The organism is Bacillus inaquosorum, from assembly GCF_023238325.1.
Taxonomy (GTDB): domain Bacteria; phylum Bacillota; class Bacilli; order Bacillales; family Bacillaceae; genus Bacillus; species Bacillus inaquosorum.
Window position 1 is genome coordinate 1,273,259 of the sequence record NZ_CP096592.1, and the last position, 56,307, is coordinate 1,329,565.

Annotated in this window: 59 protein-coding genes, 4 pseudogenes and 1 riboswitch (2 of these 64 only partly in view); of the genes and pseudogenes, 40 read left to right on the forward strand and 23 right to left on the reverse strand. The window is 46.1% G+C overall.

The window, feature by feature from the left end; all coding sequences use genetic code 11:
- A protein-coding gene (gene asnB / locus M1M80_RS06090) for an asparagine synthase (glutamine-hydrolyzing) (RefSeq protein WP_060398334.1) crosses the window boundary here: on the forward strand, positions 1-455 show its final stretch. The gene continues 1,390 nt to the left of window position 1, outside the view; only the last 455 of its 1,845 coding nucleotides appear in the window; its start codon lies off the left edge, out of view; it ends in the stop codon at positions 453-455.
- An 81-nt stretch (positions 456-536) separates the two neighbouring features.
- A pseudogene (locus M1M80_RS06095) lies at positions 537-1,366 on the forward strand (phytoene/squalene synthase family protein).
- Between the two features lie 29 nt (positions 1,367-1,395).
- Here M1M80_RS06095 and M1M80_RS06100 read toward each other — a convergent pair.
- The gene (locus M1M80_RS06100) at positions 1,396-2,763 is read right to left on the reverse strand and encodes an MATE family efflux transporter (RefSeq protein WP_060398336.1); all 1,368 of its coding nucleotides are present in this window, start codon (positions 2,761-2,763) and stop codon (positions 1,396-1,398) included.
- A 123-nt stretch (positions 2,764-2,886) separates the two neighbouring features.
- On the opposite strand from M1M80_RS06100, the gene M1M80_RS06105 reads away from it, so the two are divergent.
- The 3 genes from M1M80_RS06105 (at position 2,887) to iolX (ending at position 6,022) form a co-directional block, all read left to right on the forward strand.
- Complete coding sequence (locus M1M80_RS06105) at positions 2,887-3,750, forward strand: AraC family transcriptional regulator (RefSeq protein ID WP_060398337.1); 864 nt, start codon at positions 2,887-2,889, stop codon at positions 3,748-3,750.
- 17 nt (positions 3,751-3,767) lie between these two features.
- Positions 3,768-4,781: a transcriptional regulator DegA gene (gene degA, locus M1M80_RS06110; protein WP_060398338.1), complete on the forward strand. Its 1,014-nt coding sequence runs from the start codon at positions 3,768-3,770 to the stop codon at positions 4,779-4,781.
- Positions 4,782-4,993: 212 nt separating this feature from the next.
- Complete coding sequence (gene iolX / locus M1M80_RS06115) at positions 4,994-6,022, forward strand: scyllo-inositol 2-dehydrogenase (RefSeq protein ID WP_060398339.1); 1,029 nt, start codon at positions 4,994-4,996, stop codon at positions 6,020-6,022.
- 41 nt (positions 6,023-6,063) lie between these two features.
- Here iolX and M1M80_RS06120 read toward each other — a convergent pair whose 3' ends face one another.
- Both M1M80_RS06120 and M1M80_RS06125 read right to left on the reverse strand, forming a co-directional pair.
- Positions 6,064-6,573, reverse strand: a complete 510-nt coding sequence (locus M1M80_RS06120; protein ID WP_060398340.1) for a DinB family protein — start codon at positions 6,571-6,573, stop codon at positions 6,064-6,066.
- A 49-nt stretch (positions 6,574-6,622) separates the two neighbouring features.
- Positions 6,623-7,272, reverse strand: a pseudogene (locus tag M1M80_RS06125) (LysE/ArgO family amino acid transporter).
- Positions 7,273-7,351: 79 nt separating this feature from the next.
- On the opposite strand from M1M80_RS06125, the gene pdxR reads away from it, so the two are divergent.
- A complete protein-coding gene (gene pdxR / locus M1M80_RS06130) occupies positions 7,352-8,803 on the forward strand; it encodes a MocR-like pyridoxine biosynthesis transcription factor PdxR (protein ID WP_080429090.1) in 1,452 nt (483 codons plus the stop codon).
- Between the two features lie 7 nt (positions 8,804-8,810).
- Here the strand turns inward: pdxR and M1M80_RS06135 are convergent, their stop codons facing one another.
- Positions 8,811-9,449, reverse strand: a complete 639-nt coding sequence (locus M1M80_RS06135) for a pentapeptide repeat-containing protein (RefSeq protein WP_060398343.1) — start codon at positions 9,447-9,449, stop codon at positions 8,811-8,813.
- A 204-nt stretch (positions 9,450-9,653) separates the two neighbouring features.
- Between M1M80_RS06135 and M1M80_RS06140 the strand changes: the two genes are divergently transcribed.
- Positions 9,654-10,460, forward strand: coding sequence for an alpha/beta fold hydrolase (locus M1M80_RS06140; protein WP_060398344.1), 807 nt, complete (start codon positions 9,654-9,656; stop codon positions 10,458-10,460).
- Positions 10,461-10,488: 28 nt separating this feature from the next.
- On the opposite strand, the gene cysC is transcribed toward M1M80_RS06140, so the two are convergent.
- The 3 genes from cysC to M1M80_RS06155 all read right to left on the reverse strand — a co-directional run bounded on the left by cysC (position 10,489) and on the right by M1M80_RS06155 (position 13,073).
- Positions 10,489-11,088: an adenylyl-sulfate kinase gene (gene cysC / locus M1M80_RS06145; RefSeq protein WP_060398345.1), complete on the reverse strand. Its 600-nt coding sequence runs from the start codon at positions 11,086-11,088 to the stop codon at positions 10,489-10,491.
- Positions 11,085-12,254, reverse strand: a complete 1,170-nt coding sequence (gene sat, locus M1M80_RS06150) for a sulfate adenylyltransferase (protein WP_060398346.1) — start codon at positions 12,252-12,254, stop codon at positions 11,085-11,087. Before sat ends, cysC begins: the two co-directional genes overlap by 4 nt.
- 105 nt (positions 12,255-12,359) lie before the next feature.
- Positions 12,360-13,073, reverse strand: a complete 714-nt coding sequence (locus tag M1M80_RS06155) for a phosphoadenylyl-sulfate reductase (RefSeq protein WP_080428987.1) — start codon at positions 13,071-13,073, stop codon at positions 12,360-12,362.
- A 189-nt stretch (positions 13,074-13,262) separates the two neighbouring features.
- On the opposite strand from M1M80_RS06155, the gene M1M80_RS06160 reads away from it, so the two are divergent.
- Entirely contained in the window at positions 13,263-13,949 is a 687-nt protein-coding gene (locus M1M80_RS06160) for a 2-phosphosulfolactate phosphatase (RefSeq protein WP_060398347.1), read from the forward strand.
- Entirely contained in the window at positions 13,946-14,704 is a 759-nt protein-coding gene (locus M1M80_RS06165; RefSeq protein WP_060398348.1) for a phosphosulfolactate synthase, read from the forward strand. Before M1M80_RS06160 ends, M1M80_RS06165 begins: the two co-directional genes overlap by 4 nt.
- Before the next feature lie 44 nt (positions 14,705-14,748).
- On the opposite strand, the gene M1M80_RS06170 is transcribed toward M1M80_RS06165, so the two are convergent.
- From M1M80_RS06170 to M1M80_RS06200, 7 genes are all read right to left on the reverse strand, one after another.
- On the reverse strand, positions 14,749-15,378 hold the full coding sequence (locus M1M80_RS06170; protein ID WP_029316808.1) for a YitT family protein: 630 nt from the start codon (positions 15,376-15,378) through the stop codon (positions 14,749-14,751).
- A gap of 94 nt (positions 15,379-15,472) precedes the next feature.
- Complete coding sequence (locus tag M1M80_RS06175) at positions 15,473-16,588, reverse strand: mandelate racemase/muconate lactonizing enzyme family protein (protein WP_060398349.1); 1,116 nt, start codon at positions 16,586-16,588, stop codon at positions 15,473-15,475.
- An 8-nt stretch (positions 16,589-16,596) separates the two neighbouring features.
- The gene (locus tag M1M80_RS06180; RefSeq protein WP_060398350.1) at positions 16,597-17,865 is read right to left on the reverse strand and encodes an MFS transporter; all 1,269 of its coding nucleotides are present in this window, start codon (positions 17,863-17,865) and stop codon (positions 16,597-16,599) included.
- Between the two features lie 111 nt (positions 17,866-17,976).
- The gene (locus tag M1M80_RS06185; RefSeq protein WP_060398351.1) at positions 17,977-18,828 is read right to left on the reverse strand and encodes a GNAT family N-acetyltransferase; all 852 of its coding nucleotides are present in this window, start codon (positions 18,826-18,828) and stop codon (positions 17,977-17,979) included.
- A gap of 4 nt (positions 18,829-18,832) precedes the next feature.
- Entirely contained in the window at positions 18,833-19,282 is a 450-nt protein-coding gene (locus tag M1M80_RS06190) for a GNAT family N-acetyltransferase (RefSeq protein WP_060398352.1), read from the reverse strand.
- An 89-nt stretch (positions 19,283-19,371) separates the two neighbouring features.
- Positions 19,372-21,210, reverse strand: a complete 1,839-nt coding sequence (locus tag M1M80_RS06195; protein WP_060398353.1) for a bifunctional homocysteine S-methyltransferase/methylenetetrahydrofolate reductase — start codon at positions 21,208-21,210, stop codon at positions 19,372-19,374.
- Positions 21,211-21,301: 91 nt separating this feature from the next.
- A riboswitch (SAM riboswitch) is annotated at positions 21,302-21,420 on the reverse strand.
- Between the two features lie 106 nt (positions 21,421-21,526).
- On the reverse strand, positions 21,527-22,018 hold the full coding sequence (locus M1M80_RS06200) for a YajQ family cyclic di-GMP-binding protein (RefSeq protein WP_003239368.1): 492 nt from the start codon (positions 22,016-22,018) through the stop codon (positions 21,527-21,529).
- A gap of 98 nt (positions 22,019-22,116) precedes the next feature.
- Here M1M80_RS06200 and M1M80_RS06205 point away from each other — a divergent pair.
- Positions 22,117-23,014 (forward strand): annotated as a pseudogene (locus M1M80_RS06205) (CvfB family protein).
- 45 nt (positions 23,015-23,059) lie between these two features.
- Here M1M80_RS06205 and M1M80_RS06210 read toward each other — a convergent pair.
- Genes M1M80_RS06210 through M1M80_RS06220 form a run of 3 tightly spaced genes read right to left on the reverse strand, consistent with a single transcriptional unit; the run spans position 23,060 to position 25,091 of the window.
- Positions 23,060-23,644 (reverse strand): sporulation delaying protein family toxin, encoded by a 585-nt coding sequence (locus tag M1M80_RS06210; protein WP_003239365.1) that lies wholly within the window; start codon positions 23,642-23,644, stop codon positions 23,060-23,062.
- Entirely contained in the window at positions 23,641-24,570 is a 930-nt protein-coding gene (locus M1M80_RS06215) for a sporulation-delaying protein SdpB family protein (protein WP_019258031.1), read from the reverse strand. The genes M1M80_RS06210 and M1M80_RS06215 overlap by 4 nt, the downstream gene beginning before the upstream one ends.
- Positions 24,555-25,091 carry an SdpA family antimicrobial peptide system protein gene (locus M1M80_RS06220; protein WP_003239361.1) on the reverse strand — a complete coding sequence of 179 codons (537 nt, stop codon included), beginning with the start codon at positions 25,089-25,091 and terminating at the stop codon, positions 24,555-24,557. The genes M1M80_RS06215 and M1M80_RS06220 overlap by 16 nt, the downstream gene beginning before the upstream one ends.
- Before the next feature lie 177 nt (positions 25,092-25,268).
- Between M1M80_RS06220 and M1M80_RS06225 the strand changes: the two genes are divergently transcribed.
- From M1M80_RS06225 to M1M80_RS06240, 4 genes are all read left to right on the forward strand, one after another.
- The gene (locus tag M1M80_RS06225; RefSeq protein ID WP_003239360.1) at positions 25,269-25,616 is read left to right on the forward strand and encodes a PadR family transcriptional regulator; all 348 of its coding nucleotides are present in this window, start codon (positions 25,269-25,271) and stop codon (positions 25,614-25,616) included.
- Complete coding sequence (locus tag M1M80_RS06230; protein WP_060398355.1) at positions 25,613-26,200, forward strand: HAAS signaling domain-containing protein; 588 nt, start codon at positions 25,613-25,615, stop codon at positions 26,198-26,200. Before M1M80_RS06225 ends, M1M80_RS06230 begins: the two co-directional genes overlap by 4 nt.
- A gap of 19 nt (positions 26,201-26,219) precedes the next feature.
- The gene (locus M1M80_RS06235; protein WP_003239356.1) at positions 26,220-26,513 is read left to right on the forward strand and encodes a DUF3784 domain-containing protein; all 294 of its coding nucleotides are present in this window, start codon (positions 26,220-26,222) and stop codon (positions 26,511-26,513) included.
- 136 nt (positions 26,514-26,649) lie between these two features.
- The gene (locus tag M1M80_RS06240; protein WP_060398356.1) at positions 26,650-28,266 is read left to right on the forward strand and encodes a M4 family metallopeptidase; all 1,617 of its coding nucleotides are present in this window, start codon (positions 26,650-26,652) and stop codon (positions 28,264-28,266) included.
- A gap of 47 nt (positions 28,267-28,313) precedes the next feature.
- Here M1M80_RS06240 and M1M80_RS06245 read toward each other — a convergent pair whose 3' ends face one another.
- A complete protein-coding gene (locus M1M80_RS06245) occupies positions 28,314-29,165 on the reverse strand; it encodes a DegV family protein (protein WP_060398357.1) in 852 nt (283 codons plus the stop codon).
- Between the two features lie 137 nt (positions 29,166-29,302).
- On the opposite strand from M1M80_RS06245, the gene M1M80_RS06250 reads away from it, so the two are divergent.
- Together M1M80_RS06250 and M1M80_RS06255 are read left to right on the forward strand one after the other, a co-directional pair.
- On the forward strand, positions 29,303-30,145 hold the full coding sequence (locus tag M1M80_RS06250; protein WP_003224514.1) for a YitT family protein: 843 nt from the start codon (positions 29,303-29,305) through the stop codon (positions 30,143-30,145).
- 18 nt (positions 30,146-30,163) lie between these two features.
- On the forward strand, positions 30,164-30,619 hold the full coding sequence (locus tag M1M80_RS06255; RefSeq protein WP_003239350.1) for a BsuPI-related putative proteinase inhibitor: 456 nt from the start codon (positions 30,164-30,166) through the stop codon (positions 30,617-30,619).
- Between the two features lie 30 nt (positions 30,620-30,649).
- On the opposite strand, the gene M1M80_RS06260 is transcribed toward M1M80_RS06255, so the two are convergent.
- The 3 genes from M1M80_RS06260 to yitU form a co-directional block, all read right to left on the reverse strand.
- Positions 30,650-30,847: a DUF3813 domain-containing protein gene (locus M1M80_RS06260; protein ID WP_003239348.1), complete on the reverse strand. Its 198-nt coding sequence runs from the start codon at positions 30,845-30,847 to the stop codon at positions 30,650-30,652.
- Positions 30,848-31,000 carry a hypothetical protein gene (locus M1M80_RS06265; RefSeq protein WP_003239346.1) on the reverse strand — a complete coding sequence of 51 codons (153 nt, stop codon included), beginning with the start codon at positions 30,998-31,000 and terminating at the stop codon, positions 30,848-30,850.
- Positions 31,001-31,104: 104 nt separating this feature from the next.
- Positions 31,105-31,917 carry a 5-amino-6-(5-phospho-D-ribitylamino)uracil phosphatase YitU gene (yitU, locus tag M1M80_RS06270; protein WP_060398358.1) on the reverse strand — a complete coding sequence of 271 codons (813 nt, stop codon included), beginning with the start codon at positions 31,915-31,917 and terminating at the stop codon, positions 31,105-31,107.
- A 120-nt stretch (positions 31,918-32,037) separates the two neighbouring features.
- Here yitU and M1M80_RS06275 point away from each other — a divergent pair, with 120 nt between their 5' ends.
- The 13 genes and pseudogenes from M1M80_RS06275 (at position 32,038) to M1M80_RS06335 (ending at position 45,306) form a co-directional block, all read left to right on the forward strand.
- On the forward strand, positions 32,038-32,805 hold the full coding sequence (locus M1M80_RS06275; protein ID WP_060398359.1) for a prolyl oligopeptidase family serine peptidase: 768 nt from the start codon (positions 32,038-32,040) through the stop codon (positions 32,803-32,805).
- A gap of 63 nt (positions 32,806-32,868) precedes the next feature.
- A complete protein-coding gene (locus M1M80_RS06280; protein WP_003224525.1) occupies positions 32,869-33,177 on the forward strand; it encodes a metal-sulfur cluster assembly factor in 309 nt (102 codons plus the stop codon).
- Between the two features lie 68 nt (positions 33,178-33,245).
- The gene (locus tag M1M80_RS06285; RefSeq protein WP_003232996.1) at positions 33,246-33,416 is read left to right on the forward strand and encodes a YqaE/Pmp3 family membrane protein; all 171 of its coding nucleotides are present in this window, start codon (positions 33,246-33,248) and stop codon (positions 33,414-33,416) included.
- 61 nt (positions 33,417-33,477) lie between these two features.
- Complete coding sequence (locus tag M1M80_RS06290) at positions 33,478-34,908, forward strand: FAD-binding oxidoreductase (protein WP_060398360.1); 1,431 nt, start codon at positions 33,478-33,480, stop codon at positions 34,906-34,908.
- Entirely contained in the window at positions 34,908-35,447 is a 540-nt protein-coding gene (locus tag M1M80_RS06295) for an MFS transporter (protein WP_060398361.1), read from the forward strand. Before M1M80_RS06290 ends, M1M80_RS06295 begins: the two co-directional genes overlap by 1 nt.
- 203 nt (positions 35,448-35,650) lie before the next feature.
- Positions 35,651-36,691 (forward strand): N-acetyl-gamma-glutamyl-phosphate reductase, encoded by a 1,041-nt coding sequence (gene argC, locus M1M80_RS06300; RefSeq protein ID WP_060398362.1) that lies wholly within the window; start codon positions 35,651-35,653, stop codon positions 36,689-36,691.
- Between the two features lie 19 nt (positions 36,692-36,710).
- Positions 36,711-37,931 (forward strand): bifunctional ornithine acetyltransferase/N-acetylglutamate synthase, encoded by a 1,221-nt coding sequence (gene argJ / locus M1M80_RS06305; protein ID WP_060398363.1) that lies wholly within the window; start codon positions 36,711-36,713, stop codon positions 37,929-37,931.
- A gap of 14 nt (positions 37,932-37,945) precedes the next feature.
- Positions 37,946-38,722: an acetylglutamate kinase gene (gene argB, locus M1M80_RS06310; protein ID WP_003239329.1), complete on the forward strand. Its 777-nt coding sequence runs from the start codon at positions 37,946-37,948 to the stop codon at positions 38,720-38,722.
- Positions 38,719-39,876, forward strand: coding sequence for an acetylornithine transaminase (locus M1M80_RS06315; protein ID WP_060398364.1), 1,158 nt, complete (start codon positions 38,719-38,721; stop codon positions 39,874-39,876). The genes argB and M1M80_RS06315 overlap by 4 nt, the downstream gene beginning before the upstream one ends.
- Positions 39,877-39,946: 70 nt before the next feature.
- Positions 39,947-41,008 carry a carbamoyl phosphate synthase small subunit gene (locus M1M80_RS06320; RefSeq protein WP_060398365.1) on the forward strand — a complete coding sequence of 354 codons (1,062 nt, stop codon included), beginning with the start codon at positions 39,947-39,949 and terminating at the stop codon, positions 41,006-41,008.
- Positions 41,001-44,093 (forward strand): carbamoyl phosphate synthase large subunit, encoded by a 3,093-nt coding sequence (locus M1M80_RS06325; RefSeq protein ID WP_060398366.1) that lies wholly within the window; start codon positions 41,001-41,003, stop codon positions 44,091-44,093. Before M1M80_RS06320 ends, M1M80_RS06325 begins: the two co-directional genes overlap by 8 nt.
- Positions 44,081-45,041, forward strand: a pseudogene (argF, locus tag M1M80_RS06330) (ornithine carbamoyltransferase). Before M1M80_RS06325 ends, argF begins: the two are co-directional and overlap by 13 nt.
- A gap of 85 nt (positions 45,042-45,126) precedes the next feature.
- On the forward strand, positions 45,127-45,306 hold the full coding sequence (locus M1M80_RS06335) for a YjzC family protein (RefSeq protein ID WP_003239319.1): 180 nt from the start codon (positions 45,127-45,129) through the stop codon (positions 45,304-45,306).
- 45 nt (positions 45,307-45,351) lie between these two features.
- Here M1M80_RS06335 and M1M80_RS06340 read toward each other — a convergent pair whose 3' ends face one another.
- Positions 45,352-45,537, reverse strand: a complete 186-nt coding sequence (locus M1M80_RS06340; protein WP_003224551.1) for a YjzD family protein — start codon at positions 45,535-45,537, stop codon at positions 45,352-45,354.
- A gap of 251 nt (positions 45,538-45,788) precedes the next feature.
- On the opposite strand from M1M80_RS06340, the gene M1M80_RS06345 reads away from it, so the two are divergent.
- The 4 genes from M1M80_RS06345 (at position 45,789) to comZ (ending at position 48,412) form a co-directional block, all read left to right on the forward strand.
- Complete coding sequence (locus M1M80_RS06345) at positions 45,789-46,523, forward strand: hypothetical protein (protein ID WP_003239317.1); 735 nt, start codon at positions 45,789-45,791, stop codon at positions 46,521-46,523.
- 81 nt (positions 46,524-46,604) lie between these two features.
- Positions 46,605-47,162 carry a hypothetical protein gene (locus tag M1M80_RS06350; protein ID WP_060398368.1) on the forward strand — a complete coding sequence of 186 codons (558 nt, stop codon included), beginning with the start codon at positions 46,605-46,607 and terminating at the stop codon, positions 47,160-47,162.
- 90 nt (positions 47,163-47,252) lie between these two features.
- Positions 47,253-48,206, forward strand: a complete 954-nt coding sequence (med, locus tag M1M80_RS06355) for a transcriptional regulator Med (protein ID WP_019258048.1) — start codon at positions 47,253-47,255, stop codon at positions 48,204-48,206.
- Positions 48,207-48,220: 14 nt separating this feature from the next.
- Entirely contained in the window at positions 48,221-48,412 is a 192-nt protein-coding gene (comZ, locus tag M1M80_RS06360; RefSeq protein WP_003224559.1) for a ComG operon transcriptional repressor ComZ, read from the forward strand.
- 29 nt (positions 48,413-48,441) lie between these two features.
- On the opposite strand, the gene yjzB is transcribed toward comZ, so the two are convergent.
- Positions 48,442-48,669, reverse strand: a complete 228-nt coding sequence (gene yjzB, locus M1M80_RS06365) for a spore coat protein YjzB (protein ID WP_080010764.1) — start codon at positions 48,667-48,669, stop codon at positions 48,442-48,444.
- A gap of 163 nt (positions 48,670-48,832) precedes the next feature.
- Between yjzB and fabH the strand changes: the two genes are divergently transcribed.
- The 7 genes from fabH to M1M80_RS06400 all read left to right on the forward strand — a co-directional run.
- Positions 48,833-49,771: a beta-ketoacyl-ACP synthase III gene (fabH, locus tag M1M80_RS06370; RefSeq protein ID WP_060398369.1), complete on the forward strand. Its 939-nt coding sequence runs from the start codon at positions 48,833-48,835 to the stop codon at positions 49,769-49,771.
- A gap of 22 nt (positions 49,772-49,793) precedes the next feature.
- The gene (fabF, locus tag M1M80_RS06375) at positions 49,794-51,035 is read left to right on the forward strand and encodes a beta-ketoacyl-ACP synthase II (protein ID WP_060398370.1); all 1,242 of its coding nucleotides are present in this window, start codon (positions 49,794-49,796) and stop codon (positions 51,033-51,035) included.
- A 76-nt stretch (positions 51,036-51,111) separates the two neighbouring features.
- Positions 51,112-51,897, forward strand: a complete 786-nt coding sequence (locus M1M80_RS06380) for a DUF2268 domain-containing putative Zn-dependent protease (RefSeq protein ID WP_060398371.1) — start codon at positions 51,112-51,114, stop codon at positions 51,895-51,897.
- Positions 51,898-52,085: 188 nt separating this feature from the next.
- Positions 52,086-53,072: an oligopeptide ABC transporter ATP-binding protein AppD gene (gene appD, locus M1M80_RS06385; RefSeq protein ID WP_060398372.1), complete on the forward strand. Its 987-nt coding sequence runs from the start codon at positions 52,086-52,088 to the stop codon at positions 53,070-53,072.
- The gene (appF, locus tag M1M80_RS06390) at positions 53,069-54,058 is read left to right on the forward strand and encodes an oligopeptide ABC transporter ATP-binding protein AppF (protein WP_003239305.1); all 990 of its coding nucleotides are present in this window, start codon (positions 53,069-53,071) and stop codon (positions 54,056-54,058) included. Before appD ends, appF begins: the two co-directional genes overlap by 4 nt.
- 85 nt (positions 54,059-54,143) lie before the next feature.
- Complete coding sequence (locus M1M80_RS06395) at positions 54,144-55,772, forward strand: peptide-binding protein (protein WP_060398373.1); 1,629 nt, start codon at positions 54,144-54,146, stop codon at positions 55,770-55,772.
- Positions 55,773-55,845: 73 nt separating this feature from the next.
- Positions 55,846-56,307 carry the 5' portion of an ABC transporter permease gene (locus M1M80_RS06400; RefSeq protein WP_014113363.1) on the forward strand. The gene runs 489 nt beyond the window's last position, so 462 of the gene's 951 nt are visible here — the first part of the coding sequence; its start codon is at positions 55,846-55,848; the stop codon falls past the right edge of the window.

The window sequence follows — 56,307 nt, forward strand, 5'->3', positions numbered from 1 at the left end:
CGAATCTTTTGGATCGCAAGGACCGGATGAGCATGGGGGCGAGCCTTGAAGTGCGGGTGCCGTTCGCCGATCACCGGCTCGTGGAATATGTCTGGAATATCCCGTGGGAAATGAAAATGCATGACAACCGGGAGAAAGGCATTTTCCGTAAAGCGCTCGAGGGCATTTTGCCTGATGACATTCTGTATCGCAAAAAAAGCCCGTATCCGAAAACACACCACCCGGAATATACAAAAGGCGTCAGCGAATGGCTGAAAACGATCAGAAGCCAAAAGGACTCCGTGCTCCATACCCTGCTCGATAGAAAACAATTGGATCAGCTCTTAGAAACGGAAGGCTCCTCCTTCAAGGTTCCATGGTTCGGGCAGCTCATGAAGGGGCCTCAGCTGATCGCCCACCTTGCTCAAATTCATACATGGTTTGAAGCGTATCGCATTGATATTGATGAGGGATAAAGAAAAAGCCGATTCTGCGCAAAGGAATCGGCTTTTTCTTCATATACAATTGCGAGAAAACATAATAGACTTGAAGAAGCAGTGATACATAGGAGTGAAAAGAAATGACAGAGATAAAAGAAGTCTATCAGCAATGCGGCCAGATCGTCAGCGCCCGCGAACCAGCCTGTTACAAAGCATTCTCGTTTCTCCCGCTGAAGCAAAGGCAGGCAGCTTGGGCGGTTATGGCGTTTTGCCATACGGCAGCCAATGCGGATGAGAAGGCGTTATCTGCCATTGAAGCTGAGGCTGAGCATGTTTTTTCCGGGACATATAACGGGAATCATGTTTTGTGGATGGCTTTCAGCCACGCGTATCAGACCTTTACATTGGACAGCGAGCCATTCCGTGAGTTCATTACCGCACAGAAAGCGGAAGATAAACCGTTCGAAAGCCTTGATGAACTGCTCATGCACGCATACCAGACGGGCGGCTCGGCCGGATTGATGCTTCTCCCGACTATGGCGCGCCGGCATCAGGAACAGCTTACACATGCAGCCGGCTCTCTCGGTTTAGCGATTCAGCTGATTCGGCTTCTGAGAGATATCGGCACGGACCAACAGCAAAAAAACCGCATCCCCCGGCAGGTGATGCAGCAATTTGGATATACAGAGGACGACCTTCAAAATGGCGTCGTGAATAAGGCGTTTACCATGACATGGGAGTATATCGCTTTTGAAGCGGAAGCCTATCTTGAGGAGTGTCTGGATGCATTGCCGCTATTTCCGTTATATTCGCAAAAAACGGTGAAAGCCGCTCTTCATTTGTACCGGGCTGTTTTAGAAAAAATCCGGGCGGAGCAGTATAATGTATTTCAACATCAATACGCCCTCACAGAGAATGAAGTGAAGCGGATTCTGTCTGACATATAAAAAAACACCCGGCCTTATTGAGCCGGGTGTTACGCCATTCCTTTTTGAATCCAGATACGGGAGCGCCATCTTCTGTACATTAAGATTCCGCGGACCCATTCGTCCGCAATAAAGGAAATCCAAACGCCGGCAAGACCGAAACCGAGGTGGATGCCGAATAGATAAGCAAGCGGGAGGCCGATGCCCCACATCGAAATCATTGCCATGTAAACCGGGAATTTCGCATCCCCCGCGGCACGCAGGGAGTTAATGATAATGACATTAAATGAGCGGCCCGGTTCAAGGATAATTGTCATGGCAATCAAAAGGCTCGCAGTCGCAATAATATCAGGGCTTTGTGTAAAGATGCCGATCAGGTCTTTTGAAAAGATCGTCATCAAAACCGATGTGGCCGCAGCAATTCCGAGTGCCCAATATAAGCTCTTCATGCAGCGCTCATACGCGGCATCAAACTGTTTGCCGCCGATATAGCGGCCGATTAAAATTTGCGTGCCCTGGCTGATTGCAGTGCCGAACAGCAAAATAAACATCGTAATATTTTGCGTATACACTTTTGTTGTCAAAGCCTGCGCACCCATGATGGCGATAAAATAAGTGACAATCATTTGCGAAAGGTTGTATGAAAGCTGTTCTCCCGCAGAAGGGATGCCGATTTTCAGCAGCTTGCGCAAATGGTCTTTATGCATATGAAAGACTTTTTTCAATGACATCTTCAGCTGGATGCGTTTGTTGACAATGACAATCATCGCGATTAATCCGATGACGCGGGCGATGGATGTAGACATGGCCACACCGGCGACGCCGAGAACAGGAAAGCCGAACAGACCGAAAATCACAACAAAGTTTCCGGCAATGTTTAAAATGTTCATGCCGATTGTGACAAACATTGTATCTTTTGTGTAGCCGTAGCTTTTTAAGATCGCGCTGAATGTCATGATTAAAGCCTGAATAAAGGACAGACCTCCGACAACTTGTAAAAAGACCTTCGCATCAGGCATCAGCTCGTTTGATAATCCCATCATATGAAGCAGAGGGACAGCCGCGAAAAAGACGACGGCGCTGATGGCAAGGCTGATGAAGAAGTTGGCGCCGATTGACACATAAGCGACTTCCATGGCTTCTTTCTTTTGCCGTGACCCTAAAAATTGTGAAATGATCACAGTCGTTCCTGTTGCGATAAAGCTGAACATCACGATAATTAAATTCAAAATCTGGTTGCTGACGCCGACCGCTGCCACGCTGTTATCTGAGTATTGGCTGAGCATGAGTGTATCGGCATTACCCATAAACATATATAATGAGACCTCAATAAAGATCGGCCAAGTAAGCGAAAATAATGAGAACGATTTGTCAGCGGGTTTTTTCAAAGCAGTTGATTTGAAGACAGCTTGTTTCATAGTGTCTAACCCCTTTCGTAAATAAAATCAACGTTTTAAAGTGTACCTCCATTTCCTTATAATAAAAAGGGAGAGAAACGATACTTCTTGCAAAAATCCGACTTAATAAGGAGGATGATCAAAATGCCTCGCATCCTGTTTACAGTCCCGCCTTTTCCGGTATTTATTGCAGCCGGAGAAGGGGTTTTTAAAAAGGGAGAAACCCATGTGAAGCGCGTTTTTTCTGTATTTGATCTGATATACGTCAAGCAGGGAACGCTTTATATAACGGAAAATGAAAAATCGTTCTCTGTTGAAGGCGGCGAGTACATCTTGCTTTCTCCCGGTCTTGAACACTATGGGACGAAGGGCAGTGATGAAGCAACCTCCTATTATTGGCTTCACTTTGATGAACATCGATATGAATTTACGGCAAAGGGAGGGAGCAACTGGTCTGAGCTTCAGCAGGAAAAAGGGAGCTTCGAGGAGCCGGCCCGCTACGGACTTGCTTTGCCGAGAAAAGGCAAGGTGCAGCGCCCGCAGTTTATGGCGCAGCAGTTTGAAAGGCTCATCGATTACTCTGCGGAAAACTCCGATTTGCCGCTTAGAAAGCAAATCTTATTTGAGGAACTGATGCTGCATCTTCAGAAAGAGGCGTTTCAAATTCCGTCTGCAAAAGAGCGGGTTGCCTGGGAGGCGGCACGGTACTTACAGGAGCATTTTAAGGAGAAGACGACAATTAAGGATCTCTCGCTCGCCCTTCACTATAATCAGGATTATGTGAGCCGCTGCATGCAGCAGGTGCTCGGCGTCACACCGGCGCAATACACGAACCGGGTGAGAATGACAGAAGCGAAGCGCCTTTTATCCTCTACAAATGATAAAATGGGCGTCATTGCGGAAACGGTCGGAATGGAAGACCCGACATACTTTTCAAAACTCTTTAAGCAGATAGAAGGCATTTCACCAATTGAATACCGGAAAATTGTCAGCCGGAAAGTTCAATAACCAGACGAGGGATGAACATGAAAACAACAATCTACGATGTGGCAAGGGCGGCGGGGGTCTCGATCACAACTGTGTCGCGTGTCATTAACAATACTGGCAGAATCAGCGGCAAAACGCGGCAGAAGGTGATGAATGTCATGAAGGAAATGGCATACACGCCCAATGTCCACGCCGCGGCGTTAACGGGAAAACGGACGAATATGATCGCTCTCGTGGCGCCTGATATTTCAAATCCGTTTTACGGTGAACTTGCCAAAAGCATTGAGGAAAGAGCGGATGAGCTCGGTTTTCAAATGATGATTTGCAGCACCGATTACGATCCGAAAAAAGAAACGAAATATTTTTCAGTGCTGAGGCAGAAAAAGGTGGACGGGATTATTTTTGCGACAGGAATTGAGAATCATGGCAGCATGTCTGCTTTGGAGGAAATCGCCAGCGAGCACATTCCGCTTGCCATGATTTCTCAGGATAAGCCGCTGCTTCCGATGGATATTGTCGTGATGGATGACGTTCGTGGCGGGTACGAGGCTGCCAAGCATCTTCTGTCACTCGGCCACACGAACATCGCCTGCATTATTGGAGATGGGTCAACGACGGGTGAAAAAAACAGAATCAAAGGCTTCCGTCAGGCGATGGAGGAAGCGGGCGTGCCTGTCGATGAATCGCTTATCATCCCGACGCGGTTTTCTTTGGAAAGCGGCAAGGAAGAAGCGGGAAAATTGCTGGACAAGAATGCCCCAACGGCTATTTTTGCCTTCAACGACGTATTGGCTTGCGCCGCCATACAAGCTGCGAGAATAAGAGGCATAAAAGTGCCCGATGACCTTTCCATCATCGGTTTTGATAACACGATACTTGCAGAAATGGCTGCCCCGCCCCTGACCACCGTGGCCCAGCCGATTAAAGATATGGGGCGGAGCGTCATCGAACTGCTGGCAGAAGCAATCGAAGGAAAACGAAAGACGAAACAAAAAATAGTGCTGCCGCCTGAGCTTGTGGTCAGACTTTCTACAGCACCACTCAAAACATGAGCCCGCAAATGAGCGGGTTCTTTTCGTTTTGACAGTTGAAGCTAGCTAAAAAACATATTGCGTGTTAACAAGAGGCGGTGTAAAATGAAATCATCTTTTGGGAAAGCGCTTGCGCAACGTGTTAAAGCGGATTGAACCGCTGTTTTTTTAGCTGGTAATAGAAAGCGCTTTCTCGAAGCGATCCTGAAATGAGATAAAGGAGAGGATGGGACGTGGAACATCAAGTAAGATGCGCAGTATTGGGGTTAGGAAGGCTCGGTTATTATCATGCGAAAAATCTCGTCACCAGTGTTCCGGGGGCAAAACTGGTCAGTGTCGGTGACCCGTTGAAAGGGAGAGCGGAGCAGGTGGCCAGAGAATTCGGTATCGAAGAATGGTCAGAGGACCCATACGAGTTGTTAGAAGATCCCGGCATTGACGCTGTCATTATCGTAACGCCGACAAGCACACATGGCGATATGATCATCAAAGCAGCGGAGAACGGTAAGCAAATCTTCGTTGAAAAACCACTGACATTAAGCCTTGAGGAATCAAAAGCAGTTTCTGAAAAAGTGAAAGAGACAGGTGTTATTTGCCAAGTCGGCTTTATGAGGCGGTTCGATCCCGCGTACGCAGATGCCAAACGGCGGATCGACGCTGGGGAAATCGGCAAACCCATCTATTATAAAGGTTTTACGCGCGATCAAGGAGCGCCTCCCGCAGAGTTTATCAAACACAGCGGCGGGATCTTTATTGACTGCTCTATCCATGACTATGATATTGCCCGATATTTGCTCGGTGCGGAGATCACTTCTGTTTCGGGACACGGCAGGATCTTGAACAACCCGTTTATGGAGCAGTACGGCGATGTGGATCAGGCGCTGACGTATATAGAATTTGACTCCGGCGCAGCGGGAGATGTCGAGGCAAGCAGAACCTCTCCATACGGACATGACATCCGGGCGGAAGTTATTGGGACAGAGGGCAGTATTTTCATAGGGACATTGAGAAATCAACATGTGACCATCCTGTCGGCGAAAGGGAGCAGCTATGATATTATCCCAGACTTTCAAACTCGTTTTCATGAAGCCTACTGCTTAGAGCTGCAGCACTTTGCCGAGTGTGTCCGGAATGGAACAACGCCGATCGTGACGGATGTCGATGCAACGATCAATTTAGAAGTCGGCATTGCCGCGACCAATTCGTATCGAAGCGGCAGGCCCGTACAGCTGGATGTGAAGCGTGCTTGCACCGGTTTGTAAGCGTTGTTAATTCTTATTCCGATCAAAAAAGCAAGGGCAGCTTAACCCTTGCTTTCTCTCTTTTCATATAAATAGTACATATAATCAGTAGGAACGCCTGAATGGCCAAGCTGTCTCAGCATTGCAGTCACGTTCCCTCTGTGATAAGTGCCGTGATTGACGACATGCAGGATGATGTCTGCATAGGTTGTTTCCAGTGTCCCGAGTTTCGGATGTTTCATTGAGAAGGTCTGTTCTAAGTCTATCTGTCGGCTGAAGAAATCATGATACTGTGCCTCCAACTCGGAAGCATGCTGTTTAATCGCTGCCATATCACCTTGCGCGGACTCGAATTTGCCTACGCTGTCTATGATCTCTTGGTAGGCAACTTCCGAAAGAACGTTCAGCCAAATGTAGTCAGCCCTGCACATATGAAGCAGCACGTCGCTGACAGAAGGGAATACGCTCTTTACTTCTTGATAAGCAGTTTCCTCCGGCAGGTTTTCGATATGGTTAAATATTCGCTTGTTTGCCCAAGAATGGTAGTCATAAAACTGTTTTGCATCAGTCATTAGCATTGCCTCCTTTTCTAAGACATTCGCTGTTTCAATTGTTATTCCTTCAATTGCTGAAGAGTGATACCCCGAAATATCCTGCTGCTGCCCACATCACCACTGCAGAGCATTTGTTTACAATCAGCATAAGCCTGCCGCTCGTATCTATCGTCTGAAACAGCCGGCCCGCTATCGCAAGACTGATAAACCAAAACCAAGAGACAGTGACACAGGCAGCCATAAAGAGCCACTTCTCAAGCCCAGAATATTGGAGTGAGCTTGTGCCGATGACACCGATCGTGTCCAGAATAGCGTGTGGATTTAATAGAGAAACGGCGGCCGCAAACGCAGCTTGTTTTTTAGCTGTGAACGTATTTTTCTCATTTTGGTTTGCTTTCGGACGGCTGTTCCATGTCACCCAGCCCATATAGAGGAGAAATAAAAATCCTCCGGCCATCATTACCGTTTCAAAAATAGGCACCTGCTGCACAATGACAGATACACCAGCAACCGCTGACACAATGAGCAGGGTATCGCAGACAGAAGCGCTGATGACGGCGGGAAGTGCCCGCCAAATATGCCTTTGCCACGCTCCTTGCTGAAAAATAAACACATTCTGCGCTCCCAGCGGCAAAATCAAGCCAAACGCTAGCACAACTCCGTGGATGATTGCATTCATGCTGAAAAAACTCCCTTCACATCTGTTGTTTCAATCATAAGGGAGATTTTCTATCATGTCTCCGGCCATTTGGTTGGGTTAGGAACCAGCCAAATGTATAATGTGAAAAAAGGGGGCATGACTATGTCGCAATGGCAGCCAAGCCGAGATTCGGATATTCCGCTGCATCGGCAGATTGAACAATACATGAAAGACAAAATTCTTCACGGAGAGTGGGCTGTAGGGACGAAAATCCCTTCACAGAGAACGCTGGCCGACATGTTTCAAGTCAACCGCAGCACAGTGACAGCAGCCATTGATGAACTCACGTCTCAAGGCCTGTTAGAGGGGAGGAGAGGAGGCGGCACGAAGGTTGTAAACAGTACTTGGAGCGTGCTGGCCGCTGAGCCTCCGCTCGATTGGAGCGATTACGTCCGTTCAGGAATTCATCACCCTAATTCTTCTATCATTCAGGATATAAATGAAAACGAACCAAGAACGGATATCATCAGATTAGGCACAGGAGAGCTTTCACCGGATCTGCTGCCTGCTGATACAATGCGCCGGATGTTTCAGCAGATCAATCCGCACGCTCTGTCTTTAGGGTACGAGCAGCCGAAAGGAAACCGTCAGCTGCGGGAGGCGGTGGCGGAGCATTTAAAAGGAAAGCAGATCCATGTGTCACCGTCAGCGATTTTAATTGTGTCCGGCGCGCTTCAGGCGCTTCAGCTCATCTCGATCGGGCTTCTGAAACGAGGTTCTGTCATTTTGACTGAAAAACCTTCTTATCTTCAATCTTTGCATGTGTTTCAATCAGCGGGGATGCGGCTTCGCGGCTTGCCGATGGATGAAGCAGGTATCAAAGCGGGGCTTGTTTCTTCTTATCGAAAACAATACGGAGGACAGCTGCTTTACACGATTCCGTCGTTTCATAATCCGACAGGCATTGTCATGTCAGAACAGCGAAGGAAAGAGATCATCAGCCTTTCAAAAAAAGAGCAGCTGCCGATCATTGAGGATGATGCATACGGTGATATATGGTTTGAAGAAAAACCGCCGCAGCCCTTAAAAGCAATGGATCATGAAGGCAATATTCTGTATCTGGGCACTTTTTCAAAAACAGTGAGCCCCGGCCTTCGTATCGGCTGGCTTGTCGGACCGGAGCCGGTCATTGAAAGGCTGGCAGACATTAAAATGCAGACAGACTACGGATCGAGCGGCCTGTCCCAGTGGGCGGCTGCCGAGTGGCTGTCACAGGGGTATTATGAAGAGCATCTGACAAGGATACGGAGGGTGCTAAAACAAAGGAGAGACGCGGCGCTTCATTTTCTTAAGCAGTATGCAGGGGACATCGCGACGTGGCGGATTCCCGCCGGAGGCTTTTATATTTGGGTTACATTTCACAAAACCTTGCCTGTCAGCCGTTTCTTTCATGAATTGCTGATACAACAGGTGCTGGTGAACCCCGGTTCCATTTATGACAGCGAAGACCGAAACAGCATCAGGCTGTCATATTCCTATGCATCTCTTGCGGATTTGGAAACAGGCATTAAAGCGGCAGCCTGTACAGCCCGCCGCCTGATGTCCTAAGCTTTTGTTATACAATGACAGCTCCCAGCGCCCTGGCGAAAGCAATCGCGTGCTCCGGCGCGATTTTGCAGCCTTTCAATTTGTCGAGGGAGACATGAAGCTGTTCAAAACGGCAGGTGCTGATGTCCATATTTTGAAGGGACGTGCCGGTAAAGCTGGCGCCTTCCAGTTCACACCCGTCAAAGTGTGATTGCTGGAGCGCCATATTGCTGCACTCACTTTGCATAAGGGCACAGTGATCAAATCGAACTTGTTTCATATTTGAGTACGAAAATGAACTGAAATGTCCGTGGCATTCCTCGAATGAAACATTCCGCAGCGTTGATTCCGCCAAATTCATTCCAACCATTTTTGATTGCTTTACTGAAGTCCTGTGAATGACAGCCCCGCTGAAATCGGCGTTCGACAAATCACATTTTTCAAAGATCACATCTGTCAGTTCGATATGCCGGAAAGATACATCGATAAACACAACATTTCTGAATACCGTTTTTTCCACACAAAGTCTTTCAATATCTTCGCCGCAGATTGTACAATCTTCAAACAAATACATGCTGATGACATCATCCTGCGTAGCGGTTTCGTAAAAATCGCCGGTTTGCAGGTTTTCCGGTATGTGCGGTTTTTGAATCACTGTTTTATTCATGTGATGACATCCTTTACTGTCCGAAAACCAGAGGCCTTCGGGATCAATTTAATAGATCGTTATGGAATTTGATACATATAGTAAATCGTGAAGAGCCTTTTCTTGGTACAGCAGCCCGCTTGTTTTGTAAGCATAAATGGAAAGCTTCCTGTACGTCAAGGCGGTTACAGGCCGGGAAAGAAAAGGGAACAGGAGGAATGCGGAATGGGGCATTACGTCAAAACCGAGGAGCATGTGACACTGTTTGTAGAGGATATCGGGCATGGAAGGCCGATCATCTTTTTGCACGGGTGGCCGCTGAATCATAAGATGTTTGAATATCAAATGAATGAGCTTCCGAAAAGAGGCTTCCGTTTTATCGGCATTGATTTACGGGGATATGGGCAATCTGACCGCCCGTGGGAAGGCTACGATTATGACACGATGGCAGATGATGTGAAGGCAGTCATTTATACGCTGCAGCTTGAGAACGCGGTTCTTGCCGGTTTTTCGATGGGCGGCGCAATCGCCATCCGTTATATGACAAGGCATGACGGAGCTGATATTGGCAAGCTGATTTTATTGTCTGCAGCGGCGCCCGCATTTACAAAACGCCCGGGTTATCCGTACGGGATGAGGAAGCAGGATATTGACGATATGATTGAACAATTCAAAACGGATCGGCCTAAAACGCTGGCTGATTTAGGAAAACAGTTTTTTGAGAAAAACGTGTCTCCAGAGCTCAGGCAATGGTTTCTCAATCTGATGCTCGAGGCTTCCTCCTACGGGACGATCCACTCCGGCATTGCATTAAGAGACGAGGATCTCAGAAAGGATCTTGCATCAATCAAGGTGCCGGCACTGATCCTGCACGGAAGAAAGGATAAAATTGCGCCGTTTGATTTTGCGAAAGAATTGAAGCGCGGCATCAAACAGTCGGAATTGGTTCCGTTTGTAAACAGCGGGCACGGAGCTTTTTATGAAGAAAAAGAGAAGATCAACCGTTTGATTGCACAGTTTGCGGGAACATGAGAAAAAACCCGATATTGATCGGGTTTTTTTATATGATTCCTTTGCTTTGCAGTTCTGTAATGATCAGATCAGCTCCGTCGGAAATAGAAGTCTGGTCTGATTCAATGATGAAATCGGGTGAAAGCGGCGCTTCATACGGAGAATCGATCCCGGTAAAATGTTTAATTTCTCCGCTTCGCGCTTTTTTATATAGTCCTTTCGGATCGCGCTGTTCACAAACGTGCAGCGGGCACTTCACATAAATTTCGAAGAACTCTCCTTCAGGAAAGAGCGCTCTGACCATGTCCCGGTCCTCTCTGAATGGAGAAATAAAAGCCGTTAAAATCATTTGCCCGCTGTCGACAAACAGCTTCGCCACTTCTCCGATCCGGCGAATGTTTTCAATCCTGTCTCCAGTCTGAAATCCAAGATCTTTGTTTAAGCCATGGCGGATATTATCGCCGTCAAGCACATAGCTCTGAATGCCCATGCGGTAAAGCTTTTCATCAACAGCATTGGCCAGCACCGACTTTCCTGAGCCGGACAGTCCGGTAAACCAGAGGGCGCAGCTTTTGTGCCCGTTTAAGGACTGTCTGTCAGACTTCGAGATTGCAGCGCGGTGCCAAATGATGTTTGGATTGTGTGTCATTGCAATCCCCCGCTGTTTTGCTGGATGGCAACGGGCTGTTGATGAAGACCCTTGATCAGCACGTTTGCGACCTCAGGGCGGCTGAATTCTTTAGGCGGCTTTTTGCCGTGGCGGAGAAGCTCTCTCACTTTTGTGCCTGATAAGTGGATGTGGTCTCTTGGGCTGTGCGGACATGTTTTCGAGGTGCCCATGTTTCCGCATTTCCGGCAGTAAAAGCTGTGCTCGAAAAACAGCGGTTTGATGCCCAGCTCCTCCTCTGTGAATGATTGAAAAATATTTTGCGCGTCGTATGTTCCGTAATAGCTGCCGACACCCGCGTGATCACGGCCTACAATAAAATGGGTGCAGCCGTAGTTTTTGCGGACGAGGGCATGGAAAATCGCTTCCCGCGGACCTGCATACCGCATGGCGGCAGGGAAAACCGATAACATGACCCGATCCTTTGGATAATAGTGATCAAGCAAAACCTGATAGCTCTCCATTCTGATATCGCTCGGAATATCGTCTGACTTCGTTTCTCCGACAAGCGGGTGAAGCAGCAGACCGTCGACCGTTTCTAACGCTGTTTTTTGAATGTATTCATGCGCTCTGTGAACAGGGTTCCTGGTTTGAAAACCGACAATCGTTTTCCAGCCGAGTTTATTAAAGGCCGCTCTTGTTTCTGCGGGCGCTGCGTAAAACTGTTCGAAGGATTTAACGGGAAGGCGGCTGACCGTGATAGGCCCTCCGATATAGTAATCCGGACGCTCAAGCAATTTTTTTACGCCTGGGTGGGCAGGGTCGTTTGTTTTAAAAACAGACAGTGCTTCCTGTGTTTTATCGGGCTGGTATATATCAATGACTGTGATCATGCCGTAGGTGATGCCGTCTTTCACAAGCTTGACGCGATCTCCGGCAGACAGCTGTTTTGCTGTTTTTTCTCCGACAGGCAGCGTAATCGGCAGACTCCACGGTAAGCCGTTTGCCAGCCTCATCTCTTTCACAACAGAATGATAATCTTTTTCTCTCAAAAAACCTGTTAACGGGCTGTAGCCGCCGATCGCGATAAGCTCCAGGTCGCTCAGTGCAAGCTGATCCAGCTCCGCTTCGCACGTGCACCCTTCAAAATGGCATGCGGGATCGCAGCGGTTGATTAACACCCCTCCGTGGGGCTCGTTTCCATTCAACGTGTTCAACCTCCATTTTTACGTTTCCTTTGTTTTCTTTTCTGCGCTGGCTGAAAACCTCGAGCAGCGCGTCAACATCATTCCATGGCAAGGGCATGCCGGACGCTATTCTTGATGCAGGCCGCATTCTGTTTTCTCCCGTCCGGCCCATCTTCCAGCTCTCTCATCGTTCGGGTCCGCGGAAGGCAATGTACACATTTCACAGCCTATGCTCGGGTAATGTTGATCGTGCAGTTTGTTATAAGGCAAATTGTGCAGGCGGATGTACGTCCAAACGTCATCCCATGTCCAGTGGATGAGCGGGCAAATTTTGATGAGCTTAAACTTTTGATCCAGATTCACGTATTGAATATGCTTTCTCGTAGGCGACTGCTCCCGGCGCAGCCCTGAAATCCAAGCTGACATGCCGGACAGGTGCTTTTTCAGCGGTTCGATTTTCCGCAATTGGCAGCATAGATTCGGGTTATGCTTCCACAGCTCACCGCAGTATTGCGTCTCCTGTTCTTTTAAGCTCAGCTCGGGTTCGAGTAACTGGATTGTCAATCCCGGATATCGCTCTTTGACGGTCTCGATCAGCTCATATGTTTCTTGGAAATGCAGCCCTGTATCCAAAAATATGATGTGCGCGTTTTTGTTGATTTTTGATATGAGGTCGAGAAGTACCATCCCTTCTGCGCCAAAGCTGCACGCGTACACAATCTTTTCCCCATATGTTCGGTAAGCCCATTTCAACACATCGAGCTCATCGATCAATTGATCCGTTATCTGCTTGGACAGCGTGTCGTTCCATGTGTCATATGTGATGATTTGTTCGTTCAACGTTTTCCCCCCGTTTGCATCTGTCTGTTTTCTTATCTATTGATCGAGTTATAGGCAGACTATTCATTTTTCACATAAACGTTCAGGGTTTTTAGGGGCGGCGCCGCCTAAAATGAGGGAGCGGAACCATTAAGAGACCGGCTGAATATGCTTTTAAGCAAAATGGTTTTATGCCCAAGGAGAGGTATTATGCCGATTACCATTTATCAGGGGCATCATCATTCGCTAGCCCCGGCGGATATTAACATCGTCATTGATGTCATCAGAGCCTTTACGGTCGCCCATTATGCGTTTATCGGCGGGGCGAAAGAGATATTATTGGCCGGAACAGCAGAGGAAGCCTTTGCGCTGAAAGAAACCTATCCGGATTACGTATTGACGGGAGAGGAAAAGGGGGTCGGTATCAGCGGATTTGATTTGGATAATTCTCCAAAACGCATGGCAATGCAGGGTATGGCGGATAAGCGCCTGATCCAGAAAACAACAAACGGCGTCACAGCGGCGTTAGGGGCGCTGAACGCCAAGCATCTGTTCGTGACCGGATTTTCCAACGCTAGAACAACAGCTGAGCATGTGAGAACGCTCGCCGCAAAGGATTGTGTCATGAATATTGTCGCTTCCCATCCGTCTGGTGATGACGACATGGCGTGTGCGGAGTATATCAAGGGCATCATTGAAGGGACAAATGCGGTAACCGCTGCGGAGACGATCGAAAGAATAAAACGCTCTTCTGTTGCGGAGAAATTTTTTGACCGCTGCCAGCCATTGTTTGATCCGGAAGACATCGCGTACTGTACAAAAGAATTGACAGGCGATTTCGTGATGAAAGTGAAACAAGAAAGAGAAGTTCCAACGATAGAGAGGGTCATGATATGAATGATTTTTCACTAGAATTGCCAGTGAGAACAAGCAAGCCGAGAGAAACCGGGCAGACCATTTTAATAGATAACGGCTATCCCTTGCAATTTTTCAAAGATGTGATAGCCGCAGCGGCCGACTATATTGATTTTGTGAAATTCGGCTGGGGCACATCATTACTTACGAAAGATCTTGAAGAAAAGATCAGTGCGCTGAAGGAGCATGACATTAAATTTTTCTTTGGCGGCACACTGTTTGAGAAGTATGTAAGCCAGAAAAAAGTGAATGAATTTCATCGGTATTGCACCTATTTCGGCTGTGAATATATCGAGATTTCAAACGGTACGCTCCCGATGACGAATAAAGAGAAAGCGGCTTATATTGCCGATTTTTCTGATGAATTTCTTGTGCTCAGTGAGGTGGGCAGCAAGGATGCGGAATTATCAAGCCGGCAAAGCTCTGAGGAGTGGCTAGAGTATATCGTTGAGGATATGGAAGCGGGCGCGGAAAAAGTGATTACGGAGGCAAGGGAAAGCGGGACAGGAGGAATATGTTCCAGCAGCGGCGATGTCCGGTTTCAAATTGTCGATGACATCATTTCCTCGGATATTGATATCACCCGGTTGATTTTTGAAGCGCCGAACAAAACGCTCCAGCAAGGATTTATTCAAAGGATCGGGTCGAATGTGAATTTGGCCAATATCCCATTTCATGATGCGATCGCGTTAGAGACGCTGCGTTTAGGGCTAAGATCTGATACGTTTTATTTGTAAAACAGCAGCTGCGGGGCTCTCGTCGTGAAGAGAGCCTCTGCCTATTATTTTTTATGGCGGTACATAGGCGTGAGATAGGGGAGTGAAGTCAGACGGATGTTATAGATGAAGTCGATGACTCTTGTCGATATCACTTGGCATATCAGGGCTTGAATGACGATGCCCCAGGCAATAATAGACGCGGTCACCATAAAAATGATGCAATTCATGATGAGCAGGATTGTTCCGGGATTCCCGCCGCGGTAAATGGAAATCATCAGCGCAAGAGCTCCAAATCCTCCGTTTGAAATTTTGTATTTGTATAAAAGTCCGATGCCGAGTCCCAATAACACAGCGCCGCTTGCCAGATCAAGCCACAGGTTTGATGTGATATCCGGAAAAATCGCATCAAAGATCAATACCGAGACAGAGGTGACGGTAATCGAAGCGAGGGTGCCGGTGAATGTTCTCATTTCCAGCCATTTTAAAGCGGTAAAAAGCATCGACACATTCACAGCCCACACTGAAAAGCCATGAGGAATTTGAAACAGATAATGCAACAGCACCGCAATACCTGCTGCCCCGCCTGTCGGAATATCATGCGGAAATAAAAACAAGGACATGCCGAGTCCCTGCAGTACGCCGCCTACGACAATCATAAACGTGAGTTTTGCTTTCGTCAGCAGTTCAGCCATTAAGTCATTTGCTCCTTTATGAAAAGACTTGTCCGCTGTTTCCATTTTATGAGGCTGTCCATTATTTATGTCTGCAAATAAAGAATGGCTCAGCTTAATATGCTGAGCCATCCCACTTGTAACGATTGACGATCTCCATATTGATTTCTGTTCCAATGCCTTTTCCTTTCGGGATGTGAACCGCTCCTTTTGAAGGCTGAAGGCTGACGAGATCTGTAAAAGGATTCTTCATGACGTCCCACTCGATCGGCTCAATTTGATCGTTCTCCATTTTAGACCACGGAGGCAGACAGGCTTGTGCAAATAAAGCATAGAGCCGTGAAAGAGAACCATCATATGCATGGGCGGACGCTCTAACGCCGAAATAACGTGCGAGCTTGAGGCAGTCCCGAAATTCATCAATTCCGTTGACATGCATGACATCGGGCTGAATGATATCCAAACACCGCTGTGAAAGGAGAGGCACAAATTGTGCCGCGCCTTTCATATTTTCTCCACCGGCAACAGGAACAGATAAACGGCTGCGAAGCAAAGCGTAATCCTGCTGCTGATCAAAGGGCAAAGGCTCTTCAAGCCAGCCGATGTTCGTCCATGCTGAGAAATAGCGTTCCCATTTCAAAGCGGCTGCGGCGTCATAGCTTTGGTTTGCGTCCAGAATCATCGTAATGGAGCTGCCGGCAGTATGCTGCAGGGCATTGATGTGACGGACATCTTCCTCAAATGAAGCCCCGCCGATTTTGACTTTAATTTGCTTAAAGCCCTTGTTTAATTGGGTTTCGACACTGGAAACCGAATGGCTGATCCATTGCGGCTGTTCAGAATACGATTGAAAAGAGGCGTATACAGGAATCTCTTCTCTATACCGCCCGCCCCATAGGTCGCAAACCGAACAATCCGCAGCTTTGGCCGCAATCTCTGTCAGCGCCATGCTCACAGCAGAGGCCGCCCGTTGATGCCATTTTTGAATCGTACGCACTAATGGCAGTCGGCTGCCGGCCTGTTTTCCTACAAGGTACGGGCTGATCCGTTTGGTAAAACCGACATGGAGAGCCGGGAGCCAATCAACGCATTCTCCCCAGCCGTCAATCCCGCTTTCTGTGACAATTCTGATGAGATAGCAAGTTCGATATCGTTTAAACCCGTTTGCGTCGCCGTACGGCTCTTCTAATCGATGCAAAAGCGGAAAGGTCTCAACCCGTTCGATTTTCAAATGGGATGCTACCTTTCCTCAGCTGGCTGAAGCCGATTGCCAGCCATTTTAGGATCTTCTTTTTCTTTTGTTTCTTCTTTGTTTTGATTTACATGGATCAGCAACATCACGAGAATGCCGACAACAAGCGTCAATCCCGCAATGCTCAAAAACATGCCGGGTCTGGACCATTGCATCAGGCGGCCGAAAATCGGAGGCCCGATGGCAACCCCTAAGAAACGAACCGATCCGTACAGCGAGGTCACAAATCCCCGTCTTTCTTTGCCGACAGCTCCGGTAATAAAACTGTTCACACAAGGAAGGACAAGGCCGGAGCCTATACTGCTCAGCACGAGAACGCTGATAAAGAGCACAAGATTCTCAATGAAAGACAATGCCGCATAAGAAACAGTCATAAACGCCAATCCGAGTACGATCAGCTTTTTCATTAATGATTGCTTTTGGCCGATTTTGCTTCCGGTTGTATAAGATGTCACACACATAACCAAAAGCGGGATTGCCAAAATCAAGCCTTTTTTGACGCCGTCGGTATCGTATGTTTTTTCTAAGACATCTGATAGATAAAACAGGATGCCGAATAAAGTAAACAAACAAGTTGCCCCTGCTAAATAAGCTGTAAACAGCCATCTGCCTTCATGTTTAAAAACACTTAACAGCCCTTTCGCATATTTTCCGATCGGGGGCGGTTCTTTTTCCTTTTTCTTTTCTTTAATAAAAATCCACGTCAGCACGATCGAAATGATACAAAACACCGGGAAGGCAAAAAACGCGCCATACCAGACAAGCAGGGCGATAAGCGAGCCGATGATCGGCGAAAGCACTTTCCCCATGCCGTTTGAAGCTTCAACGAGGCCGAGCACCTTGCTTTCCTGGGCGCCTTTAAACAGATCCCCCGTCAGTGCCATCGCAATCGGGCCGGTCCCGGCTGCCCCGATTCCCTGAAGCGCCCGTCCTGCCATGATCCAAGGGTATGCATTATCAAAAAAACCCGCCGCAAACCCGGCTAATAAGCCGCCGGCACCGTACAAAATTAAGCAAGGGATAATGATGATTTTCCTTGAGAATCTGTCAGCGAGATAACCGACAATCGGAATGGCAAACGCCGCAATCAAGGAAAATACTGTGATCACGAGACTGACTTGAAATTGTGATAAATGAAGTTCAGATTTCATTTTTGGCAAAATCGGAATAAGCATCGAGTTTCCAAGTGTTAATATTAAAGGGATTGAACCGATTGCAACAATCGTCATTCCGTTATTTTGTTTTGATGATTCCATCTCAGAGCACACTCCTTTTCTTCTGCTTAGAATGTCCCTGCTGGCTTCGTTTATTCAACGTTCAGACAGCAAAAAACCGAACAGAAAATACCTGTTCGGGAAAAAGGAGGGTTAACCGAGTGCCTGTGAAATTAACGAATATAGGTGTCCATTTTGGTCAGGAAGCCTCTTTTTCTGGTAAAGCATAAGCGGCGGCTCTGCGTCTGCGTGAAATCCCATTTCAATCAGTCTGTCATGAAGAGATGTGTGTTCACCCGGTATATCGATTCGCATCGGACTTTGTTTGCCGGCGGCCAGCCTGTTGATTATTCGTGCAGCAATGTCTGATGATGGAGCGACGATGGGGCCGAATTTCAGATTGGCCGGTGTCTGTACAGACAGGCCGTAGCCAATCAGCTGTCCCTTCTTGTTTCTGATGATGACACATTCTTCCGAAGTGGAAATAAGCTGCTGAAGAAGGTTTGATCGATCTCCGCCAAAGGCTGCCAGATCCGCTGCGGCTAAGTCTTGAAAGTCTTGTTCTCTAAAGGATGTCAGTTCAGCGTCAAGGTGCTTTGCAAAAGGTTGAAAACTGTGGCAGCTGTACTTTCGGACTGAACCCGCTTTATGAAAACCTGCTTTTTCATAAAGCGGCAAACCTTCTTTTGTGGCGCAAAGCCTGATGGCGGTGCTTTCATCCGTTTGGGTGATACACGCGTTTACCATCCGCCGCCCGAGACCGAGCCGTTTGTATTCTTTGTCGACGATGACGAGGCCGATAGAAGCAAGACGGCCAAACAAAAACAAGCCGATGCAGGAGATGATCTCCCCGCGGATGTTTTGATAACCGAAAAAGCGCCCTTGCTGGACCAGCAGTGCCAGCTCTTGTTCACCATAATCCGGCCACCCGGCCTGCCTGCAAAGCCGCAATAAGCCGGGGACATGTTCTTCATGAAGCTCAATCAGCTCATCCATTACGTCCATAAGATCACCTGCTTGTTCCGAGTTTTTTGCACATGACGATATGAGTGCCAATGCCGGGAATCTCAAACGGTTCGCCGCGTTCTTCCCAGCCAAGCTTTGCGTAGTAGCCTTTGACATGTTGTCTTGCATTGCACCAGACCGCCTGCACGCCTTTCTCTGCCAGTTTCTGCTCCGCGTGTTTGATCAGCATGCTCCCGGCTTTTTTATCGCGATATCCTTCAAGCGTCGCCATGCCTCTCAGCCGATACGCAGGGGATTCCGTTAATAATGGCTGATTTTGAGGGGAGAAAGAAGCAATGCTGATCAGTGTTCCTTCAAAAAACGCGCCGAGATGAAAAGAGCCTTCCGCATGATCCTGTTCATATTGGCATTGTTCGATGGATTGATGGGGGCGCAGGATACGGTGCCGGATTTCGTATGTATCTTCCGCGGAAATGGTTTTAACTTCGAGCATGATGTTCCTCCTCTAAAACCGATTTTTTATATCGTAACACGAATGCGGTAAAAAAAGACCGCCCGATTGGCTCAGGCAGTCATCTAGGTTTAATGCAAATAGATATTTTGGCGCTGCTCATCTTTTTGCTGGATATACGAAGTGAGCTCAGCGGTTAAGTCAGATCTGAGAAAAGGCGTAATCAAGTAGATGCCGTTAAACAGCTCGCATGCCGTGTCCAGCAGGGAGCGGGCAATCGCAAGGCCTTCCGCTTTTTGCTTCTCTTTATCTTCACCGGCGAGGGCCATTGTTTCGCGAATAGAGTCAGACAGCTTAATGCCCGGAATTTCATTGTGGATGAATTCAGCATTTCGGCTGCTTGTGAGCGGCATAATGCCGATATAGATCGGCGTCTTCAGATGCTTTGTTTCGTTATGGATATCGACAAGCTGCTGCTCGGAATAGACAGGCTGTGAAACAAAATAATCGGCCCCGCAATCTATTTTTTTCTCCAGCCGTTTTACCGCTTTATCCAGATGTCGGACGTTCGGATTAAATGCAGCGGCGACTGAGAAATTCGTTTTCTTGCCAAGCGGCTTTCCAGACAGGGACAGTCCTTCATTGAACTGTTTGATCAGCCTGATTAAATCAAAGGATGTTAAATCATAAACAGACGTTGCACCCGGAAAATCCCCGATTTTAGAAGGATCACCCGTAATGGCCAGTACGTCATTCAGCCCTAATGTATCAAGGCCCATTAAATGTGACTGTAAGCCGATAATATTTCGGTCACGGCACGTAATATGGACAAGGGACCGCATATCGAGCTGCTGCTTCACAAGGGCGCCGCAGGCAACATTGCTGATCCGCGGGGTAGCCAGTGAATTGTCAGCGAGCGTCAGGGCATCAATTCCCGCTTCTTTTAATTCAGCAGCAGCGGACAGAAATTTGTCAAAGCTCAATTTTTTCGGCGGGTCCAGTTCTGCGATGATGGAGCGTTTTTCCGCCGCGATCTCATTCAGGCCGGGCTCTGTCCGCTCGTGCTGAACGGAAATGAATTCCTTCGCCCGGGTTTTGACTTCTTTTTCCGTAATCGGAGCCAGCCCGCCAACTGCTTCCGCCATCGCCCGGATGTGATTCGGTGTGGTGCCGCAGCAGCCGCCGATAATCCGTGCGCCTTGTTTGCGAAATTCTGATGCGCTGTTTTGAAAATACGTGTCATCTGTTTCATAGACGAGCCGTCCCTCTTCAAGTGAAGGAAGACTGCTGTTCGGATAAACTGATAAGAACACGTCGTCAAAAATCGGCACTTCGCTGAGCGCTTCAATCATGTGATAAGGACCGAGCCGGCAGTTAATGCCGACGATATCAGCCCCGAGATCAGCAATCGATCGCAATGCTTCAGAAAGCGGCGTTCCGTCCTGCAGTACGCCTTGCTCGTGCATCGATACATTGAGCATAATCGGAAGGCTAGTCTCTTTGCGCGCAATTTTCAGCACTTCACGGGCTTCTTCCAAATCATAATACGTTTCTAACAGCAAGCCATCCGGTTCTTCATGCAGCAGCAGGTACAGCTGCTCGCGAAAGCTGCGTTTGATTTCGTCAAGGCTGTACGCGTTTTTATTAAATGTGCGGATGCCGCCCATCGTCCCAAGCACGTATGCATCGCCTGCTGAAGCCCGCGCGATTTTTACTGCCTCTTGATTCATTTTTTTAATGTCATCCTCAAGGCCGTGTCTCGATAATTTAATATAATTGGCCCCGTACGTATTCGTTTGAATAATGTTGGCTCCTGCCTCAACGTACGCTTTATGTATGCGCTGAATTTCCTCCGGCTTCGAAATGTTGAGCTCCTCAAAACACCTGTCAATGCCATAGGAGTAGAGGAGCGTCCCCATGGCGCCGTCACCGATTAACACCTGTTTTTGCAAATCTTCTAAAAGTCCCATTGTCTGCCTCCTTTATTCACATTCAGCAAGGAAAAAAAGAGAAATAAAAAAAGTCCTCTTAAGAAGAAGACTTTGTCAGTGATTTTGTCTCTTCTTATCTTCCAAGCTGTTCGAGCTTGCTGGATTTAGCACCTTGGTCATGGCTGATCGCCATTTACACCGGTTGCTGAAGCTTCGTCGGGCCAGTCCCTCTGCTTCTCTTGATAAGAACGGATATGAAGTTTTCGTATTCAGGAAATGCTAAAAGATGCCGGGCTTTTTCCCTTTCTCCAAATTTACCGAAAATAAAGACAATAATCAATAGGATTCAGAAAATTTATCTGAAATTTATAAATTGAACGTCAATCGGCAGATCTGCACCCCGCACAGCTGTAATAATCTGCTGCAGGTCATCCTTGTTTTTTCCAGTGACGCGCACTTGATCATCCTGCACCTGAGACTTTACTTTCAGTCCGGAGTTTTTGATGATCGTATTGATTTTTTTGGCGTTGTCTTTATCAATGCCTTGAACAAGCTTTGCGCGCTGGCGTACCGTTCCCCCTGATGCGTTTTCAACCTTGCCGTAATCAATGTTTTTTGTCGGTACATTTCGTTTTATTAATTTACTGACCAGCACATCTTTCAGCTGGCTTAATTTGAATTCGTCATCAGAAACGAGGACAAGCTCCTCTTTATCTAAAGAAATGTCGCTTTTGCTTCCTTTAAAGTCATAGCGTGTGCTGATTTCCTTCAATGCGATTTGGATCGCGTTTTGCACTTCAGGCAATTCCACCTTAGATACAATATCAAATGAACTTTCTTTTGCCATATGAAAACCTCCATAACATTTAACTTATGTGTTGATTATAGTAGAATAAAGAGAAACTTCCAACAGAACAAAGAATCAATTTGTGATGATTGGAAAAAATGTTAACAGAATCCGCAGAAAAATAAGCGGAACAGGAAGGACGATAGCATGAGACCAGGGCAGCAATTAACCTTGAGTATAGATCACCAAACTGACTTCGGTTACTTTTTAACCGACGGAGAAGACACGATTCTCTTACATAACAGTGAAATAACTGAGGATATCGAGGACAGAGACGAAGTAGAGGTCTTTATATACGTCGATCAGCAGGAAAGGCTTGCGGCCACGATGAAAATTCCGGTCATCAGCGCTGATGAGTATGGCTGGGTCGAAGTGGTGGATACAGTGGAAGATATGGGCGTTTTCGTTGATGTCGGTTTATCTAAGGACGCGCTTGTCGCAACCGAGCATTTGCCTCCGTACGAAGATGTCTGGCCGCAAAAAGGGGATAAGCTTTACTGTATGCTGAAGGTGACAAACCGGGGACGCATGTTCGCGAAACCAGCGCCGGAAGATATCATCAGCGAACTGTTTACCGACGCCACAGAAGATATGATGAATAAAGAGCTGACAGGTACGGTGTACAGACTGATCGCAACAGGTTCATTCGTCATCACGGACGACGGTATACGAGGTTTTATCCATCCTTCAGAAAGAAAAGAGGAGCCAAGACTCGGCTCAAGAGTCACGGGACGGGTGATTCAAGTCAAAGAAGACGGTTCAGTCAACATGTCGCTGCTTCCGAGAAAACAGGATGCAATGTCTGTTGATGCTGAGTACATTCTGACGTATATGAGAACAAGAAACGGCGCCATGCCGTACAGCGACAAAAGCCAGCCTGACGATATCAGAGAACGTTTTAACATGAGCAAGGCCGCCTTTAAACGCGCGCTCGGCCATTTGATGAAAAATGGAAAAGTGTATCAGGAAGACGGATGGACATACGAGAAAAAATAGCATGAAAAAGGCTCGCCTGCAGCAGGACTGCAGAGCGAGCCTTTTTTAGTTTAATTCATCAACCAGCGTTCTGATTGCCATTTCGCGATCGACATTGTCTGAAATCGCAATCGGCGTAATATCAATGGCAAGAATGATCAGAATCAGGGCACCGGCTGCAGCAACATAAGAAACATAATAGAAATAGTTAGCGGTATCGACCGTGTTGACGAGCTCGGCCTGAACTCTGGACGTATCATCCTTGGAAGCGGCGATTTCCTTTGCGGCTTCCACTTTTTCTTCAACGATTTGACCCGCTTTTTTCAGCAGTTCATCCACTTTCAATGCATCTTTGCTGTAAACAGCTTTCTTCAGGTTATCAAAGAAGTCAGCATCCTCTTTTTTAATATCAGCGACAACCTGATTGGCAAATGCCTTTGCCTCTTTTGTGTTGAGTTTGTCAGTCATGGCTTTATTGAAGACCTCTGGAAGCTGTTTGCCTACTTCCCCCTGAGCAAATACAAACCCTTTAAAAATTTCCTCACCTGAATACTCGAGCTGCTTTGCCTGTGCCACACTTTCTTGCTGCTTCACCAAAAACACAGTCGTCACCAATACAACCGACAAAAACACTAGAAACGCCTTCTTCAAACTGAAACCTCTCCCTTCTTTTGTTTTTTATTCCACAACAGTCTGCGAATATATGTAAATTGAATCGTGGAATCGATAGGAGTGAGATACAATATCAAAATGCCGGCCATGATAAGCGAGAAACTGATGAGGCCCAGCATGACTGCAAAAATCTCATGCATAAAAACAGCGATGATCAAAATCAATCTCCAATGCTTCTTCGGCGCGAACAGCGCCGCAAAGATGACAATCTGAACCAACAGCGTCCCCCATGTCGGAATCACCACGAACGGACTTGTCACAAATGGCTTCGTTAACGCCTGAAAAAAGCCGTTAAAGCCGATGGTTTTTTCCTGGGCGAAATAATAGACGGCTGTTCCGTCCACCCATTCCTGCTGAGACAGCTTAGCGACGGTAGAGTGAAAATAAAGCACCGCCACTTGGATTCTGATCACAAAATAAGAAATAAAAGCTGTAATTTTTCCAAGTGTTCTTTTGCCCTCTAGAGGACTCGTGCTCCAATGCCATTTTCTCGGATCGGTCAGCGTGATCGGGAGCAATAAAAAGGTCATGACAGCTGCTGCCTGCTCGCCTCCATCGATGACGATTAACGATGACTGCAAGCTGTAACTCACATACCAATGGAGAACACCGGTGATTCTGGGGCGCCAGCCAATCACGACAAGCACCAGAATGACAATGCAGACCCATCTGAGAAGATTTAACATCATATAGTTATTTTCGCCGAGGCAAAAGAGACTGAGATTCATTTTACAAGCAGGATAACTGCTGATTCCGCTCGCTGGCTTCATGATGAGGCTCGGATGATTGACGAGCAGCGTCAGCAGGCTGGATAGCGCAATGATGCTTCGCGCGAGGCCGTATACATTTGTCCACGGGTTTCTTTCGTCCCATCCGGTGATGGTCTGTTTTATGTTTTCGAGCATGAGATCACAACCTTGACTATGCTTTTTACCTGATAAGACGAAGGGGTGTATTTAGAATAGCTCCAAGGAACAATATCCTCTTTCGTCAAAAAGTAGCTGCCGCAAAGCAGCGGGCGGGGAGCGGGTGTTTTTAATTGCACGGTTTTGGCTTTGCTTTTGCAGGCGCCGAGGTCCTTTTCTTTACATGCTGTCCACTGTTCCTTGCCGACTTGGCTGTAGATGACGCCCATTTCAACGCCTTGAGATCTCCCATACCGATACAGGCCGAATAGATTATCAGCCCTCATATTGGGCCATCTGACCTTGGCGCTGGCATCTCCATCCTCATATAATCCGATCGCAGTATCACGCGGATTTTTGCTGAAAAAGCCCCAGCCCTGAGGAATGACGCTGGACATGAGAAATTTGGCGTCCTTTGTCAGCGGAATCGGGGTTGTCCCTAAGCTGCCAATAATAGAAAACAGAAATAACGAACCCCAAAGGACTGAAAAAATGACAAAAAATGATATCGATTTCTGCATTCGACTGCTCCTTTTAACCTCAAGAATCGTTTTTTCACTTTTCATAATATAAAAACATTTATGTAATAAAAAGGTTAAAAAGTATGAGAAATTCCATTTTTGTTAAATGGAAAAACAGGACCTTTTTCACTGCTATATGTGATTGATATATAGTGTTTTTTTCGATATATTTAAACCATGAAAACGAATCAAGTTAATGACCGCTGGATTGTTCAATTTCGAAAAGGGATTTTCGAGCTGGCCATCCTTTCCCTGCTGCGCTCTAAACCGATGTACGGTTATGAGCTGACGTCATCCTTAAAAACAACCTCGGCACTGGCTATTTCAGAGGGAGCGATTTATCCGATTCTGAAACGAATGACCGAGAAGGGATGGATCGAATTTTTTTGGGAGGATTCATTGGACGGCCCGAAAAGAAAGTATTACAAAATGACGCAAAAAGGAGAAGAAATGTTAAAAGAACGTTTGGAGAAATACCTGGAAACCCATCAAGCCTTACTGTCTTTATCGGAGGATTTGCTATGAATGCACAGCACATCATTGAGAGGTACATGGAGGAACTAAATGCAGAGCTGGCGAATATGCCTGATGTAGAGAGAGAAAACGCCATCTGCGAATTAAAGGGACATATAACCGCTTTCGTACAAGACAGAATCAAAGCCGGCCTTAGTGAAGAGGAACTGCAGGAAGCTGTTGAAACCGAATTTTCTCATCCGAAGGAGCTTGCCGAAGCGATGAGGGATGATGGGGGAGAGATGAAAAGGAGGGGGTCTTTATTGGGCAAAAGCTGGCTTTCGGTCCTTCTCATTGCCGCGATTATCGCCCTGCCGCTGCTGCCGCCCGATTACAGACATCTGCCGCTGGTTGTTTATTTAACGGTGCTCGCCGGATATGTGTGGAAGCGGAAAAAACTGATGATGTTTGCTGGCGTCAGAAAAAACAAATTGCGCTCTCAAAAGGAGATTGTCACGATTTCGCGAGTCGGTGCGGCTTATTTGCTGCTTTTGGCTGTGCTGCTTCTTTTGCAGCCGTTCCTCAATGCATCCGTCGTCCTGCTGCTGATTGCAGTAAGCTGCGCCGCTTTTTTTCTTTTTCTAAACGTCAAGTAATGTTGTAGGAGGCTCAAATATGGAAATCGGCATCAATTATCTGTTAATAGTCATCGCGCTTTTATTCTTTGTAGTTGCCTATTTTGTCGGGATCAAAAAACAAACGTGGATGCTGGCCGGATTTAATGAGGCCCGTATAAGGGATAAAGATCGGCTGGCCAGAATAGCAGGCTACTTTTTCTTGAATTCCGGTTTGTTCATTTTGCTGAATAGCTTTATCTCATTTCAAGGCCAGGAGCAGCTCATTCCGCCGCTTATTTTGGCATATGGAGCAGGGGTTATTATTTATGTCAATAAAAAATTAGTAGAGTAGAAAAAGAAGGGCAGAGTGAGATATCTCTGCCCTTCTTTTTTGGGGAAAATAAGAACGAAGCACCACATACAAGTATTTGTTTTTTTGATAGGATGAAGAAAAATGATAGATTCCAAAACAGGAAGGATGTGGTGTTTTGCGCAACCTAGCCAAGACGTCTCTATTGCTGGCCGGCTTATGCACGGCGGCCCAAATGGTTTTTGTAACACAGGCCTCAGCTGATCAAAGCATCAAATATGACAATACGCATCAAACCCCTTCATACATCATCGAAAAGTCATCACCGAAGCAAGCACAAAACACAACCCAAAAAGAATCGCTATTTTCCTATCTGAACAAGCATCAAACGCATTTTAAGCTCAAAGGGGATGCGAACAGCCATTTTCGCATTTCAAAAACAATAAAGGATCCAAAGACAAAACAAACGTTTTTTAAATTAACGGAAGTTTACAAAGGAATTCCGATTTACGGCTTTGAACAAGCGGTCGCAATGAAGGAAAACAAACAGGTGAAAAGTTTCTTTGGAAAGGTGCATCCGCAAATAAAAGACGTATCCGTCACACCGTCCATTTCTGAAGAAAAAGCAATACATACAGCGCGGCGTGAGCTCGAGGCTTCCATAGGGAAAATCGAATATATTGACGGGGAACCGAAAGGCGAATTATATATCTATCCGCACGACGGGGCATATGATCTTGCCTACCTTGTGAGACTCTCGACATCTGAACCTGAGCCTGGCTATTGGCATTATTTCATCGATGCCAAAAGCGGAAAGGTCATTGAGTCTTTTAACGCCATTCATGAAGCGGCAGGTACAGGAATCGGCGTCTCAGGTGATGAAAAAAGCTTTGAAGTCACAGAACAGAATGGGCGCTATTATTTGGCGGACGAAACAAGGGGAAAAGGGATCAATACGTTTGATGCGGAGAACCTGAATGAAACCTTGTTTACGCTATTGTCTCAATTGATCGGCTATACGGGCAAAGAAATAGTCAGCGGCACATCTGTATTTAAAGAACCGGCGGCTGTGGACGCACATGCAAATGCGCAAGCCGTTTACGACTATTACATCCAGACATTTGGCCGAAATTCTTTTGATCAAAACGGAGCAAGGATTACGTCTACCGTGCATGTCGGCAAACAGTGGAACAATGCGGCGTGGAACGGTGTGCAGATGGTATACGGTGATGGAGACGGCTCAACATTTAAGCCGCTGTCCGGATCGCTCGACATTGTCGCACATGAAATCACACACGCAGTTACGCAGTATTCCGCCGGTCTTTTATATCAAGGAGAACCCGGTGCGTTAAACGAGTCCATTTCCGACATTATGGGGTCGATGGCAGACCGTGATGATTGGGAAATCGGCGAGGATGTCTATACCCCGGATATTGCGGGAGATTCATTACGATCATTAGAGGACCCATCCAAGCAGGGAAATCCCGATCATTACTCGAACCGTTACACAGGAACAGAGGATTATGGCGGAGTCCATATCAATTCGTCCATCCACAATAAAGCAGCTTACCTTCTGGCAGAAGGAGGCGTGCACCACGATGTACAGGTTGAAGGGATTGGGCGTGAAGCATGTGAACAAATTTACTATCGGGCTTTAACATATTATGTAACGGCGTCTACAGATTTCAGCATGATGAAGCAAGCGGCAATCGAAGCGGCCAATGATTTATACGGTGAAGGCTCGAAGCAATCCGTTTCAGTCGAAAAAGCGTATAAAGCTGTCGGAATTCAATAAACAAACAAAAACAGTCAGGACATATGAGTCTGACTGTTTTTGTTTGCTTATTTTCTTAAAAAGAATATCGCCAATGTGCCGGGGCCGGCGTGCGAGCCGATTGCAGAACCGATCGAATGCATGATGATCTCTTTCGGCTTGAACGCATCCTCAATCAAGTGTTTCATGTCAGTGGCTTTTTCTTCGTTCGCGGCGTAGCTGATCCCTACGGTTTGATTGCTCCAATCATCCCCGCGCTCTTTCATGAGTTCGATGATCCGTTTGAAAAGTTTTTTCTGTCCGCGGATTTTTTCCAGAGGCACAAGCTTGCCGTCCTCCATCTGAAGCAGCGGTTTAATATTCAGCAGACCGCCGACAAAAGCGGATGTTTTTGAGATGCGGCCGCCTCTTGCAAGATACGTGAGATCATCCACGGTAAAAATGTGCTCAAGCTGTTCACAAAAGTTCTTTACAGACGTTTCAATTTCTTGTATTGTATTCCCGTTGATACAGAGATCGGCGGCATGCCGGACGGCCAAACCGTATCCTAATGAAGCACATTTGGAATCAATGACCCGCAAATCGAAATCGGGGAATTCCTCCTTCACTTCATTGGCGATCATCACAGCCGTCTGATACGTGCCTGAGAGGCCTGAGGAAAAGGCAATGTAAAGAGCGGGATCACCTGTTTCGGCATATTGCAAAAACACATTTTTAATCGCTTGCGGTGAGGCTTGGGACGTCTTAGGCGTTTCTCCATTTTGCATCGCATCAAATATTTGATCCGCATCAATCGTGACTGCATCTTCGAATTCTTTATCTCCGAGAGAAACTCTGAGCGGAATAAAGCCGATGCCGTTTTCTTCAAAATAAGAACGGGGCAGATCGGCGGCGCTGTCAGCGATGAGATGAACTGTCATATTGCTTCCCTTCTTTCCGTTATCGTTCGTTATCAAGAGAGTTAAGCCAACTATATCATATTAATTTGCCAAAATCGTGTTCAAATATTTGTTTTAAGGGAAAACATAATAAAGAAGAAAGAGCGGAGGAACATGCCATGGTTCTAGATCAAACAAAAAAATTACTCATCGTCATCATCGGCGCTTTACTCAATGCGGCCGGGCTGAACTTATTTTTGATTCCGGCAGATGTATATGCCAGCGGATTTACGGGTGTCGCCCAGCTTTTATCAAGCGTCATTGTGCAATACGCCCCCTTTTACATATCGACGGGAACGCTCTTGTTCCTCTTAAACATTCCGGTCGGTATTTTAGGGTGGCTGAAGGTCGGCAAATCGTTTACGGTGTACAGCATTCTAAGTGTCGCACTGACTACTGTGTTTATGGGGATCCTGCCGGAAACAAGCCTGTCACATGACATTTTGCTGAACGCGGTGTTCGGCGGCGTTATTTCCGCTGTCGGTATTGGCTTAACATTAAAATACGGCGCTTCGACAGGCGGGCTTGATATCGTCGCCATGGTGCTTGCAAAGTGGAAGGATAAACCCGTCGGCACGTATTTCTTCATTCTGAACGGGATTATCATCTTGACGGCAGGATTATTGCAAGGTTGGGAGAAAGCATTATATACCCTGGTTACACTGTATGTGACAACGAGGGTGATCGACGCTATTCACACCCGCCACATGAAGCTTACGGCAATGATCGTGACGAAAAAAGCGGACGAAATCAAAGAAGCCATTTACGGAAAAATGGTGCGCGGCATCACAACTGTTCCGGCCAAAGGCGCCTTTACGAATGAACAGAAAGAAATGATGATTATCGTCATCACAAGGTATGAACTGTACGATTTAGAGAAGATCGTCAAAGAAGTTGATCCGAAAGCATTTACGAACATTGTTCAAACGACTGGGATTTTTGGTTTCTTTAGAAAAGACTGACGAAAGCAGGTGGAAGTCGTGAAACGGCTGCTTGTGATGCTCCTGCCCGTGCTGCTTTTGATAGGCTGCGGGAAAGATGAGCAGACAGAACCCGATAAGGAGGTATCAGGCGGAATGGAGAATCAAGAGGTTGTTTTATCTGTTGACGCAATTCAGGAGCCTGAACAAATCAAGTTTAACATGTCGCTGAAGAACCAAAGCGAACGTGCTGTCGAGTTTCAATTCAGCACAGGACAAAAATTTGAACTTGTCGTGTATGATTCTGAGAACAAAGAAAGATACCGTTATTCGAAAGACAAAATGTTTACGCAGGCTTTTCAAAACCTGACGCTTGAGCCTGGAGAAACATATGATTTCTCTGATGTGTGGAAGGAAGTCCCTGAGCCCGGAACCTACGAGGTGAAGGTGACATTTAAGGGCAGAGCGGAGAATCTGAAGCAGGTTCAGGCTGTTCAGCAGTTTGAAGTCAAATAAGAGGCTATGGCGAATCGCCATAGCCTTTTTTTATTGAAGTTTGTCCAGCTGATCCTGAAATTGATGGAGCTGGCGACGTTCCGCATCTGTCGAGTTGGCATACGCAGAAGACACAGCGTTTTTGGCTCTCAGAATCGCTTGCTCCTGATCGCCTTCCTCAAAGCCGTTTGTCACCATGACAGCCTGTTGAACAAATGATTTTGCCTGCTGAAACAGTTCGTTTCTCATTTAATATTCAACCTGTCTTTCGGCCGAGTCTCGTGCCGCGGCATGCTGGTGAGCTTCTTCTAATGTAGACCGATATGGAAATCTAGCGGCGTGTAGCCCGATGGAGTCTTTACCCTGCTGAATAAACCTTCTGGATTTGCTTCGTTTACCCATTTTGAGACTGCCCCCTTCCATACTTTGACGAGATGAGTCGTCTTCAATAGTATGGTGGGGCGAAGTAAGGTTTATGAGTGGGAAAAATTAATACGGACCGGCCTTTAAAGGGAGAAATATTCTTTCAAAAACCTTGCCACGCCGTCTTCTTCATTTGCAACTGTTGTTCGGTTTGCAATCTGCTTGACCGCATCAATTCCATTTCCCATGGCAACGCCGCAGCCGGCGAATTCAAGCATCTCTAAATCGTTATCCTCATCGCCAAAAGCAATGATCCGTTCCCTTGGCACGCCGTAATAATCGCTGATTTTCTGCAGGCCGACCGCTTTGTTCATACCGCTTTTAATAATTTCAATGACGTGCCACGGCGCGGCCCATCTTCTATGATCGATCACCTCGGCATGCACATCTGATAAATAGGAGCGTATTGCCTGCACATCTTCTTCTTTTGCGTGAATGAGTACGGATGTAACATCCTCACCGAGATTTTCCCGCAAGTCTCCGACCGTCACCTTCGTTGTGTTCATGTTAAAGGCATCAATCAGATGCTCATCATGGTAATGAAAGTACACGTCGTCAATGACTTCAGCAAGCACATTATGTACGTTGTAGTTCTCGCTGATATCCACCAGCTGTTTGACAACATCAAGCGGCAGCGAGGTATGATACCGTCCCCAGCTGTCGTCCTGCGGATGATGGACAAACGCTCCGTTAAAATTGACAATCGGCGTTGTCAGCTCCATCTGCTGGTAGTACATGGAGCTTGAACGGTACGGACGGCCTGTTGCGATGCAGACATAATGCCCGTCATCTTTTAGGCGCTGTATGGTCTGAAGGGTGTTTTCTGATATGGTTTTATCATCCTTTAATAGCGTTCCATCTAAGTCTAATGCGATTAAATAAGGTTTTGTCTCCATGAAAAGCTCCTTTTACCTTAGATTTTGCTTGTTTTGCCTTAATTACAGTGTAGCTTTTTACCATCTTTATTGTCTACATGTTACACTTATGATTATGGTTATCCTAAGGAGGTGCACATTGTGATTCAAATTGAAAATCAAACCGTTTCCGGTATTCCGTTTTTACATATTGTAAAGGAAGAGAACAGACACCGCGCTGTTCCTCTCGTGATCTTTATACATGGCTTTAGAAGCGCAAAGGAACACAACCTTCATATTGCTTATCTGCTTGCGGAGAAGGGCTTCAGAGCCGTTCTGCCGGAGGCTCTGCACCATGGTGAACGGGGAGAAGAAATGGCTGTTGAAGAGCTGGCCGGCCATTTTTGGGACATCGTTCTCAACGAGATTGAAGAGATCGGCGTACTCAAAGCTCATTTTGAAAAAGAGGGCCTGATAGACGGCGGCCGCATCGGGCTTGCAGGCACGTCGATGGGCGGCATCACAACGCTTGGCGCATTGACTGCTTATGATTGGATAAAAGCCGGCGTCAGTCTGATGGGGAGCCCGAATTACGTGGAACTGTTTCAGCAGCAGATTGACCATATTCAATCTCAGGGCATTGAGATCGATGTGCCGGAAGAAAAGGTGCAGGAGCTGATGGAGCGTCTCGAATTGCGTGATCTCAGCCTTCAGCCGGAGAAACTGCGCCAGCGCCCGCTATTATTTTGGCACGGCGTAAAAGATAAAGTCGTGCCTTACGCGCCGACCCGGAAATTTTATGACACGATCAAATCCCACTATAGCGAGCAGCCGGAACGCCTCCAATTTATCGGAGATGAGCACGCCGACCATAAAGTCCCGCGGACAGCTGTGTTAAAAACGATTGAATGGTTTGATACGTACTTATAAAGCACTAAGTTATTAACAAGAGCTGAATTTACGTTATACTGTAGAAAAAAGGAGTGAAGGAACATGGAAGAGGCATTAAAAGAAAACATCATGGGCGCCCTGGAACAGGTTGTCGATCCTGAGCTTGGCGTTGATATCGTGAACCTTGGTTTGGTATACGATGTTGACATGGATGAAGACGGCTTAACGCACGTGACGATGACACTGACATCAATGGGCTGCCCTTTAGCGCCAATTATCGTTGATGAAGTGAAAAAAGCGTTAGCGGACATTCCGGAAGTAAAAGAGACGGAGGTTCACATTGTGTGGAATCCGCCTTGGACAAGAGATAAAATGTCCAGATACGCGAAAATCGCGCTTGGCATTCAATAAAACAAAACAAAAGAGGACAGCCTGACATGTGAGGCTGTCTTTTTTACAGCTGAAAGGAGTGAAAGGAAATGATGTACCTGCTTGCTGTCCTATGCCCGCCGCTCGCTGTTTTGTTTTCGGGAAAACCGTTTCAGGCATTGCTGAATCTCATATTGACCTGTATCTTTTGGCTGCCGGGCGCGATTCATGCCTGCTTTATCGTCGCCGACCGCCGTGCCGAAAAACGGGCAAGAAGATAATCTGGAAAAATGAGGGCGCGGACATGGTATAATGGTCATAAAAAACAGCAGGGAGAGCGCCATGAAAAAGAAATTGCTTGCATTCGCGCTTTGTACAGGCGCGTATGCGGCCCTGTTTGCGTACTCTGTGCATTCAGATCAAAAAACAGACACAAGCGAGATGACGGATGTCAGCCGCCTGATGCCTGTAAAAATTAAGCAGACAGTGAAAGGGCAGGAAAAGGAAACGCTCATTGACACAGTCAAAGAAGCAAATCGAAAAAACATAAAGATCTCAATCGCCGGGGCACAGCACTCCATGGGCGGCCATACATATTATGAGGACGGCATCGTTCTCGACATGACAGGCTACAACAAAATCCTGTCACTTGATCAAGAGAAGAAAACCATCAGAGTGCAAAGCGGTGCGACGTGGAATGACATACAGAAATACGTGAATCCATACGGACTCGCGGTAAAAGTCATGCAGTCACAAAATATTTTTACAATTGGGGGATCTCTCAGCGCCAATGCCCACGGACGTGATATCCGCTACGGCTCGCTGATTGATACAGTCAAATCATTTCGGCTTTTAAAAGCGGACGGAACGATCGTCACCGTTACTCCAAAAGATGATTTGTTTACGGCAGTCATCGGAGGGTACGGTCTTTTTGGTGTGATTCTTGATGTAACGCTTGAGCTGACGGATGATGAGCTGTATGTCATGCAGACTGAAAAAATGAATTACAGCACATACGCAGACTATTTTACAAAGCACGTAAAAGGCGATCCGGATGTCCGAATGCATTTGGCGCGAATTTCAACAGCGAAAAAAGGATTTCTGAAAGACATGTATGTCACGAATTACATATTGGCTGATCATCAGGATGAGCTGTCATCATACAGCGATCTTAAAAAAGACGAGTATACGGGAGTCACAAAGTTTGCACTCGGTTTGTCAAGACGGTATGAATGGGGCAGAAATTGGCTGTGGGACACGCAGCAATCCTATTTCCTGAGCCAAAACGGCACAATGATCTCACGCAATAACGTCATGCGGTCCGAATCAAAATTTCTCGAATATAAAAACAATGACAACACAGATGTCCTGCAAGAATACTTTGTGCCGGTAAAGGAGTATGCGTCCTATATTGACGACCTGAGACAAACGCTGTCGGCCGAGGACTTGAACCTGCTGAACATTACGCTCCGCTACGTGCAGAAAAATGAAAAAGCCGACCTCTCTTATGCGAAGGATGATATGTTTTCGCTCGTGCTTTTAATAAACGAAGGCTTTTCAAAAGAAGACCAGGCAGACACTGCCCGGATCATTAGGCGCATGACCGACGCTGCCATCAAGCACGGCGGCAGCTATTATCTGCCGTATATGACTTATCAGACAAAAGCGCAAATGAGGCAGGCGTATCCGAAAAGCGAAGCGTTTTTTCAGAAAAAACGTATGTATGATCCGGATGAGCGCTTTATGAATTATTTTTATCAGAGGTATAAATAATGGGGAAAAACAAATTAAAATGGCTGACATTATCACAAAGCAGCGTGTTTTTCGCAAGCAGCTTAATCTTTCCGTTTTATATTCTGTTTGTGAAAAACATCGGCTCAAGCTACACACAGTTCGGTTTTTCCTACGGATTGTTCGGGCTGAGCGGGGCGCTCATTTATCCGCTGCTCGGACGGCTGTCTGAAAGGCTCGACAGCCGCTATTTTCTGCTTGCGAACTCTTGGGGCATGGCTGTGCTGCTTTTGTATGTCCCGCATATCGGAAGCGTCGTTCAAGTGTATATCGTTCAAGTGCTGTTAGGGCTTTTTGGAGCGATGCAAAAGCATGGAGAAAAAGTGCTAATTGCCGACTTTACAGATAACGGAGAACGCGGAAAGAAAATTGGAAATTACCACTTTTGGACTGCGGTCTTTTCAGCGGCAGCTATTATGCTCGGCGGCTTTCTCGCCGACTTTTTTACGGTGCAAATGATTTTTTATGCAAGCTCTATTCTTTATTTCTTGAGCGGTTTAATGATGATGAAAACAGGCTGACGCGGTCAGCCTGTTTTTTTATGCGGTTGAGAAAAGCGAGAGATCAACGTTTTCTGCTGCAATAGCGCCATTTTTTCAGATCGAATTTTTTATTGAACAGAAAATTTACAAATGAATAAAAATATTAAATATACGATTGAATTGATTTTTATTCATGTTATAATGTTAAATAATTTCACAAAGACCAAGAAGGTGAACTTGTTTTGAAAATAGGAATTGTAGGCGCTACAGGTTATGGAGGCACCGAACTTGTCAGGATTCTCTCGCATCACCCTCATGCAGAGGAATGTATACTTTATTCATCCAGCGGTGAAGGGAATGTCTATAGCGAGGTTTATCCTCATCTTACCGGCTTAGCCGATCAGAAGCTGAAGCCCATTGATATGAATACGATCAAACACGAAATAGATATCATGTTTCTTGCTGCGCCGCCCGGGGTATCAAGTGAATTGACTCCGCAGCTGGCAGATGCGGGAATTCCGGTTATTGATCTGTCAGGTGATCTGAGGATACAAGAGCCGGCTGAATATGAAAAGTGGTATAAACGGACAGCGGCACCGAAGAAAGTGATTCATGAGGCGGTTTACGGCCTGGCGGAACTGAATCAAAAGCAAATTCAACAGGCGAAACTCATCGCTAATCCGGGCTGTTTTCCAACTGCTGTTTTGCTCGGCCTCGCGCCATTGGCTCAAAAGAAGCTGCTCAATGAGTCTTTCGTTATCGTTGACGCAAAGACCGGTGTTTCCGGGGCGGGAAGAAAAGCATCCATGGGAACTCATTTTTCTGAGCTGAACGATAATTTTAAAATTTATAAAGTCAATGAACACCAGCACACGCCGGAAATTGAACAGGCGCTGAAAGATTGGCAGGCGGGGCTCGGGCCTATTACATTTTCGGCTCACTTGGTTCCGATGACAAGGGGCATCATGGCGACGATGTATACGCAATTAACAACTTCTGATCTATCGGCAGATGACCTGCATGATTTATATTCGGAATTTTACCAAGATTCATATTTTGTGAGAGTAAGGCCAAAAGGGCAATATCCGCAAACGAAGGAAGTGTACGGCAGCAATTTCTGTGATGTCGCTGTTACCCTCGACGAGAGAACGAACAGAGTCACGATCGTCTCGGTAATCGATAATTTAATGAAGGGTGCCGCCGGTCAGGCTGTGCAAAACTTTAATTTGATGAATGGCTGGAATGAAGAGACCGGGCTCACCATGACGCCAATTTATCCATAGAACGGGAGAGAATCGAACCATGATTCAGTTAAGTGAAGATCAAATTGTAAAAGTAACAGGTGATGTATCCTCGCCAAAAGGGTTTCAGGCAAAGGGTGTGCATTGCGGGCTGCGCTACTCGAAAAAAGACCTCGGCGTCATTATCAGCGAGACACCGGCAGTAAGTGCCGCAGTTTATACCCAAAGCCATTTTCAGGCTGCTCCGATCAAAGTCACACAAGACAGCTTAAAGCATGGATCAGCATTGAAAGCCGTCATCGTCAACAGCGCCATTGCCAATGCCTGCACGGGAGAACAGGGCTTAAAGGATGCATACGCAATGCGGGAGAGCCTTGCTTCACAGCTTGGCATTGAGCCGGAGCTTGTCGCTGTTTCATCAACGGGCGTCATCGGCGAACATTTAGACATGGAAAAGATTCAGGCAGGCATCGAGCTGCTGACACAAACACCTGCGGGATCAGGAGATTTTGAGGAAGCGATTTTAACAACCGATACGGTGATCAAGCAGACGTGCTATGAGCTGACAATCGGCGGCGAAACAGTCACGATCGGCGGAGCGGCTAAAGGCTCCGGAATGATTCACCCGAACATGGCAACGATGCTGGGGTTTGTGACAACAGATGCGGCAATCGAAGAAAAAGCGCTGCAAAAGGCGCTTCGCGAAATCACTGACGTTTCATTTAACCAAATCACAGTTGACGGTGAAACATCCACGAACGACATGGTCTTGGTCATGGCAAACGGCTGCGCGGGAAATGAGTGCCTGACGGAAGATCATCCAGACTGGCCGGTCTTTAAAAAAGCACTCTTGCTGACTTGCGAGGATTTGGCTAAAGAGATTGCCAGAGACGGAGAAGGCGCGACAAAACTAATCGAAGCCCAAGTGCAAGGTGCAAAAAACAATCTTGATGCAAACGTGATTGCCAAAAAAATAGTCGGCTCAAGTCTCGTGAAAACGGCGGTCTACGGAACAGATGCCAACTGGGGACGCATTATCGGAGCCATCGGGCACAGCGCAGCTCAGGTGACGGCAGAAGAAGTAGAGGTTTATCTGGGGGGCCAATGCCTGTTTAAGCATAATGAACCCCAGCCATTCTCTGAATCTCTCGCCAAGGAATACCTTGAAGGAGATGAAATCACCATTGTCATCAAGATGGATGAAGGTGACGGGAACGGTAGAGCGTGGGGCTGTGACCTGACCTACGACTATATCAAAATTAACGCGAGCTATCGCACGTAATAAAGGGGAGCGCAATGAAGAAAACAATCGTTTTTAAATGTGGGGGAAGTGTCATCCGTGAGCTGTCGGAGGAATTTTTTCATAACCTGAAAGAACTGATGGCGTCAGGATGGAAACTGGCGATCGTGCACGGCGGCGGCCCGGAAATCACAAATATGCTGAAACGGTTAAATATCAAAACCGAGTTTTCGGGAGGGCAGCGAAAAACAACGAAGCCGGTGCTGGAAGTGGCTGAAATGGTTTTATCCGGTTCTGTTAACAAATTTTTCGTTGCCGAGCTTGCCAAACACGGACTGCGAGCCGCAGGCATCTCTGGTAAAGACGGCGGTCTTTTGGAGGCGGATTATCTCGATCCGGAAACATACGGGGAAGTCGGAGAAATCAAAAAGGTCGATGCATCCATGGTGAACGCGCTGATGGAAAAGGGCATCATTCCTGTTATTGCGCCGCTGTCTATGACGAGTGACTGCAAGACGCTGAATGTGAATGCCGATCTGGCTGCTTCAGCAGTCGCCGGAGCGCTTGAAGCTGATAAGCTGATGTTCGTCACTGATGTCGATGGGATCATGAAGGAAAAGCAGCGTCTCGACGTCCTGACCCCTGAGGAGGTTCAAGTGCTGATCAAACAGGAAGTAATCACAGGGGGAATGATTCCGAAGGTCAATTCAGCCTTGTCGGCTTTATCAGATCAGGTGTCTGAAGTCATGATTGTAAACGGAAAAGGATCATTCTTCACAGACCAAACCTTTCAAGGAACAAAAATCGTCAAAGCAAAGGAGGCTGTTTCATGAGCAGCTTATTTCAAACCTACGGCCGCTGGGATATTGATATCAAAAAAGCAAAGGGGACGTACGTTGAGGATCAAAACGGCAAAAAGTACCTCGATTTCATTCAGGGGATTGCGGTATCTAACCTAGGCCACTGCCATGAAGCGGTCACAGAAGCAGTCAAAAAACAGCTCGACAGCGTATGGCACGTATCCAACCTGTTTCAAAACAGTCTACAGGAGCAAGCGGCACAGAAGCTGGCGGCGCACAGTGCGGGAGATCTCGTTTTTTTCTGCAACAGCGGTGCGGAAGCGAATGAAGGCGCGATCAAGCTCGCCCGAAAAGCAACTGGAAAAACGAAAATCATCACTTTTCTTCAGTCGTTTCATGGACGCACGTATGCAGGGATGGCTGCGACCGGACAGGATAAAATCAAAACAGGTTTCGGCCCGATGCTGGAAGGTTTTCATTACTTGCCATACAACGATCCTTCCGCCTTTGAGGCTCTTAGGGAGGAAGACGGAATAGCCGCGGTGATGCTGGAGACAGTGCAGGGAGAAGGCGGAGTCAATCCGGCGAGCGTTGAATTTTTAACAGCTGTACAGTCGTTTTGCAAGGAAAAGAAAGCTCTTCTGATCGTTGATGAAATACAGACCGGCATCGGACGGACGGGAAAGGGCTTCGCATACGAGCACTTCGGACTCTCGCCGGATATCATCACAGCCGCAAAAGGATTGGGAAACGGCTTTCCAGTCGGCGCTGTCATCGGAAAGAAACAGCTGGGAGAAGCGTTTACCCCTGGTTCTCACGGAACGACTTTCGGAGGAAATATGCTGGCGATGGCTGCTGTGAATGCCACATTACAAATTGTATTCCAGCCTGACTTTTTGCAAGAGGCTTCTGACAAAGGGACATTTTTAAAAGAACAGCTTGAGGCTGAGCTAAAGAGCCCGTTTGTCAAACAAATACGCGGGAAAGGATTAATGCTTGGAATTGAGTGTGATGGCCCGGTTGCTGACATTATTACTGAATTGCAGACATTAGGCTTGCTTGTATTGCCGGCCGGCCCGAACGTCATTCGGCTGCTGCCGCCGCTCACCGTGACAAAGGATGAAATAGCAGAAGCTGTCAGCAAGCTGAAACAGGCAATCACTCATCATTCCGCTGTAAACCAGTAATTTTTTTTCGGTATGAAAGTATAAAAATTCATTTTTATAATTAATTATTCATCAAGAGGTGGGCTGTTAGATGGAAGGTTATTTAGTGTTAGAAGATGGAACAGCGTTCAGCGGCGAGCTGGACGGTCATGAAAACTGCACGGGAGAAGCTGTTTTTTTTACAGGAATGACAGGCTACCAGGAAGTGCTGACAGATCCATCATATAAAGGACAGATTATTGTATTTACCTACCCGCTGATTGGCAACTATGGCATTAATGAAAAGGATTTTGAAAGCAAGAAACCGCAAGTGAAAGCCGCGGTTGTCTACGAGGCGTGTGATCATTTTTCTCATCATGAAGCGGTATACAGCCTCAAAGAGTATTTACAGAAATGGAACATTCCGCTGTTGACCCATGTTGATACGAGGGCTGTCGTGAAAAAAATCCGGGCAAACGGAACGATGGGTGCGACTGTCACAGCCTCTAAAGAAGCCGCTGAGATCGCCCTTCAGCCAGAGAACGTGGCAGAACAGGCATCCGCACAGGAAATCAGCACATTCGGCGACGGACATAAACATATCGCCCTCATCGATTTCGGCTATAAAAAGTCAATCGCATCATCACTTGTCAAACGAGGCTGCAAGGTCACCGTGGTGCCATATCAGCAAATGGAAGCTGTATACGACATGAAGCCGGACGGCATTGTGCTATCGAACGGACCTGGAGACCCGAAAGCCATTCAGCCGTATTTAGGAAAGATCAAAAGCATCATCAGCCGTTATCCGACTCTTGGCATCTGTCTCGGCCATCAGCTGATTGCGCTCGCGTTCGGAGGGAATACATTCAAGCTGCCATTCGGACACAGGGGTGCAAATCATCCGGTCATCGACCGTGAAACGAAACGCGTCTTCATGACAAGCCAAAATCACAGCTATGTGGTTGATGAACAGTCCATTAATGAAGAAGAGCTCACGATCAGGTTTCATCATGTCAATGATACGTCAGTTGAAGGGCTTGCCCATAAAAAACTGCCTGTCATGAGTGTCCAATTCCACCCGGAAGCCCATCCCGGACCTGCGGAAAGCGAATGGATTTTTGATGATTATCTAAAGAATGTGATACCAGCAAGGAGAGAAATCGCTCATGCCTAAAGACACCAGTATTTCAAGCATATTAGTAATCGGCTCAGGCCCGATCATCATCGGCCAGGCGGCAGAATTTGATTATTCAGGCACTCAAGGGTGCATCGCGCTAAAGGAGGAAGGCTATCGGGTGATCCTCGTCAACAACAATCCGGCGACAATTATGACCGATGAAGCCTTCGCTGATGAAATTTATTTCGAGCCGCTGACAGCAGAAAGCCTGACAGCCATCATTAAGAAAGAACAGCCTGATGGACTTCTTGCCAATTTAGGCGGGCAGACCGCGTTGAATTTAGCAGTGGAGCTTGAAGAAACAGGTGTTTTAAAAGAGCACGGCGTCAAACTTCTCGGCACATCCGTTGAGACGATACAAAAAGGAGAAGACCGGGAAAAATTCCGTTCGTTAATGAAAGAATTGAACCAGCCCGTGCCAGAGAGTGAAATTGTTGATAACGAGGCCGACGCCCTCCGTTTTGCGGAATCCATCGGTTTTCCTGTCATTATCAGGCCTGCATACACATTAGGCGGAAAGGGGGGAGGCATCGCCCCTGATAAAGAAGCCTTTACAGCCATGATTAAGCAGGCGCTGTTAGCAAGCCCGATCAATCAATGTCTTGTGGAAAATAGCATTGCCGGCTTTAAAGAAATCGAATACGAGGTCATGCGTGACAGCCATAACACATGCATTACCGTCTGCAATATGGAAAACATCGATCCGGTCGGTGTGCATACAGGTGATTCCATTGTTGTGGCACCGTCACAAACTTTGACGGATGAAGACTATCAAATGTTGCGGACGGCAAGCCTGACGATCATCTCAGCACTTGATGTCGTAGGCGGCTGCAACATTCAATTCGCGCTTGATCCATTCAGCAAGCAATATTACGTCATCGAAGTCAATCCGCGGGTAAGCCGGTCATCGGCTCTCGCATCTAAAGCCACCGGTTATCCGATTGCAAAGATGGCTGCGAAACTGGCAGTCGGATACACCCTTGATGAGCTGGAAAATCCGCTCACAGGATCGACTTACGCAAGCTTCGAACCGGCGCTGGACTATGTGATCGTCAAATTTCCGCGCTGGCCGTTTGATAAATTCAAAAATGCAGACCGCAAGCTTGGCACAAAAATGAAAGCCACCGGTGAAGTGATGGCGATTGAACGGAATTTAGAAGCGGCGATACAGAAGGCAGCAGCGTCCCTTGAACTGAAAAATGTCGGTACGCACCTTCCAGAGCTCAGCGGCTTGTCGATTGAAGCGCTTTGGGATTTGGCAGTCACTCCGGACGACCGCAGATTTTTCGTTGTCATGGAGCTGTTGAGCCGAAGCGTGACGATTGATGACATTCATGCGAAAACAAAAATTGATCCGTTTTTCCTGCATACCTTTGACAACATCATCAAACTGGAGAACCGCATGATGGAAGCGGGCAGCGATCTCTCTTTTGAATTATTGAAAAAAGCAAAGGAAAAAGGATTTTCAGACACAACGATTGCCTCGCTGATCGGCAAAACAGAAGAAGAGGTACGTACGCTTCGCAAGGAGATGGGTATTACGCCTTCCTTCAAAATTGTAGATACATGCGCGGCTGAATTTGATGCGAAAACAAACTACTTTTACTCCACCTATTTCGGAGAGACTGATGGGGACATCAGCCGCAAAGAGAAAAAACGCGCGCTGATTATCGGATCAGGCCCGATTCGGATAGGCCAAGGCGTTGAATTTGATTACAGTGCTGTACACGGCGTGCTGACACTGCAAGAGCTTGGGTTTGAGACCATCATGATCAACAATAACCCGGAAACGGTCAGCACTGATTATGAAATTGCGGACCGCCTGTATTTTGAACCGATGACAACGGAACACATTTTAAATGTGGCGGAGCAGGAAAACATTGATTTTGCAATCGTGCAATTTGGCGGACAAACCGCAATTAATGCTGCTGAAGCACTCGAAAAAGCCGGCATTACCCTTCTCGGCACCTCATTTAAAACGCTCGACGTGTTAGAGGACCGGGATCAATTTTATCAGCTTCTTGATGAGCTTGGATTGAAGCATGCAAAAGGAGAAATCGCTTATACAAAAGAGGAGGCCGCTGAAAAAGCAGATGAGATCGGCTATCCGGTGCTAATCCGCCCATCTTACGTTATCGGCGGAATGGGCATGATCATTGTTGATTCGCAAGCTCAGCTTTCTCAGCTTCTGAACGGTGAGGACAGCATGCCGTACCCGATTTTAATTGATCAGTATGTGTCAGGAAAGGAAGTCGAAATTGATTTGATTTCCGACGGCGAGGATGTCTTTATCCCGACATATACCGAGCATATTGAACGGGCAGGTGTCCATTCGGGAGACAGCTTTGCCATCCTTCCTGGACCGTCCATTACAAGCGGGCTGCAGCAGGGCATAAAAGAGGCCGCGCAAAAAATTGCCCGAAAGCTTTCATTTAAAGGCATCATGAACATCCAATTTGTGATCGACAATGGAAACATTCTCGTTCTTGAAGTCAATCCGAGAGCGAGCCGCACGGTTCCTGTTGTCAGCAAAGTAATGGGCGTTCCGATGATCCCGCTCGCTACACGTCTGCTGGCGGGGGCGTCTTTAAAAGATGTAAACCCTGCAGTTCAAAATCATCATGGGGTTGCCGTGAAGTTCCCTGTTTTTTCTTCTCATGCGATCCAGGATGTGGATGTCAAGCTTGGGCCGGAAATGAAATCAACGGGAGAAGGCATGTGTGTTGCATATGATGCTGACAGCGCCTTGAAAAAAATCTATACGCGTGTCTGGAATCAAAAAGGCAGCATTTATTTGCAAAACGGGCCGGAAGATGTCAAGGAGTTAGCGGAAAAAGCCGGTTTTACAGTTCATGAAGGGACATTTGCCTCATGGATGGAACAGGAAGGAAAAGCGCTCCACATCAATCTGAGCGCCTCTGAAGAAGCGCGCAAAGAACGTTTGGAAGCCATGACGCACGGCATCACCGTCTTTACAGAAGAAGAAACCGTGCGGGCGTTTTTACAAAGCGGTTCAGGCCATCCGCAGCCTGTATCTCTCAAAGATCTCTATAAAAAGGAAGTGGCATCATGCACACAGTGACGCAAACCAGTTTATACGGAAAAGATTTATTAACGTTAAAGGATCTTAGTGAACAGGATATAAACGCCTTGCTCGCAGAAGCCGGTGAACTGAAACAAAACAAAATCCAGCCTATTTTTCAAGGCAAAACCTTGGCGATGATTTTTGAAAAGTCATCAACGCGAACCCGTGTTTCATTTGAAGCCGGCATGGCGCAGCTGGGCGGGAGTGCCCTCTTCTTAAGCCAGAAAGATCTGCAGCTGGGGCGCGGTGAGACTGTTGCTGATACGGCTAGAGTGCTGTCAGGCTATGTGGATGCCATCATGATTCGGACCTTTGAGCATGAAAAGGTGGAGGAGCTTGCCAAAGAAGCTGACATTCCGGTCATCAACGGACTTACGGATAAATACCATCCATGCCAGGCACTGGCGGATCTTTTGACGATTAAGGAAATGAAAGGGAAGCTTAAAGGCGTGAAAGTCGCGTACATCGGTGACGGAAATAACGTGGCGCACTCATTAATGATCGGCTGCGCGAAAATGGGCTGTGATATCTCGATCGCTTCGCCAAAGGGGTATGAAGTGTTAGATGAAGCAGTTGAAGCGGCAAAATCAGCTGTACTTCAATCCGGTGCTTCTATCACGCTTACGGCTGATCCAATTGAAGCTGTAAAAGACGCGGACGTGATTTATTCTGATGTGTTTACCAGCATGGGGCAGGAAGCGGAAGAACAAGAGCGTCTCGCTGTCTTTGCGCCTTATCAGGTGAATGCAGCGCTTGTCAGCCACGCCAAGCCTGACTATACATTTTTACATTGTCTCCCTGCGCACCGTGAGGAAGAAGTGACTGCGGAGATTATTGACGGGCCAAATTCAGCAGTATTCCAGCAGGCGGAAAACCGTCTCCACGTGCAAAAAGCATTGCTGAAGGCCATTTTATACAAAGGAGAATAATCAAAAAAACTGCTGAGCCGCACTCAGCAGTTTTTTTGATGGCAACATATTCACAGCCGCTTAGGCGCATACTACAGCAAAAAGGAAAAGGAGGAAAAACAGTGGGACAGCAGCATCAATTCCGGCCCGGACAAAAAGCACCCAATAATGGCATCTACGTTGAAATCGGCGAGACGGGGAGTATGGTTAAAAACCCTCAAAAGGTCCATCTATCAGCAGGGGATATGTTTCCTGAAACATCAAATCACAACCGGCTGTGGACATATAAAAGAAAGCCGTGATCAAGAAAAAACCCAAAACAATGAATTGTTTTGGGTTTTTGGCTTTTAATGCTGGCTTGCATTTTTGTTCATAGGCATGATTTCTGCTAAAACCATGATTAAGACATACAGTACAACAGCAATTACAGATGATGTTTTGAAATTATACGCAGCGCTGTTCATGCTGGCAATCAAGTAGCATGCCATATGTGATAAAAGGAACGTCCAAATAAAGGCAATAATATATCGCACGTTTCCACCTCGTCCTTCTCATTCTATTCTAGAAGCTATCATACCATACAAAAAGCGAAGGGGGAATCCAATTTTAGAAGAAAGTGAGGTGACAAAAGAGTCTGATTCGTCACATTTTAATGGTAAAATATAAAAAATCGTCAATCGGTATAATAGCCAAAACTGTAAAAGGCTAGGACTTTACCTTATTCGTTTCTTTTCTTTCTACATATGATAGCGTGAGATGAAGTGTGAAAGGAGGCGGGCAAGCGATGGGAATAACGGAAAGGTATTTTCAATTGGGAACGGAGCATAACGTCATTCATCTGCCCTATCGCCCGAACGGCTTCGGCATCTTTATCTTAGGGGACAGAACCCACTTTGTCGGGAATGATTCAAGCTTTTGGCTTCAGCATTACGGCCGAAATCAGCTTCTGAACATGCTGAGGAATGAAGGATATACCCTTTTTAACAGCAATCTGTTCGGAAGGCATTGGGGTGCGGAAAAAGCGGTCACCTATGCCAAACAGCTCATACATTCCGTGCTGAAGCAGGAAATCCTCAATCCGAAGATTCATATTTTAGCAGAAGGCATGGGTGCTCTCGTGGCCGATGAACTGCTTCGTTTTTCCCCGGATCATATCCGCTCAGCCGCAATGTTGAATCCTTGTCTCGATCTTCATGCACATTATGAATCGGAGAAAGAAAATAAATTTTTCTATAAGCAATTTTTGAGAGAAGTATCGGAAAGCTACGGAATTTCTGAAAAAGAAGCGGAAGCGCTGTGTTACAAAACAATTGAAAGCTATCCGAGCGGCGTGCCGGTTCATATATGGCAGCGAATGACCGGAGCTCCCTATCCGTACAGCGTACATGCCGAAGTATTCAAGGAAAAACAGCAGAAGCAAGGCTCACCGGTCGACATGACATTTCACTTATTTGAGCATCCAAGCAGAATATATGCATCAATCTGCAAATTCTTTCACAGTCATGAAAAAGAGTTATAGAGAATACAATAACAACAGCCTTCTCTTTTGCGGAGGCTGTTTTGCTTTGGGAAATGAAAAACCGGAAGGGCGGCAGATGCAATGGAATCAACGCTGATTGTAGGTGCGGACGAATTTTTCGGCCTTTCATTATGCGAGCGAATGATGGATGAAGGCATACATGTTGACGTTATTCTGGCTGAAACAGAAGATGAAATGAGACAAATGTACTTAGAAGAAAGACTCATGTGGCTTGGGAGAAATGAACTCTTTCGCCAGCTTGAACGCATTGGGGAGCGAAAATATGATACAATTTGTATCCAGTTCGACGGCTTGCCCTTAGACCAATATGATTCTCCCTATGTATTAGTATATGAACAAGACCGAACAGAATGGGAAAAAATGAAAAAGACAGGTTCAGAAAAAGCGGTGATCCTGCCGAAAATGTATGGGCCCTGGAAAGAAGAAACTGAGGAAGACGGCTTTTACACAGATGATGTGGCAGACGAACTGCTGAGGTTTCTGCTTGAACCAAGCCGTGATAAAAGCAATAATCAGATTTTTAATTTGCAAGTCACACAAAAAACCTCGAAAGAAGAAGCAAAAACAAAAATTGTCGAGTGGAAAAGACAATTTTCATCAATTTTCGACAAATATTAAGAAAAACCTTCCATGTTTCGAGGTTTCTAGATACAATAAACGTATAAAAATAATACATGTTATAGCTTGTCAAAAGGAGTTGAACATGACTTGATCACAAGGCTTGTCATGATCTTTTCTGTCCTCCTTTTATTGAGCGGATGTGGACAAACTCCGTTTAAAGGAAAAATTGAGAAGGTCGGCATGCTCTTTCCTGATACGATTAATGACCTCGTATGGGGCACAAAAGGGTATAAAGGATTACTGAATATACAATCAAAATACAATGTGGACGTCTACTATAAAGAAGGCGTTAAAACAGATGAAGATATCATAAATGCGATTGAGGATTTTCATAAGCGGGGCGTTAACCTTCTCTATGGCCATGGAAGTGAATATGCAGAGGTATTTAACTTGGTCAGCGAAGATTATCCAGATATGGAATTTGTCATTTCTAATGCGGAAGCGAAAGGTGATAATGTGACGAGTGTCCATTTCAGCGGCGAAGCAATGGGCTTTTTTGGAGGAATGACAGCTGCCCATATGTCGAAAACGAATCAGGTCGGCGTGATTGCTTCCTTTACGTGGCAGCCAGAGGTTGACGGTTTTATCAAAGGTGCCAAATATGAAAACCCTGATATAGAAGTAAACACGAAATATACGGATCATTGGGATGATGATTCGACAGCAGTGAAGCTTTATCAGAAAATGAAGAACGAAGGCGCGGATGTTGTGTATCCCGCCGGAGACGGGTATAATGTTCCTGTCATTCAGCAAATCAAAAAAGACGGCCTTTATGCCATCGGCTATGTCACAGATCAATCAGATCTCGGCGAGAATACCGTATTAACCAGCACGGTGCAAAATGTGGACAAGGCCTATGAAATCATCGCTGAGCAATTCAACAAAGGCACCCTTGAAGGCGGAGATCATTACTACGACCTGAAAACGGGAGTTGTTGAAATGGGAACATTCAGTCCGCTTGTCGATAAAGACTTTCAGCAAAGAATCGCCAAGCTGATCAAAACGTACAACAAAACAGGCGAACTGCCAAAAAATGAGTAATGGAGTGACTTCACATGCAGCACGAAAAATCACTGGAGTTCTTGCAAATTGCCATGAAATATCTGCCTGAAGCGAAAGAACAGCTTGAAAAATCAGGCATTGAGCTGTCAATGGAGGCCATCCAGCCGTTTATGAATCTATTTACAACGGTAATGGCGGAAGCTTATGAGCTTGGCAAGTCTGATGCGAAATCTGAAACCGAATAAGAAAAAGCCACTTTTTTGAAAGTGGCTTTTCACATGATTTTCTTTTTAATAGCGGAAATCATCGGTGCAAGCTCCTTTAAAGCGGGCTTGATTTGATCAAGAGAGTTCATAATTGAACCGATTTGGTCCATAATATGCATGTAATTAATCGTCTCTTCTTCGTTTGTCTGGGAAACCTCCTCTTGCTGTTCTTCCTTCTCTGCTGTTTGTTTTGCGGAATCGCCGAACATCATCTTTGAAAACACATCCAACTGCATACGCCTCCTTTCCATATACCATACTCTATGAGTAAGATGAACTGATAGTTTAGACGAATATATTGCCATGTGAAAAAAAATAGGATAGAATTAGTACCTGATACTAATAATTGATCACAACCGATTGATCTTCTAAATTTAAGATATAAAGGAGTCTTCCCTTATGAAAGCTGGAATACTTGGTGTTGGACGTTACATTCCTGAGAAGGTTTTAACAAATCAAGATCTTGAAAAAATGGTTGAAACTTCTGACGAGTGGATTCGTACAAGAACAGGAATAGAAGAAAGAAGAATTGCCGCAGATGATGTGTATTCATCACATATGGCTGTTGCAGCAGCGAAAAAGGCGCTGGAACAAGCTGAAGTGGCAGCTGAGGACCTGGATATGATCCTGGTTGCAACTGTTACACCTGATCAGGCTTTTCCTACGGTCTCTTGTATGATTCAAGAACAGCTCGGCGCGAAGAAAGCGTGTGCTATGGATATCAGCGCGGCTTGTGCAGGCTTCATGTACGGGGTTGTAACCGGTAAGCAATTTATTGAATCCGGAACCTACAAGCATGTTCTTGTTGTCGGTGTAGAAAAGCTCTCAAGCATTACAGACTGGGAAGACCGCAACACAGCCGTTCTGTTTGGAGACGGAGCGGGCGCTGCGGTAGTCGGGCCAGTCAGTGATGACAGAGGAATCCTTTCATTTGAACTAGGAGCAGACGGCACAGGCGGTCAGCACTTGTATCTGAATGAAAAAGGACATACAATCATGAATGGACGAGAAGTTTTCAAATTTGCAGTCCGCCAAATGGGCGAATCATGCGTAAATGTCATTGAAAAAGCCGGACTCTCAAAAGAGGACGTTGACTTTTTGATTCCGCATCAGGCGAACATCCGTATTATGGAAGCCGCTCGCGAGCGTTTAGAGCTTCCTGTCGAAAAGATGTCTAAAACCGTTCATAAATATGGAAATACTTCTGCCGCATCCATTCCGATCTCACTTGTAGAAGAATTGGAAGCTGGTAAAATCAAAGACGGCGATGTGGTCGTTATGGTAGGGTTCGGCGGAGGATTAACATGGGGCGCCATTGCAATCCGCTGGGGCCGATAAAAAAAGGTGAGGTGCACACAAGATGAGTAAAAAGAGAGTAGTTGTTACAGGACTTGGAGCATTATCTCCGCTTGGCAACGACGTCGATACAAGTTGGAATAACGCAATCAACGGTGTGTCCGGAATCGGTCCGATCACTCGTGTTGATGCTGAAGAATATCCGGCAAAAGTAGCCGCTGAGTTAAAAGACTTCAATGTTGAAGATTATATGGATAAAAAAGAAGCTAGAAAAATGGACCGCTTTACTCAATATGCGGTTGTAGCTGCGAAAATGGCAGTTGAAGACGCAGATCTCAACATTACCGATGAGATCGCACCGAGAGTCGGTGTTTGGGTAGGCTCCGGAATCGGAGGACTTGAAACACTAGAGTCTCAATTTGAAATTTTCTTAACAAAAGGCCCAAGACGTGTAAGCCCGTTTTTCGTGCCAATGATGATTCCTGATATGGCGACAGGCCAGATTTCTATTGCATTAGGAGCAAAAGGGGTTAACTCTTGTACCGTTACAGCATGTGCTACAGGAACGAATTCAATCGGTGACGCGTTCAAAGTCATTCAGCGCGGCGATGCAGACGTTATGGTCACAGGCGGAACAGAAGCGCCGCTGACAAGAATGTCATTCGCGGGCTTTAGCGCCAACAAAGCGTTGTCTACTAATCCAGATCCGAAAACAGCAAGCCGCCCATTCGATAAAAACCGTGATGGCTTTGTCATGGGTGAAGGTGCAGGGATTATCGTTCTTGAAGAACTTGAGCATGCCCTGGCCCGCGGCGCTAAGATTTACGGAGAAATTGTCGGCTACGGCTCAACGGGAGACGCTTATCATATCACAGCACCGGCACAAGACGGTGAAGGCGGAGCGAGAGCGATGCAAGAAGCCATTAAAGATGCGGGCATTGCCCCTGAAGAAATTGATTATATCAATGCTCACGGGACAAGCACGTATTACAATGACAAATACGAAACGATGGCGATTAAAACCGTCTTCGGCGAGCATGCGCATAAACTTGCGGTAAGCTCTACAAAATCGATGACAGGCCACCTCTTAGGAGCAGCTGGCGGTATTGAAGCGATTTTCTCTGTCCTTGCCATTAAAGAAGGTGTGATCCCACCGACAATCAATATTCAAACACCAGACGAAGAATGCGATCTAGATTATGTGCCTGATGAAGCCCGCAGACAGGATCTCAATTATGTTCTCAGCAACTCATTGGGATTCGGCGGACACAATGCAACATTAATCTTTAAAAAATATCAATCATAATCACGCCAAACCGGCTGCCCTTAAAGGGTAGCCGGTTTTTTTTGTGCGCATAGGATAAAAAAGAGGAGGCGATCACATGAGTGTGGAACAAACATATAGCTGGCTCGGGAAGGCTGCTTCAATAGATGATTTGGCGCATTACATTGTACCGCTTTTTTCAGGTGTGGAGCAAAAGAACTGGAAAGGCATTCTGAGCCACCTTCAGCATCATGGGATGTTTAAAAACATAAAAGAAGGAATTCATACTGCTTCCAAGCTGAAAGAAAAAGGTTTTTACGAGCATATTCAAAAGGAAGAACAGTACCTGAAAAACAAATGGCAAGGTCCTGATGTACCAATTGTCACGCTGCCGGTTGATGAACGAAACAGGAGAATTCGTTTAGAATTCGGATCAAAATCAGGACTCGCCTTTCAAGACAAAATGTTCCTCTTTCTCTCGTCAGATTTGGATTTTGCATCGGTATCTGCCCTGATGACACATGAATATCATCACGTTTGCCGGTTAGATCATCTGACAAAAGAGGAAAAGGATGTCACATTACTTGATACAATCATCATGGAAGGGCTTGCAGAATATGCTGTATATGAGAGGTTCGGCCGAAGTCAAATGGCTGAATGGACGTCTTGGTATACCCCGGAGCAGCTGCAAGCTTTATACGAAAAAAAGATTGCCCCCCATCAGGATATCAAACGGGACAATCGATTATTCTCCCAGCTGTTATTCGGCAAAGGATATCAGCCGAAAATGCTTGGATACGCAGTCGGATTCAATATTGTAAAAAAATATTTAACAGCCAACAAGGCAAACACGGCAGACGGGCTGTCCATTCCTGCTGAAACCTTTTTGGATGCAACGCTTTAAAAGAATAAAATAATGGAATTTCGTTAATAATATTACATTTATCCTAAAAAATTCTTGATTTTGCAAAATGATTGTAATAATATACAACTATAAAATTTTTCGATAATTCAATATTATTTATTATTTCTGAATAAAGGGATTGCTTTCTCTTGAAAACGTTTGAAACAAGAGGGGGAAGGGGAGCTAGCATGAGCACACTTTTAGAAGTGAATAATTTAAAGACTTATTTTTTTAGAAAAAAGGAGCCGATCCCTGCGGTTGACGGAGTCGATTTTCACATCAGCAAAGGCGAAACCGTCGCGCTTGTAGGTGAATCGGGCTCCGGAAAAAGTATTACTTCTTTATCAATTATGGGTCTCGTCCAAAGCTCAGGCGGAAAAATCATGGACGGCTCTATTAAACTCGAAGACAAAGACCTCACCTCATTCACTGAAAACGACTATTGCAAAATCCGCGGAAACGAAGTATCCATGATCTTTCAGGAACCAATGACCTCCCTTAATCCGGTGCTAACAATCGGAGAACAAATTACCGAAGTGCTGATTTACCATAAAAACATGAAGAAAAAAGAAGCCCGTCAGAGATCTGTTGAACTCTTACAGATGGTCGGTTTCTCCCGGGCCGAGCAAATTATGAAGGAGTACCCGCACCGGCTGTCGGGCGGAATGAGACAGAGGGTGATGATTGCCATCGCACTCAGCTGTAACCCTAAACTGCTCATTGCCGATGAACCGACGACAGCGCTTGATGTGACAATACAAGCCCAAGTTCTGGAGCTGATGAAAGATCTCTGTCAGAAGTTCAATACTTCAATTCTTCTTATCACACACGACTTAGGTGTTGTATCGGAAGCAGCCGACAGAGTGATTGTCATGTACTGCGGACAAGTCGTAGAAAACGCTACAGTTGACGACTTATTTTTAGAGCCGCTTCATCCTTATACAGAAGGCCTGCTTACATCGATTCCTGTCATAGATGGAGAGATTGATAAATTAAATGCGATTAAAGGCAGCGTGCCGACACCAGATAATCTGCCGCCGGGGTGCCGTTTTGCTCCAAGGTGTCCGAAAGCCATGGATAAATGCTGGACACATCAGCCTTCGCTTTTAACGCACAAAAGCGGAAGAACAGTGAGATGCTTTTTATATGAGGAAGAGGGTGCTGAACAATCATGACAGCAGCTAATCAAGAAACAATCTTAGAGCTTCGTGACGTAAAAAAATACTTCCCGATCCGCTCAGGCCTTTTTCAAAGAAAAGTCGGCGATGTAAAAGCGGTGGACGGTGTTTCATTTTCGTTAAAAAAAGGAGAAACACTCGGAATCGTTGGAGAGTCCGGCTGCGGAAAATCGACTGCCGGCAGGACGATGATCAGGCTGTATAAACCAACTGAAGGCCAAATCCTTTTTAAAGGGCAGGATATTTCCAACCTGTCAGAGGAGAAGCTGCGGAAAAGTGTCCGCAAAAATATTCAAATGGTTTTCCAAGATCCATTTGCCTCTTTGAATCCAAGAAAAACGCTGCGTTCTATCATAAAGGAGCCGTTTAATACGCACCACATGTATACGATGCGTGAACGAAACGAGAAAGTCGAAGAACTGCTTACGAGAGTAGGTCTTCACCCATCGTTTGCCAGCCGTTATCCCCATGAATTTTCCGGCGGACAGCGTCAGCGGATCGGCATCGCCAGAGCGCTCACTTTGAATCCAGAGCTGATCATTGCAGACGAACCGGTTTCCGCACTTGATGTATCCATTCAGGCCCAAGTGATTAACTTAATGGAAGAATTGCAGGAAGAATTTAATCTGACGTATCTATTTATCTCTCATGATCTAAGTGTCGTCCGCCATATCAGCGACAGAGTCGGAGTCATGTATCTTGGCAAAATGATGGAACTGACCGGCAAGCATGAGCTTTACGACAATCCGCTTCATCCATACACCCAAGCGCTTCTATCGTCTGTCCCGGTTACAAGAAGAAAAGGATCTGTCAAACGTGAACGCATCGTCCTGAAGGGAGAACTGCCAAGTCCGGCCAATCCGCCAAAAGGCTGCGTTTTCCACACAAGATGTCCTGCCGCAAAGCCGATATGCAAGGAACAAATACCAGAATTCAAAGAAGCTGCTCCCAGCCATTTTGTGGCTTGTCACCTTTATAGCTAATTGCCCGCACAGCTTTGAGAGGGGGTATGCGCACTACATAAACAACAGCTGAGAAGAACGAACATTTCAAGAGGGGGAATATCTAATGAAAAGACGGAAAACCGCACTGATGATGCTAAGTGTATTGATGGTTCTTGCCATCTTCTTATCGGCCTGCTCGGGATCAAAATCGAGCAGCAACAGCGAGAAAAAATCAGCAGGCAAACCGCAGCAAGGCGGGGATTTGGTTGTTGGTTCAACTGGGGAGCCAACTTTGTTTAATCCACTCTATTCTACAGATGTCGCCAGTTCAGATATTGAAGGGATGATCTATAGTACATTATTAGAAACAGATGAAAAACTAAATGTGAAGCCTGCGCTAGCCGAGAAAGTGACAGAATCCAAGGATGGTCTGACTTATAATGTCAAGATTAGAAAAGGTGTAAAATTCCATGACGGGAAGGAACTTACAGCGGATGATGTTGTTTTCACATACAGCATCCCCATAAACAAGGATTATAATGGTGAACGCGGCTCTGGGTTTGAGTCACTTAAGTCAGTGACGAAAAAAGGTGATTATGAAGTTGAATTTAAATTAAAGAAAAAGGATGCGTATTTTTACAATGTTGTTTTAGATAGTTACGGTATTCTGCCTAAACACATTTTAGGGAAAGTACCAGTTTCAGATCTAGGCGAAAATGAATTTAATAGAAAGAATCCGATTGGTTCGGGTCCATTCAAGTTTGCTGAATGGAAAAAAGGAGATTATGTAAAACTTGAAGCTAATGAAGATTATTACGGCGGAAGACCATATTTAGATACAGTTACAGTAAAAACAATCCCGGATTCAAATGCAGCTGTTGCCCAGTTAAAGGCTGGAGATATTGATTTCTTTGTTGTTCCGGGTACTGATTTCGAAACAGTCAAGACATTTGATAATGTGCAAGTTAAATCAGATCTTGGTTTGAATTACAGCTATATTGGCTGGAATGAAAAAAATGAATTATTTAAAGACAAAAAAGTCCGCCAAGCTCTTACGCATGCACTTGATCGAAAAGCAATGGTGGATCAAGTGTTAAACGGTGATGGTGAAGTCGCAAACGTTCCTGAAAGTCCGCTATCTTGGAATTACCCGAAAAGTGATGTACCTACATTTGATTACAATCCTAAAAAAGCTAAGAAGCTTTTGAAAGAAGCGGGATGGAAAGATACAGACGGAGACGGTTACCTTGATAAGGATGGAAAGAAGTTTTCGTTTACCATTAAGACAAATCAAGGCAATAAAATTCGGGAAGATTTAGCGGTTGTTGTTCAGCAGCAACTAAAAGAAGTGGGAATTGAAGCTAAACCGCAAATTGTAGAATTTAGTGCACTTATTGAACAAACAAGTGCACCGAAATGGGACTATGATGCTTTGCTGCTTGGCTGGAGCTTGGCTACATTTCCGGATCAATTTTCAATTTTCCACTCCAGTCAATCAAAGAACGGATTAAATAACATATGGTATAAGAACCCTAAAGTCGATAAACTTTTGGAAGAAGCTAAATCTATTACAGACAGAAAAGAATATCAGAAAAAATACGAAGAAATCTATAAATTGATTGCAGAGGATCAGCCTTATTCATTCTTATTTTATTACAATTATCATAGGGCAATCCCGGCAAACATGCACGGCTATGTGTTCCATCCAAAGAATGACTTATATCATATTGAAAAATGGTGGCTTGAACAATAATTTTGAATCCCTAGAGAGGTGAGGATCCAGCATCCTTTCCTCTTTATCCTATTTTAGAAAAGGGGACAAGAAGATGGTTACATATATTGTTCGTCGAACATTAATGTCTTTGCCAATCCTTTTGGGCATTACAATATTATCATTTGCGATTATGAAAGCGGCGCCAGGTGACCCGATGTCATTAATGATGGACCCGACAATCAGCCAAGCTGACAGAGCGAAATTTATTGAAAAGTATGGACTCAATGACCCAGAGCCTGTTCAATACTTAAAATGGCTTGGAAATATGCTCCAGGGTGACTTCGGGACATCTATTGTTAAAAAGGGGACACCAGTTTCCGATCTAATCCTTTCACGTTTACCGAATACCTTGGTGCTTATGGTTTTTTCAACTCTTGTTGCTCTTCTGATTTCAATTCCTTTCGGAGTGCTTTCCGCGAAACGCCCTTATTCTAAACTTGACTATGGGATAACTGTTACATCATTTTTAGGGCTGGCTATCCCGAATTTCTGGTTCGGATTAATTCTTATTATG

What these genes read in the sequence shown, in the direction of transcription:
- M1M80_RS06100 (WP_060398336.1), bottom strand. Translation starts at nt 2,763, where the DNA reads ATGAAACAAGCTGTCTTCAAATCAACTGCTTTGAAAAAACCCGCTGAC.
- M1M80_RS06105 (WP_060398337.1), top strand. Translation starts at nt 2,887, where the DNA reads ATGCCTCGCATCCTGTTTACAGTCCCGCCTTTTCCGGTATTTATTGCA.
- degA (WP_060398338.1), top strand. Translation starts at nt 3,768, where the DNA reads ATGAAAACAACAATCTACGATGTGGCAAGGGCGGCGGGGGTCTCGATC.
- M1M80_RS06120 (WP_060398340.1), bottom strand. Translation starts at nt 6,573, where the DNA reads ATGACTGATGCAAAACAGTTTTATGACTACCATTCTTGGGCAAACAAG.
- pdxR (WP_080429090.1), top strand. Translation starts at nt 7,352, where the DNA reads ATGACTATGTCGCAATGGCAGCCAAGCCGAGATTCGGATATTCCGCTG.
- M1M80_RS06135 (WP_060398343.1), bottom strand. Translation starts at nt 9,449, where the DNA reads ATGAATAAAACAGTGATTCAAAAACCGCACATACCGGAAAACCTGCAA.
- M1M80_RS06140 (WP_060398344.1), top strand. Translation starts at nt 9,654, where the DNA reads ATGGGGCATTACGTCAAAACCGAGGAGCATGTGACACTGTTTGTAGAG.
- cysC (WP_060398345.1), bottom strand. Translation starts at nt 11,088, where the DNA reads ATGACACACAATCCAAACATCATTTGGCACCGCGCTGCAATCTCGAAG.
- M1M80_RS06160 (WP_060398347.1), top strand. Translation starts at nt 13,263, where the DNA reads ATGCCGATTACCATTTATCAGGGGCATCATCATTCGCTAGCCCCGGCG.
- M1M80_RS06165 (WP_060398348.1), top strand. Translation starts at nt 13,946, where the DNA reads ATGAATGATTTTTCACTAGAATTGCCAGTGAGAACAAGCAAGCCGAGA.
- M1M80_RS06170 (WP_029316808.1), bottom strand. Translation starts at nt 15,378, where the DNA reads ATGGCTGAACTGCTGACGAAAGCAAAACTCACGTTTATGATTGTCGTA.
- M1M80_RS06180 (WP_060398350.1), bottom strand. Translation starts at nt 17,865, where the DNA reads ATGGAATCATCAAAACAAAATAACGGAATGACGATTGTTGCAATCGGT.
- M1M80_RS06185 (WP_060398351.1), bottom strand. Translation starts at nt 18,828, where the DNA reads ATGGACGTAATGGATGAGCTGATTGAGCTTCATGAAGAACATGTCCCC.
- M1M80_RS06190 (WP_060398352.1), bottom strand. Translation starts at nt 19,282, where the DNA reads ATGCTCGAAGTTAAAACCATTTCCGCGGAAGATACATACGAAATCCGG.
- M1M80_RS06195 (WP_060398353.1), bottom strand. Translation starts at nt 21,210, where the DNA reads ATGGGACTTTTAGAAGATTTGCAAAAACAGGTGTTAATCGGTGACGGC.
- M1M80_RS06200 (WP_003239368.1), bottom strand. Translation starts at nt 22,018, where the DNA reads ATGGCAAAAGAAAGTTCATTTGATATTGTATCTAAGGTGGAATTGCCT.
- M1M80_RS06215 (WP_019258031.1), bottom strand. Translation starts at nt 24,570, where the DNA reads ATGCTCGAAAACATAAAACAGACCATCACCGGATGGGACGAAAGAAAC.
- M1M80_RS06220 (WP_003239361.1), bottom strand. Translation starts at nt 25,091, where the DNA reads ATGCAGAAATCGATATCATTTTTTGTCATTTTTTCAGTCCTTTGGGGT.
- M1M80_RS06225 (WP_003239360.1), top strand. Translation starts at nt 25,269, where the DNA reads ATGAAAACGAATCAAGTTAATGACCGCTGGATTGTTCAATTTCGAAAA.
- M1M80_RS06230 (WP_060398355.1), top strand. Translation starts at nt 25,613, where the DNA reads ATGAATGCACAGCACATCATTGAGAGGTACATGGAGGAACTAAATGCA.
- M1M80_RS06235 (WP_003239356.1), top strand. Translation starts at nt 26,220, where the DNA reads ATGGAAATCGGCATCAATTATCTGTTAATAGTCATCGCGCTTTTATTC.
- M1M80_RS06245 (WP_060398357.1), bottom strand. Translation starts at nt 29,165, where the DNA reads ATGACAGTTCATCTCATCGCTGACAGCGCCGCCGATCTGCCCCGTTCT.
- M1M80_RS06250 (WP_003224514.1), top strand. Translation starts at nt 29,303, where the DNA reads ATGGTTCTAGATCAAACAAAAAAATTACTCATCGTCATCATCGGCGCT.
- M1M80_RS06260 (WP_003239348.1), bottom strand. Translation starts at nt 30,847, where the DNA reads ATGAGAAACGAACTGTTTCAGCAGGCAAAATCATTTGTTCAACAGGCT.
- M1M80_RS06265 (WP_003239346.1), bottom strand. Translation starts at nt 31,000, where the DNA reads ATGGGTAAACGAAGCAAATCCAGAAGGTTTATTCAGCAGGGTAAAGAC.
- yitU (WP_060398358.1), bottom strand. Translation starts at nt 31,917, where the DNA reads ATGGAGACAAAACCTTATTTAATCGCATTAGACTTAGATGGAACGCTA.
- M1M80_RS06280 (WP_003224525.1), top strand. Translation starts at nt 32,869, where the DNA reads ATGGAAGAGGCATTAAAAGAAAACATCATGGGCGCCCTGGAACAGGTT.
- M1M80_RS06285 (WP_003232996.1), top strand. Translation starts at nt 33,246, where the DNA reads ATGATGTACCTGCTTGCTGTCCTATGCCCGCCGCTCGCTGTTTTGTTT.
- M1M80_RS06290 (WP_060398360.1), top strand. Translation starts at nt 33,478, where the DNA reads ATGAAAAAGAAATTGCTTGCATTCGCGCTTTGTACAGGCGCGTATGCG.
- M1M80_RS06295 (WP_060398361.1), top strand. Translation starts at nt 34,908, where the DNA reads ATGGGGAAAAACAAATTAAAATGGCTGACATTATCACAAAGCAGCGTG.
- argJ (WP_060398363.1), top strand. Translation starts at nt 36,711, where the DNA reads ATGATTCAGTTAAGTGAAGATCAAATTGTAAAAGTAACAGGTGATGTA.
- argB (WP_003239329.1), top strand. Translation starts at nt 37,946, where the DNA reads ATGAAGAAAACAATCGTTTTTAAATGTGGGGGAAGTGTCATCCGTGAG.
- M1M80_RS06315 (WP_060398364.1), top strand. Translation starts at nt 38,719, where the DNA reads ATGAGCAGCTTATTTCAAACCTACGGCCGCTGGGATATTGATATCAAA.
- M1M80_RS06320 (WP_060398365.1), top strand. Translation starts at nt 39,947, where the DNA reads ATGGAAGGTTATTTAGTGTTAGAAGATGGAACAGCGTTCAGCGGCGAG.
- M1M80_RS06325 (WP_060398366.1), top strand. Translation starts at nt 41,001, where the DNA reads ATGCCTAAAGACACCAGTATTTCAAGCATATTAGTAATCGGCTCAGGC.
- M1M80_RS06345 (WP_003239317.1), top strand. Translation starts at nt 45,789, where the DNA reads ATGGGAATAACGGAAAGGTATTTTCAATTGGGAACGGAGCATAACGTC.
- M1M80_RS06350 (WP_060398368.1), top strand. Translation starts at nt 46,605, where the DNA reads ATGGAATCAACGCTGATTGTAGGTGCGGACGAATTTTTCGGCCTTTCA.
- comZ (WP_003224559.1), top strand. Translation starts at nt 48,221, where the DNA reads ATGCAGCACGAAAAATCACTGGAGTTCTTGCAAATTGCCATGAAATAT.
- yjzB (WP_080010764.1), bottom strand. Translation starts at nt 48,669, where the DNA reads ATGCAGTTGGATGTGTTTTCAAAGATGATGTTCGGCGATTCCGCAAAA.
- fabH (WP_060398369.1), top strand. Translation starts at nt 48,833, where the DNA reads ATGAAAGCTGGAATACTTGGTGTTGGACGTTACATTCCTGAGAAGGTT.
- fabF (WP_060398370.1), top strand. Translation starts at nt 49,794, where the DNA reads ATGAGTAAAAAGAGAGTAGTTGTTACAGGACTTGGAGCATTATCTCCG.
- M1M80_RS06380 (WP_060398371.1), top strand. Translation starts at nt 51,112, where the DNA reads ATGAGTGTGGAACAAACATATAGCTGGCTCGGGAAGGCTGCTTCAATA.
- appD (WP_060398372.1), top strand. Translation starts at nt 52,086, where the DNA reads ATGAGCACACTTTTAGAAGTGAATAATTTAAAGACTTATTTTTTTAGA.
- appF (WP_003239305.1), top strand. Translation starts at nt 53,069, where the DNA reads ATGACAGCAGCTAATCAAGAAACAATCTTAGAGCTTCGTGACGTAAAA.
- M1M80_RS06395 (WP_060398373.1), top strand. Translation starts at nt 54,144, where the DNA reads ATGAAAAGACGGAAAACCGCACTGATGATGCTAAGTGTATTGATGGTT.